We start from the raw sequence: 56,095 nt of genomic DNA, 5'->3' as shown, positions 1-56,095 counted from the left end.
AGATGTGTATAAGAGACAGGATGGGGAGATGGGGAGATGGGGAGGATAGAGGCGCGATCGTGGTTGACGATTTGCGGCTCATTGATCCCGGATCATTGTTCATTGCTGATCATTGACCCCTTAGAATGGGTTCAAGTCTTTAACTTGAATTCCCATTTTTTTGATTAGGCATGACTCACGCAACCGATGTTGGAACCCTGGCACGCTGGATGGCAGCGGATTTTAGTAATCAGGCACAAGCGTTTGAAAATCCACCCTTCTTTGCCCACATTCGGGTTTGTATGCGACCGTTGCCCGTGGAACTCTTGTCTGGGGTAGGGTTATTTTTGGAGCAAGCGTATGATTACGCCTTAAATGATCCCTACCGCATTCGGGTATTAAGGTTATTTGTTAAGGACGATCGCATTGAGCTAGAGAACTACAAAGTCAAGGAAGAGGAAAAGTTTTATGGGGCTTCGCGGCAGCCAGAACGACTTGCCCAACTCAGCCTCGACCAGTTAGAACACATGCCGGGATGTAACATGCATGTGGAATGGACGGGGCAGAGCTTTAAAGGTCGGGTAGAACCCGGAAAAGGCTGTGTCGTAGTGCGAAAAGACCGGACGACCTATTTAGATAATGAATTTGATATTAATGCTGAACGAATGATCAGCTACGATCGCGGACGTGATCCCGAAACGGATGAATTGGTTTGGGGTGCGATCGCGGGACCGTTTCATTTTGTGCGCTGGGCGAGCTTTGCCGATGAAGTGAAGGTTTAAATCTATGTACGATTTGCTGCTGCGTCATTGTCGCTTGTTGCAAACTGACCAGACGATCGCAGAGGTAGATATTGCGGTTGAACAGGGTAAGATTTCGGCGATCGCGCCCCATCTGCCCGGTCACGCCAAAATCACCTTGGATATCCACAAGCATTTGGTGAGTCCGCCCTTTGTCGAATCCCATTTGCACTTGGACTCTGCTCTCACGGCGGGAGAACCGCGTTGGAACCAAAGTGGCACTCTGTTTGAAGGGATTGAGATTTGGCGGGAGCGTAAACAAAACTTGTCGCTGGAAGACGTAAAGCAACGGGCGATCGCCACATTGAAGCAGCAGGCAACCCAGGGCGTATTATTTGTTCGCAGCCATGCCGATGTCAGTGAAGCAAGTCTGACGGCTCTTCAGGCACTCTTGGAGGTGCGGGAAGCGGTCAAGGGTTGGATGACTCTGCAAATTGTGGCGTTTCCCCAGGATGGGTTCTATGGCGGTCCCCAAACCAAGATTTTAATGGAAAAGGCGATCGACCTGGGGGCAGACGTGGTGGGAGGGATTCCGCATTACGAACTGACTCGCGAGGATGGCGTTCAATCCGTTCACCAGATTTTCGCCTTAGCAGAAAAATACGATCGCCTGATCGATATCCATTGTGATGAAATCGATGACGAGCAATCCCGGTTTTTGGAAGTGGTTGCTGCCTGTGCGATCCGCAGTGGTTTCGGAGCCCGCGTTTCCGCCAGCCACACGACGGCCTTCGGGTCGTACAACAATGCCTATGCCACCAAACTCATGGGCTTTTTGCGCCAGACGCAAATCAATTTCATTGCGAATCCCTTGATTAACATTACCCTCCAGGGGCGGACAGATACCTACCCCAAGCGGCGAGGCATTACCCGCGTGAAAGAACTCTGGCAAGAAGGGTTGAATGTTAGTTTCGGACATGATTGTGTCCAGGATCCCTGGTATTCCTTTGGTAGGGGAAATATGCTAGATGTGGCATTTATGGGGCTGCATGTCTGTCAAATGACGGGAATTGCCGAAATTAACGCCTGTTACGACATGATCACTCGCAATGGTGCTAAAACCCTGCATGTCGAGGATCAGTACGGAGTGGAAATTGGTAAACCCGCGAATTTGATTGTGCTGGATGCCAAAGACCGTTATGACGCGATCTGTCAACGTTCTACCGTTTGTTATGTGATCGCTCAAGGAAAGCTGCTTGCTCGGACTGAAGCCCCCCGCCCCCACTGGTATGGGGCAGCCGGATGTTGATGGAGTTCTTAATTTTTGTCGCGTGGAATAATCCGCGAAAGTGGGTATTTTGAGTGCATGTTGATAACTCAAAATCCCTTATGGTTAGCACTAAACCGCGATCGTTTGACCCCAGGGCTGACTTACCGTTCCGGTTCTGGAAATCATTTCGGGCATTATTTGGGTTAGCCCTATTAGTCGTGCTGACTCTGAATGCCTGTGGTCAGTCCCAATCGCTGCAACCCCTGAAAGTGGGTGTCACCACCTGGCCGGGATTCGACATTATCTTATATGCCCAGGAGGCTGGCATTTTTAAGCAACGTGGCTTAGAGGTGCAGCTAATTCGGTTTGAGAATCAGCAGGACTCTGCCAGAGCCGTGTTGCGGGGATCGTTAGATGCCTCTTTCTCCTCCTTGTGGGATGTGATGCAGGTTGATCCAGGAGAGGACAAGCCAGAAGTTCTGCTTGTTTCCAATATTTCCGCTGGTTCGGATGGCATGGTTGCCCGATCGGGGATTCAGTCTATTAAAGATCTCCCAGGTAAACGTGTGGGAGCCAAGCTGGGTACGGTCAATCATTTAATTTTGTTGGAAGCCTTAAAGCTGCATCAGATCCCGCCGGAAGCTGTCACGATCGAGGATGTATCGAATGAGACAGCCGTGGAATTACTGCGGAAGGGTAAGCTAGATGCGGCTGTCGTCTGGCAACCTTTATTAGGGGAAACGGCAACCGCGATCAACGGCAAGATTATTTTTACCACCGCAGAAGTCGATAGTTTAGTCATTGACACCTTAATGTCCCGGTCTAGTGTGGTCAAGGCTAAATCCGCTGAGTTGGTTCGCTTCATGCAAAGTTGGTTTGATGTCATGCACGCTGTAGACACTCAACCAACCGACGTGTATGACCGGGTGGGGCAAGCGTTAGGGCAAACAGGGGCATCGTTCGGTAGCGATTATGCAGGACTGAAGAAAGGCGATATCGCCATGCAGCAACGCATGTTTCAGTCTGCCAGCCGGTTGAAAGCCGCGATCGCTCAAATGGCACAATTACTGCAAGCCGATCCGCGATCGGGACGAGTCCCGCGAGAAGACTTGGAGATTAATTCCGCATTGGTGACAAGCGCGATGGCAACCTGGAATCCTTAAGCACAAATGTCTCTTCTCCATTGGTTAAACAAGCAAAGTCTGTCTACACAGCTCCTCTTGGGGCTAGGGATCTCTCTGGCTACCGTCGGACTCAGCACTCTGGGCGTGAACTACTACCTGATCCAGGCAGGAATGGAAAACCAGATGCGAGAGCGGGCACAGTCAATTACGCGATCGTTAGAGTTTGCCACCGAGGGCTTGCTGGAACTGGAGAATAAAAGCTTACTCCGCCGAGTGGTACAAAACTATGCCACCTTGCCAGCCGTGATGGAAATTGCGATCGTGGGGGCTGACGGGTTCACTCTGGTTCATAGCGCTGAACCCATGCAGCAACGGGTATATGCATCGATCCATCCAGAACTTGCCCAGCCCCTGGAACAGGCTGCCACAACTGGCAAAGAGATTAACCGTGAGATGGCGGTAAATGGGAAACCGACCTTAGTCAACCTATTGCCCTTTCGGAGCGTTCTGTTTGGGCAGTCTGGTAAACGGGGAGTCGCGATCGCAATTATTGATCTGCACCAGATGCAACAGGAAACGGGCAAAACGCTACTGACCTCATCCTTAACGCTGTCAGGGGGCATTGTGCTGATTCTGTTGCTGATGACCGCCCTGATCCAGCGCAACTTGTTGAGTCCCTTAAAGGCTGTGAATGACGCAGTGGCCCGTAGCAAGCAGGCAGGCGCTTTTTACATGCCTAGAGGTCTGCCTGCCAATGAGATCCGGTTTCTTGCGAGCACCTTTGATGATGTCTTTCAGCAATTAGAAGCTTACGAACAATTACAGGCAGAAATTACCCAACGGCGGCAGGTAGAGGCGACCCTCCGAGCCAGTGAAGCGCGGGAACGCACGAAATCTCAGCAACTAGAGCACGCCCTGCAAGAACTTAAACAAGCCCAAACCCATCTGATTCAGAGTGAGAAAATGTCGAGCCTGGGGCAATTAGTGGCTGGGGTAGCCCATGAAATTAACAATCCTGTTAACTTTATTCATGGCAATATTCTCCATGCCGATCAATACACTCAGGATTTGCTGGAGTTAATTCACCTGTATCAGGAGGCGTACCCGAATCCAGTCCCTAAAGTTGCTACAAAAACCTCTGAAATTGATTTAGAGTTTCTGCAATCTGATTTGCCAAAACTGCTGGCTTCGATGAAGGTGGGGGCGGAACGAATTCGCGAAATTGTCAAATCGTTGCGATCGTTCTCCCGCTTAGATGAGGCAGAGGTGAAACGGGTCGATATCCATGAAGGGATTGATAGCACCCTGATGATCCTGCAAAATCGGATGAAGCCCAAAGTCGTGCGGATACAGGGGAAGGAGTATCACTATCCCGAAATTCAAGTCATCAAGCACTATGGATTTCTGCCCCCGATCGAGTGCTACGCCGGACAGCTAAATCAGGTGTTCATGAATATCCTCAGTAATGCGATCGATGCGCTAGAGGAAGACATCGGACGGCAAATGGTCAAAGCGGCTACCAATCAACTCGCGGCTGCCAATCAACTCGTGCCGCACCGCCATGAAAAACGCTTACCGACTCCTACGATCCAAATTCACACCCGGATGAAAGGCGATGATTGGGCAAGCATCCACATTATTGATAATGGACCCGGAATGCCAGAAGCCGTCCAAAAACGCTTGTTTGATCCGTTCTTCACGACTAAACCCGTCGGTAAAGGCACAGGCATGGGCATGTCCATTAGCCATCAGGTGATCACAGAACGCCATCGCGGCAATCTCCACTGTGTCTCTGCTCCCGGTCAAGGTGCCGAATTTATCATCGAAATTCCCGTTCGCGCGATCGGGACAACCTAAAAATCCCAACATCCCCGCTTACTGGGCTTGAGTTGACCTGGAACCGCCTGTTCTACCGCTTGCACCAGGCTGGAAGCCACTCGCGCGGCATGGGGACGAATCAATGACCACAAAATCGGCGATAACCATCCCCGTAGTGTCACTGAATAGGACACACAGGCTCCACAAACCGTTGATTCTACCTGATAGGTAATTTGCTCCTCCAAACCGGGCATGACTAAAATCCGTACACTCAACAATTCCCCAGGACGGACTCGCTCCACAAAAATTTGAATCGGGATTGGCACCCGTCGTGTAAATGCCTGATAAATTAACCCCGGTTTAGCCACTAACCCATTGGGAACATTAGTGCTTTCTAAAATTGGATGCCAGGACACATCTGCCAGATCGATAATCTTGTGCCACAACTCATCAACCGAGGCAGAACTAATGGCTCGATAGGTTCTGGCTAATGAACACTGAAACCGCCGCTTCCGATAGTTAATTAATCTGGTTAGAGTGTTAAACATCGCCACACCTTTGCCCTATCAAATCGGTTGAGAACACTCAGTCGATCGAGGAGCTGACCTCAGCATTCACTCTCTCACATCGGCTAAATCTGCCTCTCTATCTCAAGTAAGTTACTTCCAGCAACAGCCTAAGCTTGGGTCGCTGATTGTAAGGGCACAAGACCGTTACAAGGGGATGCACTTTCTTGAGACTGCTTCTAGACTAGCGCTCTCAGGCTAATTAGAATAGCCTCTGCTAATTGAGTTGGTTGGCAGGACAATTCGCGATAGGCTAGGGGAGTTGACTCTTTTCAGGGCGATCGAGCTTCAGTCATCTAGCGTTTGGGTTTACTATTTTTATCCTTTCGTCGTGTATCGCAATCAATAGCCACCCATTTGGTGCCGACAATTTTTAGAAAACTTATCTGCTGACTACAAATCTCATCGATAATAGTAAACCGTTAGGTTTTTGTGAAAAAATCGGTTTTTGGTTCTGGCTATCTGCGGCTCGGCTTTGGGCGCTGGCAACTAACCATCCATTGTCCCTCTAATCACTAGCGTGTCTCTGGAACAGTAATTATGACGGCATTTTCAACTTCTGAAACAGCTTCATCAAATCCCTTAATTCCTCCCTCGGACTCCCGGCAGCGAGTCAGCCAGTTTTTGCGAGATATCCAGGATCGGATTTGTGAGGGATTAGCTCAGGCAGACGGAGTTGGGCAATTCCAGGAAGATAGCTGGGAACGCGAAGAGGGCGGCGGCGGCCGATCGCGGGTGATTCGCGATGGCGGTGTATTTGAGCAAGGCGGAGTCAACTTCTCAGAAGTCTGGGGCAAGGATTTGCCACCCTCCATTCTGGTACAGCGTCCAGAAGCCGCCGGACATGGCTTCTATGCGACCGGAACCTCAATGGTGTTGCATCCTCGCAATCCCTATATCCCGACCGTCCATTTAAACTATCGCTACTTTGAGGCGGGTCCCGTTTGGTGGTTTGGTGGCGGGATTGATTTGACCCCGTACTACCCCTTTGTGGAGGATGTGATTCATTTTCACAGCACCCTGAAGCAAGCCTGTGATGCCCATCATCCGGAGTATTACCCTACCTTTAAGCTGTGGTGTGATGAATACTTCTATCTGAAGCATCGGCAGGAAACTCGGGGAGTTGGGGGAATTTTCTTCGACTATCAAGACCATCGAGGCAATCTGTATCATGGTCCAGATGCTAAGGGTCTAGCGGCGCAACACAGTCAACAGGTGGGGGATGTGGGTGAGCGCACCTGGGAACAACTATTCGCCTTTATTCAAGCCTGTGGCAATGCCTTTCTGCCAGCTTACTTGCCGATTATTGAACGGCGGCGATCGCAGGAATATGGCGATCGGGAGCGGAATTTCCAACTTTATCGGCGGGGACGTTACGTTGAGTTCAACCTCGTCTACGATCGAGGTACGATTTTTGGGCTACAAACGAATGGACGCACTGAGTCAATTTTAATGTCCCTGCCTCCCTTGGTGCGCTGGGAATACGGCTATCAGCCAGAACCGAACACTCCCGAAGCCCAACTGTATGAAACGTTTCTCAAACCTCAAGACTGGCTGAATTGGACACAACCAACCTCGGAAGTCTGAGTTAGACTACTGAGATAGGAATTGTTTGTAATTATTGGAAAGTGTTGGAATTTTCCATTTTGTGTCAAAACTAAGTTGAGTTATATCAGTAAGCCCTCACGGGCGAGGTTTACTCACTCATGATGGTTGGAACTTACGGAGCTAGTCTCAATGACACGGCGACTCAGTTGGGCCAAGTTTGTCCCAGATGCACAGGGTTGAGGCTCATTGCGGATCCTTTTTCAAAAACATCACCCCAAATATCCACAGTTTCTAGGAGAGGGTAGTTGATCCCTATGGAGCAGAAATCAATTCACATGGAGCAAAAAACCTATACCACCCAGGATGGGACAACGGTGATTGTCCTGACTCCCTCTGGGCGGTTAGACATCACAACTGCCTGGCAGTTTCGGCTCAAGCTCCAAGAGTGCATCTCTAAACTGAGCCACCATGTGGTGGTGAATCTGGGTCAGGTGAACTTCATTGATAGCTCAGGTCTAACTTCTCTGGTCGCCGGGATGCGGGATGCTGACAAAGTTCGCGGCAGCTTCCGCATCTGTAGCGTCCATCCAGAAGCCAGACTGGTATTTGAAGTGACGATGATGGACTCGGTTTTCGAGATCTTTGACACTGAAGAGGAAGCTCTGGAAGGGGTACCTCGCGGTATTGCCAGCTAAACGGTAATAGTCCGAATTTTAGTGTCAGCCACCATCAGCCATGCGATCGCAAGGGGGGAGGGACGTGTTATGTCACCTCTCTCTCTCGTTCGTTTTTAGCCGATAGTCATCCGATCTGTTCGCGGGTCGCCATATCCCAGGTAAATGCCTGACGTTTGACGAACTGGTAGGGTCCCATTAAGGCTCCCCACAGTCCCTGCCCCGTCTCCGGATCAACGCCCTTGTCGTAACTCAGTAAGATATCTGGACTTGCCGCAAACCCTAAGGACACTTGCCGCAGTTCTCCCTGGTAGCTAAAGCAACACCGAGCCGCCGCCGGTAAGGTCGCGGTAAACCAATAGGTCGTTGGGGATAGGGGGTCTACGGCAACCTCTAAGCGGCACCCCGGCAACAGTTCCAGTTGATCAGGGGTCAATGCGGCTAACCGCTCTGGATTGGCACCCGCTCCTTTGAACGCATCTGGATCGTTAAAAGCATAATATTGCACCTGTAGCGATTCTTCCTGCCCTGGCGGTTGACATAACCGTAGCAAGCGTTGGCGATAGGGATAGTCCGGCGTGACTACATTCGCCTGTTCTGCAAACAAGGCCAGGCTGTCGTCGGTAAATAGGGCAACCGGACGCTGCCATAACCGGAGTGGTACATACCAGGTAGGATCCGCGATCGCTTGTTCACGGTTGTCAAATTCGCCTGCCAGGTAGTTAGCCAGGGTCAGCAACAGGGAAGAAATAGCCATAACCAAATTTGCTCCAGTAATTCCATTGCCACCAGGCGTAGGACGCTACAGAATCTCTGATAAGATAAAGAGTTTGCAAAGGACTCGATGCTGCAAGGAGATAGCCCACTATGGCGCGGATGTATTATGACGCAGATGCCAATTTAGATCTATTGGCAGGGAAGACGATCGCGATCGTCGGTTACGGTTCCCAGGGCCACGCCCATGCCCTGAACTTGAAAGACAGTGGCATGAATGTCGTAGTGGGGTTATATCCCGGCAGCAAGTCGGCTCAAAAAGCCAAAGATGCTGGTTTGACTGTCCTTCCCGTTGCCGAAGCCGCTCAGAAAGCAGACCTGATCATGATCCTGCTGCCGGATGAAGTCCAAAAGACGGTTTATGCCAACGAAATTGCGCCTTACCTAACAGCCGGGAAGATTCTGGCGTTCGCGCATGGCTTTAATATCCACTTTGCTCAGGTTGTGCCTCCCAGCGATGTGGATGTGATTATGGTGGCTCCCAAAGGTCCCGGTCATCTGGTACGCCGCACCTATGAGCAAGGCGAAGGCGTTCCCTGCTTATTCGCTGTTTACCAGGATGCCACGGGGCAAGCTCGCGATCGGGCAATGGCGTATGCTAAAGGCGTTGGCGGCACCCGCGCTGGTATTCTGGAAACCACCTTCCGGGAGGAAACCGAAACCGATTTGTTTGGTGAACAGGTGGTGCTGTGTGGTGGCTTAAGTGCTTTGATCAAAGCTGGATTTGAAACCCTGGTGGCGGCGGGTTATCAACCCGAACTGGCTTACTTTGAGTGTCTACATGAAGTGAAGCTAATTGTCGATCTGATTGTGGAAGGTGGCTTAGCCAAAATGCGCGATAGCATTTCCAACACGGCTGAATACGGTGATCTGACCCGTGGGCCTCGCATTGTCACAGATGAGACTCGGGCAGAGATGAAAAAAATTCTCACCGAAATCCAAACGGGTCAATTCGCTCGCGAGTTCGTCTTGGAAAATCAATCCGGGAAACCTGGATTTACCGCGATGCGGCGGCGGGAAGCGGAACACCCGATCGAAGAAGTCGGCAAGGACTTACGCGCCATGTTTAGCTGGCTGAAGAAGAACTAATTGGTTCAATCTAAGTCGTTCAACTAACCCTCTGGGCACTGCCCAACCCTATCCTCACCCTATCCCTCTCCCACGGGGCTACGGTGGACACACAAATCGAGTCGATCCTCCCCAACCCTCCTTAACAAGGAGGGATCCGAACCAAAGATATTCAAAGTCCTCCTTTTTAAGGGGGATTTAGGGGGAGCAAACCCGCATTTGCGACTCAATCAAAGATCTGTGTACACCGTAGCCCACGGGGAGAAGGGTTGGGGATGAGGGTAATAAACCAGCTAGTCTGACCCTGGACTAGAGCAGGAAGGGGGATGAGCGGTAAGATTGCCTTGTGTTGTTGAGGAAAGGATCTATGAGTAATCGGATTCAGGCTCAAGCTACAAAACTTTGGCAAACGATCGCGGCTCCTGAAACCGCTACAAGCTATCGCAACGTTTTATCCGTCACCTGGACAATTGTGCAGGAAGCCGCTTACTTGTTTTGGCTGGTGCTGTGTCTGGGCTTGGTATTCGTCGATTGGTTCTGGCGATTAGGCTATCGATCAGGGAGTGACCTGCGAAACTGGATGAGCAACCTGGAGGAGCCTGATCCCAACCGAATGTTAAGCACTACCGGAGAATCACTCGCCACCGTTGGCAAAACTGGGATGATTAAAGTTTTGAATACGGCCAAAGCTCAACTAGGGATGGAGGTTACAGAACCCCCGCCTGCCCCTGTCCGTCCGGCATCTGCCCCAGTCGCTTCCATCAGCCAACCTACGCCGCCTGAACCGCCAACGACTTCTGGTGGTACAGAGACGGAAAGCAACCCTTCTGATGAGGAGTAAAGCCTGCCTGGGAACTCAATCCATCCGTACAGTCTGCCGAGGAATCATTCAGGTCAGGATTTCTGAGCGCATAGTTTTTTTGCCTCTTGTAAGGTGAGTGGGCCTGCCGATCCTTTGCTGATGAGCGGACACCATTCCTGACTGACCGCCGTTCTAGCCTGATTGTAAAGTTCTGCCTGACTGGGGGGCACTAAGACCGCCGCCTGAACGGCTGTATCGTAATGTCGTCGTTGTGCCCGTTGCAGCGCGATCGTATAAATCGCATTGCTCCACAGCGCAATATTTTGCTGTGCCTGGGCATATCCGGGTTGTCCAGGCTGAATTTTACCCGCATCCTGAATCGCTGAGGAGAACGGGGAAGCATGATCATTCCGAATCAAAGCTTGCATTAAGCTACCATCCAGACTTTGAACGTCGATCGAGGAGTTTACCGGCGGTTTCACCTCTAATGGGACAACTGGAGATGGAGCCTCTACCGGGGAGGTGACTGTGGGCGACTGGACAGTTGCTGGGGGAGATGCCGCGATCGTCTGAGTAGATGCCACGATCGTGCCAGGAGTAGACGATGGGGATCTGACCTGAGTTGACTGGGATTGGGTGGGATTCGCTGGCTGTGCCATTACCGGTTGCCCTGGGAAAAAGGTTGACCAATTTCGCCACAGCACTCCTACCAGCAGGAATGCCGTTAACAGCCCACCCCACAGCAACATAGGTCGCCAGAAGACAGCATCTGCCATTTCGGGCTCCTCTGGAGTACCAGCATTTGCCTGGGCTGACAGGGGTGATGGTGAGGTCGGGGTTTGGTTCGGCTGGGTCATAGGGCGATCGTCCGTAAAGGAATGTGTAGCAAAGCCATTGCCATTGAGCGAGGAGGCTTTGGGGGTTAATGGTGTGATACGACTGGATGCAGAAATCGATTCAATGTGACTATGATGCCCATTCAGCTTGCCATTCGCTGCGATCGCAGGCGGTGGAGCTATGCTGGAATCACCTTGGGTAGCACCCTGACCATTTCTAGGCTGACCAGTCTTGGCAAAGTCCAGTGCGGCGGCAATCTCAGCCGCATTCGGTTGCCCGGATTTGATCTCATTTGTGGCAACGCTGGCACTGGCGGCAGGTAAGGCACTCTCGGTGATCGGGTTCCGCTCCATCGTGGGGGATGCCACCTGCGGCAAAATTACCTGGTGTAATTGCTCAGGCTGACAGATCGTGAGCGGTTGCTGCATTGGTTGCCAGGAATGTTCGCTGAGTTCAGGCAGACGATGATGCAAGTAACGATCGAGGCTGGCTAGAGTCGTGCATTGTTGATGGCGTAAACACTCTACTAAAGTGGCAGTAAACAAGCTCTGCCGTAAGGTCGCGACTTCATGGGAAAACTGCCCTGGTTGGCAAGATAGGATCGTCGCTACTCCAGACTCCTGCGCTAGCTGTGCCGTCTGTCTACCGACTTCCTGCGTCAACCCAGATCCCTGACTGCGGTTGACATCCAACAACACGAGGGTTGTTGCGGCGCTGGTTCGAACTCGCTCAAACACAGTGGCTAATGGAATACCAGTCGTAGAGAGGGTAGCGGGGTTTCCTTCTACAGGCATCAAGTAATCCTGTTCCTGCTCGCAAGCGCCATAGCCGCTGAAAAATAGCCAGAGGATATCACCGGGTTGCACCATTTCCCGACAGATGCGATCGATCCAGTCCAGAATATTTTCCCGGTTGGGATAGGTCGATTTACCCCGAACGGGCGGAGAATTATCACTCAACAAAATGCACCGTTCTGGCAAAAATCCTGCCTCACTTGCCAGAATATGGCGCAACGCCTGAGCATCTCGCTGGGCGTAGGTCAACGGTTGAAAAAATTGATATTGATTAATCCCAATCGCGATCGCCCACTGTCTCATACCAGATGCCCCACGTCTCTTACTCGTTAGTATGCCCAACTGTTTGGTTTATTCTCTCAACTGGATGATTAATCCCCTGGTTTAGCCCCCTGGTGACTCCGATCGCAGGTTCATCTCCTTACCTCTACTCAAGCTATGTCTATGCTCAAAGCAAACCCCATTTCAAGACCAGATGAGCAGATTAAATCGCTGATTTAGGCAGTTCAAACAAATTGCTACCCTATTCCTACTATAAGGGCATATAAGTAGGGAGTTACTAACAGTTATTCTCCTTATGACTGATGCTTAATTGTTTATCTACCTTAATGCTTAAACAATCAGCCTATATGCCCTTTCTCAGCCATCAACCTGGAAAAGTGGCAACGAATTGAACTCTATTTTGCTTCAACAATAGTCCAGTCAGAGCCAGGAGGAACTAGGATGCAAACTGCTCATAAATTGTTACAAAACTCCTATGAACACCGTGATTCAGATCACAATCAGAAACAGAATGTCGATCGCGGAAGTTGGCGCTTTCTCAAGACATTTCCTCACCGTATTTTATCGATCGGCACTGTGGGGTTACTCTGTTTGACTGGAGGCTGGTTACTCCCCTCCATCGTCATGCCGCTCAGCGTCCAGGCGTATGATGCCCAAACGAATGTGCTAATTGATGTGGGAGCCGGAGAAAGTTTTGAAACTGTATTACGCCGAGCGGAAGCCGTTGCCCGAGCCGCTGCTCAACGTAGTTTCGATCGCGACATTTTAATTTCTGATGTCACGATCTTTGTTTCCGCCCAACACGCAGGGGCGATTTCCCCGATCCTGACCTTAAACGCCAGTCGTCTGCAATGGCGGAGTCGTCCTGATGCCCGCCGTTGGGCAACCTACTACCCTTCTGCCAAAACTCTCTTAGGCATGGATGCGTCTCCCCAGCGCGTCGCTACTCCGCCCACCCAACCAACGCCAACCGTGACCAATCCTGGAGCGGTTCCTGTAGTTCCTGTTCCCGTTGCCGTTCCCGTTCCCGTTGCCGTTCCGGCAGGGACAGTGCCCCAGACTGGCACCCCAATTCAGCCAGGAACTATTCAACCCGGTACCGTTCAACCCGGAACAACAACTCAACCCGGTGGGATTCAACCGGGGACAACCCAACCCACGCCGACTCAGCCGGGAACCACTATTCAACCGGGGACAAGCCAACCTACGACTACCACGCAACCGGGCACAACCCAGATCATTCCCGATCGCATTCCAACCCCTGGAACAATTGGTCGGTAGTTTGCTCATCGGATAACCCGATCGGAGGGATTGTCTCTAAAGCTGCCGCCAGACGATCGCGGGGCAATCCCTCCAAAATAGGGTTGATGAATTATCAAAATTTATCTATGGACAAGGGTGACTCTAACGAATTAGTCAGTTGACTTTATTACGCTCTGTTGCAAACTTTGTTAAGCAGTATTTCAACTTCCCCTGATCTGTTGGAATCGGCGCAAGTTGCAGCAAATGTCCATGATAGGATGCTTTCTCGTAGCTTCGAGAGATTTAGGAGAAGACCTTTGGCACTACGGGTTGCTGTTGTTGGTGGAGGTCCAGCCGGTTCCTCTGCTGCTGAAGTTTTGGCAAAAGCTGGTATTGAAACCTACTTATTCGAGCGCAAGTTAGACAACGTGAAGCCCTGCGGTGGTGCCATTCCGCTGTGCATGGTCAGCGAGTTCGATTTGCCGCCAGAAATCATCGATCGCCGGGTGCGGAAGATGAAAATGATCTCGCCATCCAATATCGAGGTCAACATCGGTAGCACTCTCAAAGATGACGAGTATATTGGGATGTGCCGCCGGGAAGTGCTAGATGGCTTTATGCGCGATCGCGCCGCCAAGCTAGGCACCAAGGTAATCAATGGCACGATGCACAAGCTAGAGATCCCAGGTAACGACAAAGACCCTTACATCCTGCATTACGCCGATCACTCGAACGGAACGCTGGAAGGGGAAAATAAAACCCTTGCCGTGGATTTGGTGATTGGTGCCGATGGCGCTAACTCTCGGGTCGCCAAAGCGATCGATGCGGGGGATTACAACTACGCGATCGCCTTCCAGGAGCGGATTCGGCTGCCGGAAGACAAAATGGCGTACTACGAAGATCTGGCAGAAATGTATGTCGGTGATGATGTGTCGCCGGACTTCTATGCCTGGGTCTTCCCCAAATATGATCACGTTGCGGTTGGTACAGGTACCATGAAGCCGAACCAGGCTCGGATCAAAGAACTGCAAGCCGGGATTCGCGCTCGGGCAGCCGCCAAACTGCGGGGCGGTAAGATTATTCGCGTCGAAGCTCACCCGATTCCCGAACATCCCAGACCTCGCCGGGTAGTCGGTCGCGTAGCGCTAGTGGGTGATGCGGCTGGAACCGTCACGAAGTCTTCCGGTGAAGGGATTTACTTTGCCGCTAAGTCCGGTCGGATGTGTGCTGAAACCATTGTGGAATTTGCTAACCAGGGGAATCGCGTTCCCACCGAGCAAGACCTCAAGGTTTACCTGAAGCGCTGGGATCGGAAATACGGTGCTACCTATCTGGTGCTCGATCTGCTGCAACGGGTATTCTATCGATCGGATGCTACCCGGGAAGCATTTGTCGAAATGTGTGCTGACATGGATGTGCAGAAGCTCACCTTCGACAGCTACCTCTACAAAACTGTGGTGCCGATGAATCCATTGGTGCAACTGAAGGTAACGGCAAAGACGATCGGTAGTTTACTACGCGGTAACGCTCTCGCTCCCTAATTTTCTTTGCACAACTCCATCAATTCCTACCTTAGTCAGCATGAAGGACTCCTCATGCTGGCTTTTTTATGGCTTTTTTAAGCGACCACAAACAAACCAGACTCAGCTAAATAGCGGCACAAATTCCTATAATGTTTTCTTTATGCTTTTGGGCAGGGTACTCTAGTTCAAATGGTTTAAATTGGCTTCTTGCTAAAGGTAGATTTGGCTGAGTAATCCTCATCACTCCGTCCACAATCCAACCCTGGTTGCAAGCAGTCATCCCTCCAGTTCTGCACCCTACGTTGTTCACGATGACGCACCACCCTGAATTAACTCCCCCCGCCAACCGTTGGGCTTCCCTGGTTAAACGGAGTATTCACCAACCCGGTTCCCTCGAATGGCTAGAGTCCAATATTGGTAACTTTTTGCGGGCAGCCCTACATGATTGTGGGCATTGGGATGCGATCGATTATATTTTTCCCGAACCAGTACCAGAAAATCGCTGGCTATTTGATTTTGAAACCAATAGTTTCATGGGCTATTTTCTCAGCCAATGTGAGGGGCACTACGGCTATTGGTCACATGACTACGCCTATCGTTCCCACTTTTTCCAAATTTTTGCCGATCCCGATAAACCATCCTACTACTCGACAGGCGACCCACCTGAGTATGTGATTGAAGCTCTAGCAAACCAGGGGATTGAAGTAGTACGGTGGGGCAAGTTTCTCCAATCCGAGCATCCTCTACTTCGTAAAGCCAAGGCAGAATGCCAAACGTTAAATCCACCGCTCTGTCAGTCCGTTGTTACAGCCATTTGGCAGCAATCCACCCCGGATACTTTCCTGACCGAGTGGGAAGCCCATAAAGCGACCTACCTGAACCAGCAGTGATTACAGCGTGATTGGGACGTTCTCGGTAGCGTCCCGATCGCTGCCTAACTCAGTTGAACGATCGACCAATTGCTGAACCTGGAGTCGATTCAGTTTGCCCTGGGCATTGCGAGGCAGTTGATCGACTGCCAACCAGCGTTTTGGATATTTAAAGCGACTGAGGTTGCCATCTAAAGCCGTCCTCAAATCCGTTGCTGTAGTGGCAGTCTCGATCGGCACATAAATGGCAGTAATCGCTTGCCCCCACTCGCGATCGTCCACGCCAATCACACAGACATCCTTGACTAACCCAGTCGCTCGAATCGCAGCTTCTACCTCTGCCGGAAACACATTCTCGCCACCTGTGATGATTTTCTGGCTATTCCGTCCGACCAGATGCAGATAGCCCTCGGCATCATAAAACCCTAAATCATCGGTTGCAAACCAGGCGGTTCCAGGTTCTTGTAACAGCGTGATCTGGCTAGAAGCGGTATAGTACCCCAGTGCCAGCGATCGCGCCTGTACCGTAATCACCCCAACCTGACCAATCGGCAAAATATTCCCCGCCTCACTCCGGATCATAACTTCCGCATGAGGTAACACCTGTCCACACCCCGATTTTCCCTGGAGAAAATCATCTGGTGGCAATGTGGCGATTTGGGATGCGGTTTCAGTCATGCCATAGGTTGGAGCTAACCGAATTCCCAGCGATCGAGCTTGCAAGAGTAATTCTTCCCAGGCAGGCGCACCGCCTAATAACACGGTTTGAAATCGAGTCAGGTACTGTCGGGCAACGGATGGGGATAAGAGACGATGTAATTGTGTGGGGACAAGAGAAAGAAAATACTCGGACGGATCAACGTTGACCAGGATTTCTGACTCCAAGCTGCTGAATGGCAGTAGGGTTAACTTGCCACCGGAGGTCAACGATCGCAGAAATTGCATTAACCCACTGACATGATGGGGGCGTAATACACAAAAGGAATTAATGCGATCGATTTGAAAGTATTGGCGGAATCCCGTTACGGCAGCCATCAGGGTATCCCAGGTGTGAATGGTGAAACGAAGTTGCCCGGAGGAACCGCTGGTGGGGATGAGAATGGCGGGATGGGGGAAGGAAAGGGTCGGGGAGATTAGGGAGCTAGGGACGGTGGGGGGGATGCCGTTGCCTAAGAAAATCTGGGGAGAGATGAATGTAGAGAGTTGTTGCCATTCGTTGACCCAGTTGGCATCGGCCAGAACAACGGTGCAGTGAGCGGCACAGGTGGCTAGGAAGTAGGCGAGGAATTTAGCTGGGTGAGAATCGGCAATTAAAACGGTTGGAGGCTGAAGCGGATCGTGGGATTGTAGTTCCTCATAGGTGTGTTGAGCCAACTGGAAGAACGATCGGCTGTCCTGTCCGATTAACCAATCCTCGTGTTGACGTTGGATTAAATAGGTGAGAGGGTCTGCCATAGGTGATCCGCGTCTGAGTCAGCATCTGGAAACCAGTGAGTCGTGCCATATCCCATTGCCCGATCGCGATTCCCAAATTCGGCAGCGAGATGTAAGCCTGCCAGTCGTCCGATCGCGGTTTCAAACACGGATGAGAACACAGCATCAATGGGGTGGTGTTGGCAAAACTGGCGCAGTTGGGCAGGGGAACCAACGATCGCGGGTTTAATCACATAAATGCCTTGCCAACCGTGGTGATAACAGGCTTGCAGGTGCGTCAGGGTAGAAATGGACTCATCCAGCGCGATCGGGGTGGCATAATTGGCAGCTAATTGTTGCATTAGTCCCAGTTGATCCGGTGGCAACGGTTGTTCAAGGAATTCAATGGGGTGGGTATGACATTGCTCTAACCAACGTTGTGTTTGGTCGTAAGTCAGCCCACCGTTGGCATCTAACCGCAATCGGCAATCTGACGGTAATCGAGCCACTAACTGAGTGAATAGATCTAATTCATCTCGCAACTTTCCTACGCCAATTTTCCACTTAAACGTGCGGTAGCCTTGCTGCCATAACGGTTTCCAGGCAGTAAGCGCGGCTTGCCCGGTTGGCAGTAAACCACTGGAGGCGCAATCTAGGGGCAGGTGGCGATCGTCCAGCGTCACTGCACTCCAGGCAGACTCAAAGCCAAATTGGCAGGCTGGCAGAGTTGCTGGAATTGAATGAATCAGATCAGTGGTCAGGTAGGGAGGTAGCTGGTGGCAAAACTCCAACGCTTGTTCCAGAGTTTCCGAGCCAAACCAGGGTAACGGGGCAATTTCGCCATAGCCGACCTGTCCTAAATCATTAGTTAGACGAAGGATGATCCCAGTGCGATCGCGCCATTCCCCATGATGGGTGGGCAGCGGTTGCCGGAAGACACGCCGATAGGGACGAAATTCCCACCGCATTTACGCACCAATCAACCCTGGCAGTAAAAAGCCTAAGCCCAGGAGTAAACCACTCCAAAAGTGCATTTCGATCGCGACAAACTTACTATTACTAATGCGATCGGGGTCATCGTGATGGGTATTCACATGTCGGATCAGTTTGATGGCAGCGGGTAGACTGGCAAATACCAGCAATGTCCATACTGGAAATAGCTGTAGCCCGGTGAATACCCCAGTCAACCCGTAAATACTGACACTAAACCAGGTCAAAACTTGTGCCCCTCGCTCCGTCCCCAACCGAACGATCGGCGATCGCTTGCCGACGGCGGCATCATCTTCCACCTGATGAAAATGGGAACAGAACAACACCAGACTGGTCGAAATCCCCACAATGACTGATGCGGCTAGATTGGCTCCTGGTTCAGCCCACGCCTGTGCCTGACTGTAGTAAGCAGCAGCAAACCCGATCGGCCCGAAGGCAAAGAAACAGAGGATTTCGCCTAACCCGTAGTAGCCCAATCGAAACGGTGGGCCTTGATAGAGATAGCCTAAGCCACAACACAGCAGAATCAAGCCAATCACGGTGAAGTCCTGCTGGATCGCGGCGATCGCGGCAATCCCTAGCAAGCCTGCCATTAAACAGAAATTGCCAATCCAGAAAATCAACCGTTGGTTGCCAGTCAAATTCACCAGGGAGTGGGTTTTATTCACATCAACTCCCGTTTCGGAGTCGAACACATCGTTACTCAGATTTTCCCAGGCAAGAATCAAGATCGCAGCCGTCAGAAATAACGTAAAAATGCCGAAGTGGAATTGTCCAGTGGCATGAGCCGCGATCGCACTACCGACCCAGATTGGCATAATGGCAACGCTATACATCGGTGGCTTAATCGCTGCCAACCATAACCGCTTGCGATCAGAAGTAAGCGGCGTTGCTGGCTGAACCGAAGTTGAAGGCTGAACCGTCTTTGTTGTCATTTCTTTACACGGGTTGAATGGAGGCTGAATCCGGTTTCTAGCAGATCACCCATTCTACGCCTGAGTGGATCACCGATTTTAATTGGAGTCCATAGACTTCAAATTTCGCAACAATTCAAATTTCGCAACAAATTGTCATGTTCCCAGTCCCCAACCTTTCGCAACTCCTTTGTCTGGGTCGATCGCAGAACTATACTGGGGTTGAAGTTCTCTTGCTTCTGTTACATGACAGTTACACCATACTGCAATAATCTGTTTCAAAGCCGTAAGAATCTACACCAATTTCTGTCAGCTTGTCAACAACAATTAAATGAAAAATCAAGCTCACAAATCATTAGTATTTCATGGCATATTGACTTAGTTGATCCACTGACTGTTTTACATAAAATTTCTCAACCTGAGCGACTGAGTTTTTATTTTGAAAAACAAGAGTTAGGCACAGGCATTCATTCTAGAGAAACTGGCTTTGCGATCGCGGCAATCGGTGCCGTTGCTCAACTGCAAATTGATAGCTCTAATCGGTTTGTGGAAGCGCAAAATTTTATGCAGTCGATCTTGAGCCAAACTGCGATTATTGGGGATACCCACCTACCGTTAACGGGACCTCACTTTTTCTGTAGTTTTGCATTTTTCGATGATGCTTCCAGTCGATTATCTGGGTTTCCCGGAACTACAGTCTTTCTGCCCGCCTGGCAAATTTCTCGGCAGGGAACTCACTGTACGATCGTGGCAAATCTCCGGTTAGATGCTCAGCTCAATCTGGAATTAACCCTGAATCAACTTTGGGCACAATTAGAAGCCATTCGCTCTATTCAATATGAACTCAAAACGCCATTAATTGAGCACCGCACTCTATTAAAAATTCAGGATGTCACCGATACTCACTACTTCAAACAAGCGGTACTTTCGGCGTTAGATCAGATTACCGCCCAGGAACTGAATAAAGTTGTGCTTGCCCATGCGATCGATGTCAGTTCGCCTCTACCATTTCATCTTGCTAATTCGCTGTATCACCTGCGACAACTGTATCCCGACTGTTACCTATTCTCAATTAGCAATGGTCAAGGGCAGACATTTATTGGTGCCAGTCCAGAACGGTTGATTCAGTTATACGATCGCCAGTTGGTTACAGATGCATTAGCCGGATCGGCAGCTCGGGGCAGAACCACGTTTGAAGATGCCCACTTTGCTGATAGTTTGTTAAACAGTGCCAAAGAAATGCATGAACATCAAGTGGTGATCGACTTTATTACCGGACGGTTGGTACAACTGGGACTGAAGCCACAGCGATCGCCGCTCCGCCTATTACAACTGTCCAATATTCAACATCTTCAGACACCGATTCATGCAAGTGTTCCGGCGCATGTGCATTTGTTGGACATTGTCGCTAAACTGCATCCTACCCCTGCCGTGGCTGGAGTTCCTAGAGAAATTGCCTGCGAGATTATCCGGCACCATGAACTGTTTGAACGATCGTTGTATGCTGCACCAATTGGCTGGGTCGATCACCAAGGGAATGGAGAATTTGCGGTGGGCATTCGTTCGGCATTAATCAACGGACAGGAGGCACGACTCTATGCTGGAGCCGGAATTGTTGCCGGATCAGATCCCGATCGGGAACTGGCAGAAATCCAGCTCAAACTTCAGGCACTTTTGAATGCGTTAGTTTAATGCCGATCGATTTCACCAATACAAATCTAGTGTGGACTTCGGTACTAACCGAAACTCTGTACCGCTTAGGACTAACCACTGCGATCGTTTGTCCCGGTTCCCGTTCTGCCCCCTTAGCGATCGCCGTTGCCAATCATCCCGAGATTGAAGCGATTCCGGTATTGGATGAGCGATCGGCTGCCTTCTTCGCGTTGGGCATTGCCCGTCAAACGCACCGTCCCGTTGCCGTCATTTGCACCTCTGGTACTGCCGGAGCCAACTTCTATCCCGCTGTGATTGAAGCTCGGGAAAGCCGGGTACCCCTGTTAATTCTGACTGCCGATCGACCTCCCGAACTGCGAGATTGCAATGCTGGGCAGGCGATCGATCAACATAAACTCTATGGTGACTTTCCCAACTGGCAAACCGAACTGGCTCTCCCTGCCGTAGACACTTCCCTACTCGCTTATTTGCGCCAAACCGTGATCCACGCCTGGGAATGTACGTTATATCCAGTTCCCGGTGTAGTGCATCTGAACGTCCCATTTCGCGAACCCCTAGCTCCCATTCCTGATCCGGCGGTACAAACGATCGCGGACCAGTTTGATCAGGACACCTTTTTCGCTTCAGTGATTCCCTTAGTTAACGCCACACCGCAACGGCTCTACACGGTTCCGGCTGTAGAATTCTCGGCTGGTTTACCGGAACGGGGGATTATTATTGCTGGCGTTGCCCAACCTCAACTCCCCGAACGCTATTGTCGTGCCGTGGCTGCCCTCTCCAAAGCTTTGGGCTATCCAGTTTTAGCAGAAGGGCTGTCACCGCTACGGAACTATGCCGATCTCAATCCGAATCTGGTTGCCAGTTACGACATCATGTTGCGGAACTCTACCCTAGCTGCCAAATTAGCCCCGGAAATTGTGATCCGCTTAGGCGAAATGCCGACGAGTAAACGGTTGCGTAATTGGCTGGAAGCGGTACAACCTCGCCAGTGGGTGATTGATCCCGATGGTCGCAATCTGGATCCCCTGCATGGCAAAACCACCCATTTACGGACTTCCGTAGAATACTTTGCCACCCGGACGATCGCCCTTGCCAAATCCTGTCCACCCCGATCCTCCCACTACCTGAATCAATGGTGTGGCATTGAACTGCGGATTCGGCACGCGATCGATCAGATGATGCAGGACACCAAACCGTTGATTGAAGCTAAAACCGCCTGGTTGCTCGCCAAAATTTTGCCTGCCGGAACGCCGCTATTCATCAGTAGCAGTATGCCGGTGCGGGATGTGGAATTTTTTTGGATCCCGGGCAACTCCAAAGTCAAGCCGTTCTTTAACCGGGGAGCCAATGGGATTGATGGCAGTCTGTCTACCGCCCTGGGGATTGCTCATCATCAAGCCAGTAGCGTCATGTTAACGGGGGATCTGGCTTTGCTCCATGACACCAACGGCTTTTTGTTGCGGCAACAGTTCGTCGGACATTTGACGATCGTCCTGATCAATAACAATGGGGGTGGCATTTTCGAGATGTTGCCAATCTCCCAATTTAACCCCCCATTTGAGCAATTCTTTGCCACACCGCAAGCCGTAGACTTTGCCAAACTCTGCGCCACCTATGGGATTGAACACGAAGCCATTGTTACCTGGGAGCAATTAGAACAGCGACTGAACCCCCTGCCCACCAGTGGCATTCGCGTCTTGGAAATTGTCACCGATCGCAAAGCCGATGCCCTTTGGCGGCAAAATAGGTTAGGAACGCTGAGTATCTCTATATGACGATCGACTGGCAGGTTGCCAAAACCTACGAAGACATCCTGTATCACAAAACCGATGGGATTGCCAAAATCACCATCAATCGCCCACACAAACGTAATGCCTTTCGACCTAAGACGATCGTAGAGTTATACGATGCCTTTGCCAATGCCCGCGAAGACACCCGAATTGGCGTGGTATTGTTCACGGGAGCCGGCCCCCATACCGATGGTAAATATGCCTTTTGTGCCGGTGGGGATCAAAGTGTGCGCGGACAAGCGGGGTATGTGGATGAAGCGGGTATTCCCCGGTTAAATGTCTTAGATTTACAGCGCTTGATCCGCTCTATGCCCAAAGTGGTGATTGCCCTGGTGGCTGGCTATGCGATCGGCGGCGGTCACGTCCTGCATCTGCTGTGTGATCTGACGATCGCCGCAGACAACGCCATTTTTGGACAAACAGGCCCCAAGGTTGGGAGTTTTGATGGCGGGTTTGGTGCCAGTTACCTGGCGCGGATTGTGGGGCAAAAGAAAGCCCGTGAAATCTGGTATTTATGCCGTCAGTACACGGCGGCTCAGGCACTGGAGATGGGACTGGTGAATACGGTTGTGCCGATCGAGCAACTGGAAGCCGAGGGGATTCAGTGGGCACAGGAAATTCTGGAAAAAAGCCCGATCGCCATTCGCTGTCTCAAAGCAGCTTTTAATGCGGATTGCGATGGGCAGGCGGGTCTACAGGAACTCGCGGGTAATGCCACCCTACTTTACTATATGACGGAGGAAGGTTCTGAAGGCAAACAAGCCTTTTTAGACAAGCGATCCCCCGATTTCCGCCAATATCCCTGGCTGCCTTAAATGTTGTCAGGACGAAGCACTGGGAAAAAATCCAGGCAATCTTCACAGAGTCGATTGCCCCCTACGCCCCCTACTACACTGCGTCTTTATACTTAGTGGCTGGCAGGGCTGCCCAGATATGCGTAGGGGCAGACATGGATGAAACTTCTGCTGCTTCGGTATGGTTGCTGACTCCCGTACCGGCTGATCCCGCTTCCGCCAGCCCTTGCATCGCTAAGGCTTTTTGTTGCCAAAGCATGATCCCCTCCAGGCTTTCCCAGGAAGGGGCAAAGGGTGGGATCGCCAGGGAGCAAGCCTTCCAACGACCATGCACCGTCACGTTTAACTTATGACAGGAGCCGCCCCGTCGTCCTTCCGGCGAATAAAATTGACAATGCCGGCAGGAAGTGATCGCAGAATCAGGGGCTGTCATATCGGTGGTCTCTCAAACGGGTTGTGATTCCATTCTGAGTCATCACTGGGGTGTAACTTTTGCAACTTCGGACTCCCTAATCATGGTGTAGTCAGCTTTGTAGCGATCATGGCAAATAATTGGCTTTTAGATTGTCTTCACTTTTACGAAAAAAAGTGAAATATCACATGTGATTAGTCTGCCCCTGGCTCAGGAAAACTAACGAGGTTTGGGCTAAAACCGATCGGGGATCAAGTGAAACTACAGTCATCTACCTTTAGATGGATTTGGTTTTGTTATCAGTCTTGGTCAGCGGGATCACTGAATTAACTTCAAGAATTAACCGAGACCCAGGTGATTTTTCGGCAACTATCCCCGGAACACTGTTTAGTTAAAATGAAGTCATTGTGACTTTATTCTGTACTGAAGTCTGGGCAAATTCAGTTGTCTACGATCGCTTCCTATCTACCACTGCTTCGTCGCACAATGGGCACACACCTGCCATCGTTCTAGTTCTCCGGGGGGGGTGGGACAGTGGCATTGCGGACAGAGGGGTAATTGGTACGATCGCGCTCGCATGGCTTTTGCCCAATCTCTGAATGCTGCGATCGCATCGGCAGGCTCAGAGGCTCGATGGCTGACAGCGGGGGATTGATCAGACAAGCGACTGGGATGTTCCTGCCATAACTGCTGCTGTTGCTCAGTCCCCGGTGCCGATACCGTCTCCTGATGGGAATACCATTCTGCCGAGGAGAAGCGAATGTCGGCTAAGTTCAGTCCCAGTTTGGTATTTAACTTATCTAAAATGCGTTGGCGCTCATACACCAGGTTGTTTGCCCAAGCGGCACTAGAGGTTGCCACCCGCAAAACCCCACGCTGAATGGCTAAGGGACGAGTTTGAGCCGCCACCACCGAACCCACAATGTCTTCCCAATGCCCTAAAACCCGTTGTAAGGGCTTTTGATCGGCTTTACCCTGGATTTGCAGTTGTCCAAGGACGTGCTCAAGCGGTTGAAAGGGCATTGTCAGTATCCCGATGAAGGAGTAGCACAGTGAGGCAGGGGGGCAGTGATCTGGTCAGCGATCGGCGGCGCAGGCATCCGTCAGCTTCATCATTAATGATCTATTTCGCGACCCAAATGATCCATTCCGCGTAAAAAAGTGTATAACTTTGGCTCGAACTCTACTCAAATTGCGATTGATCAGTGATACTGAACGGAATCGTTAATGGCTTCCCGACATCTAGCCTGGTCTACATCTTTGGAACCTGCTGTTGTCAGAAGGTTTGCCCATGTTTGGGTGAATGGTTGAGGAGTTGGTTAGGAGTCCTGAATTATGCCTCAAAATTCCACCGTAACATCTCCCGCTCGCTCGTCCCAGGCTCGTGTTAGCGACATGCCCGCCCAGGACGGTTTACATCCAGTGTTACGCAATGCTCTGGTTTGTATGGATGTGCAGCTAGAGGAAGAATTAGCCCGTTATCGTCGGCAAAAGGCGAGTGGGGGACGGACGATCGCGCAGATGAGTCGGCGGAAGTCAGCCCCAAAGACCCTGGATTTGTTGGATTTCTCCAGTCCTGAACTGCCCACTCAACCCCCATCTAGTCCGCAAGCTCCAACTACGCTGGCGACTGGAATATCTGATGCGATCGCCTCCGAAACCCTCTGGGAACCCACGCTGGATGTTCACAGTGCGCCGACCCAGCCATCGCCAGTCCCAGACGATTCGCAGAGCCAGCTAATTCCCCATCTTCCCAACCTGGAGCCAGAGGCAGAGTCGCTGGAGGGTAAAAACAGCGATCGCCCCTGGGATGACCACTTACCAATCAGTCACCATCTGACTGCCCCCCCTGACATTCCCGATGATTATCTGGAGTCGTCAGAAGAACTGTTACGCAGTCTGGCGGAAACCGAAGCCGACATTGAAGTCGAACAAAGCTTCATGCAGAACCTGCTGACTCCTTTGGGGTTAGGTTCCATGTTGCTACTGCTGGTATCCAGTGCCATCTTTGGTTATGTGATCATGAATCCGTCCAGTCTGAGCCAGTTGTTTGCGACCCGCAGTGGCAGTAAGTCGGTACTCAATCCGCCTACGACCGTCACACCGCCCAATGGGGCAAATACCGCTCAACCGCCGGAGCCGAACCTGGCAGCTCGGGAGTTTCCCGAAATCAATCCAGCGAACTTAGGCACACTGAAAGCAGAACCAGGAGCCACGTCAGCCAAGCCAGCTACCAAACCTGGAGCCAAGTCCGCCGGGAATCCAACGGCGCGATCAACTGATTCTGGAACATCAGAAACGACTTCGACCCCTGCCCCTATTCGTTCGCGATCGGAGCCACCCGCTGCCGCACCGGAGGTCTACAGTCCACCCGAACCTGCTGTTGCCCCGGATCCTCCATCTAATTACAGAACCTATGCCCCGCCGGCTCGGGAATCCAGCCCACCCCCGCCAGTCGTCCAGCCCGCTCCCCCTGTCCAACGGAGTGAACCACCTGCCCCGGCTGTTGCGCCTCAAGCTGTTGCCCCTGCCCCTAGTCCTGCCACTGGCAGTGATGCCTATCCCTACAAAATTGGGATTCCGTATCAAAATGACCAATCTCTGGAAGCTGCCCGCAAAGTTGTGCCAGATGCCTTTGTACGGAATGGCGACGATGGCGCTAAAGTCCAGGTAGGAGCATCGGGAAGTCAGGCGGATGCCGAAGCGCGTGCCCAGGAACTTCGGAACCAGGGAATTCCGGCTGAAGTTTACAAACCCTGAGTAAACTCCTGAGCCAACGGACTCCATCCGCTTGTCTTTCTATTGACAGGCTGAGGAAACTAGAAAGGTAGGATAGTATTGAGAATAATCAGCCACGAAGCCAGTCATTGAGCAAGATTGCTGAATCGACTCAGAGTGACGGGTGATTCGCTCACACCTATTTAAGAGCAATCATTGGTTACTAGCCCAGCCAGTCGCTTGAATCTACTCAACCCTACTTAACGGAGCGTGTCATGGGACTTTTTGACCGAATCATGCGGGTGATTCGTGCCAATCTGAATAGCCTAGTCAGTCAGGCGGAAGACCCAGAAAAAATTCTGGAGCAGACTGTGCTGGATATGCAGGAGGATTTGATCCAATTGCGGCAAGCGGTGGCACAGGCGATCGCGACCCAAAAACGCACAGAGCGGCAATATTCCCAGGCACAAACCACAGCGGATGAATGGCAGCGGCGTGCCCAACTGGCTTTGCAAAAAGGGGATGAGCATCTGGCGCGAGAAGCTCTGACCCGCCGCAAATCCTATTTGGAAACTGCCCAGTCGATGAAGGTACAGCTTGACCAACAGGGGGCTGTCGTCACCCAACTGAAACAAAATATGATGAAGTTGGAGAGCAAAATCGCGGAAGCAAAGACCAAGAAGGATTTGTACATTGCCCGAGCCCGATCGGCAAAAGCCACTCAGCAAATTAATGAAATGATGGGTCGGGTGGGGACTGGCAGCGCCATGGCAGCGTTTGAGCGCATGGAGGAGAAGGTACTCCAGCTAGAGGCGCAGTCGGAAGCGATCGCGGAACTGGGCATGGATGACCTGGAGAAGCGGTTTGAAGCCCTGGGTGAAACCGATGACATTGAAGCCGAGTTAGCCGCCATGAAGGCACAGCAATCCCTGCCGCAGGGTAGCAATCAAGCCCAACTGCCGAGCAGCCAATCGACCAACCAAACGACGACGGGTAATCCGGAGATTGATGCGGAATTAGAACAACTCCGCTCCCAATTCCGGAATTCTTAACTTCGCTACTTCAAGCTGGAATTAAGAAAACACTCGTAAACGGACGATCGCCGCTTGAAGTTTCTACACTAGAGACAATCGAACTGCAAGGAAAAAAAACGTCATGGGACTGTTTGACCGTGTGAGTCGGGTCGTCAGAGCCAACCTGAACGACCTTGTCAGCAAAGCTGAAGATCCAGAAAAGATCCTGGAACAAACGATCGTCGATATGCAGGAAGACCTGGTGCAAATGCGTCAGGCGGTTGCCAGTGCGATCGCGAGTCAGAAACGGACTCAACAACAATATAACCAGGCACAAACGGAAGCCAATAACTGGCAACAACGGGCACAACTGGCACTGCAAAAGGGGGATGAAACCCTGGCACGGGAAGCCCTGGTTCGCAAGAAGACCCATAGCGACACGGCTGGTAGTCTTAAGTCCCAGCTTGATCAACAAAGCACGATGGTAGATACCCTCAAGCGCAACTTGATTGCCCTGGAAGGAAAGATCTCCGAAGCCAAGACGAAGAAAGATATGCTCAAGGCGCGAGCCAGTGCTGCCAAAGCCAACGAGCAACTGCAAAATGTCGTGGGTCGGATGAGTACCAGCAGTGCAATGGGCGCTTTTGAGCGCATGGAAGACAAAGTGCTGCAAATGGAAGCCCGATCGCAAGCGGCGGCGGAACTGGCAGGAGCCGATCTGGAAAGTCAGTTTGCCATGCTGGAAGCAGGGGGCGATGTCGATGATGAGCTAGCGGCGATGAAAGCGCAGTTACTGGGTGGCGCACCGCAAAACCAGGCTCAACTACCGGGTACAGCGCAAACTACCACGGCGGATGCCGCCGCTCCACCGCAAGAAGCCGCCGTTGATGCGGAACTGGAAGCACTCAAGGCAAAGCTGGATCAGTTGTAGTTGAGCAACCTTGTTAACAGTTGGTAGGGACGGAATTAATCGGTCTTTCCGAGGATGGTGTGATTCTAACTTCTCTCCGTTAAAGTCCCCTTTAAAAGGGGGATTTATGGGGATTCCACCCCAACCCCCTTAAGAAGGGGGGCTAATCGGCGGTTACCTCCGTCTGGTCTAACTCCGTTCCTACTTTACAAACGCTTTACATCAACAAAAATTATTCTCTACCCCGATCGCAACCAATTTGCCTTCGGGGATCAAAACACGTCAAAATACTGAGACAGTCGTTTCTGCAAGAATTGTTACAAACGAAGCCTGGGAGATCAGTATGGGCGTGGTTACAATCACAGACAATCAATTTGAAGCGGAGGTGTTGCAATCCTCTGAGCCTGTCTTGGTTTACTTCTGGGCACCCTGGTGCGGTCCCTGTCGCTTGATGGCGCCGATCGTCGATAAAGTGGCAGATGCCTACAGCGATCGGTTAAAGGTGATCAAGATGGAAGTAGATCCTAATCCAGAGTCGGTCAAACTCTGCAAAGTAGAAGGGGTTCCAGCGCTGCGCCTATTTCAATCTGGTGAAGTGCGAGATGCGATCGAAGGCGCGATTACCAAACAAAAAGTTGAGGACTTCCTCACTCCCCATTTGCCTGCCTAAAATCATGTCACTGCCAATTAGTGTTTAGATTGACATTCTATAGGGACGGACAATGGTTCGTCCTTTTCTATTAAGCAAATTATCAAGATACAGCGGATAAATCCTCAGTTCTAAGTAGATAGAACGGGTTACACTGAATATCTCTCCATTAGGCTATCTGCTTTGATTCGATCGGTGTTGATCAGTCAAACCCACCCTCGATCGCATGACCACAGCTAACAGATAGCAAGGCTGGTATATCTATGATCCAATTTGCTCAACGTCTTCACCCCCTGCGCTCGAATGTATTTGCTGACATGGATCAGGCGAAAGCCAGGGCTAGAGTTGCTGGACGGGAAATTATTGATCTATCGCTTGGCTCGTCAGATTTACCCGCCCAAGCCCATGTGTTAGAGGCGATCGCACGATCGCTGGATGATCCCAGTACCCACGGCTATTTGTTATTTCATGGGACGCGAGAATTTCGTCAAGCGGCGGCAACCTGGTATGAGCAAAAGTTTGGGGTCGCGGTTGATCCGGAGACAGAAGTTCTACCGTTAATTGGCTCCCAGGAAGGGACAGCCCATTTACCACTTGCAGTTTTGAACCCTGGTGATTTTGCCTTATTACTTGATCCGGGGTATCCGTCCCATGCGGGTGGCGTGTATCTGGCCAGTGGACAAATTTATCCCATGCCTTTAACGGCTGAGAATCACTTTCTTCCAGTATTTCAAGACATTCCGGCTCCGGTGTTGGCACAGTCCAAATTGATGGTGTTAAGTTATCCGCATAATCCCACGACCGCGATCGCGCCGCTGTCATTTTTTCAGGAAGCCGTCGCTTTTTGTCAGCAACACAATCTGGTGTTAGTGCATGACTTTCCCTATGCGGATTTATTTTTTGGGGACACTCCACCGCCCTCCATTCTGCAAGCTGACCCAGATAAAACCGTTTCGATCGAGTTCTTCACCCTCTCGAAGTCGTACAACATGGGGGGATTTCGGGTTGGCTACGCGATCGGCAACCCAGAATTAATTCGGGCATTGCGCCAGGTGAAAGCGGCTGTCGATTTCAATCAATATCGCGGGATTTTGAATGGGGCGATCGCTGCACTCAGTGGCCCGCAAACAGGAGTGAAAGCGGCGGTTGAGACGTTCCGGCAACGGCGAGATGCTTTTGTGGGAGCACTGCATCGGATTGGTTGGCAGGTTCCCCTTCCCCCCGCCACGATGTATATCTGGACAAAACTACCGGACGCGTGGGCGGATCGCTCAGTAGAATTTTGCACTCAATTAGTGGAAGCCACCGGAGTAGCGGTTTCCCCCGGTGCCGGGTTTGGTAAATCCGGTGAAGGTTATGTCCGCTTTGCCTTGGTTCATGAGCCAGCGATTTTGGAACAGGCGGTCGATCGCATAGCTCAATTTCTGGCGTGATTGGAGAGAAACGACGATCGCTGGAAAACCTGGCTTCCGGTAGACGAAATAGCAGTACAAGTCTACTAACATAATTGGTAACTCAGTAGTTTACTTAGTTAAGTGAAATACTACTGGGTGTTGTCATGCCAAATTATTGTTTGTCGCTAAACCTGAATGATTGTTAATTTAACTCGCAATGGTTGGGAAATTATCTACCATCGTGCCCATGCTTTATTAGCCGCAAACATCGCGGGACAATGGCAACGATCGGATGCTCCACTCCGTTTATATGAAACGATCGCGGCAATCTCTCACCATGATGATTTGGAACGGGAATGGGAAGGTGATCATTTAACGCCCGCCGGTGCGCCATTGGATTTTACTCTGGGTACGGACTCATCCTTAGAAAAGCTGCAACAACACATGGAGGATGCTTGCTACCGTGGACGGTGGGTTGCCTTACTCACTTCCAAACATATTTGTTTTCTGAATCAGGATCAATGGGAATCAGCACCGGAGTGGCAAGAGTTTTTGCATCAACAATTGCAGTTACAAGAACAGTGGCGACGGGAACTCAAGATTACATCTGAGGAAGCGGAAGAGGCTTATCAATTTATGCGCTGGTGCGATCGCTTGTCATTGATTCTGGTACAACAACAGATCCCTGATGCCGGACGAGCGGTAGAAATCACGAGTGGGATTAAGGGACAACGTTACGATCTGCGGCAGGTTCAGGATGGGCAACTAACTGTAGAACCCTGGCCGTTTGAAAAAGATCAGTTTGCAGTGAGTGTGGAAGCGTCTTACTTACCAGAATTAAAGTATGACAGTAACAAGGCGTTAGTAGATGCACTCCAACATGCGGAAATCAAACTATTGGAATGGAGGTTTACCAAGCCGGAAGGGCAAGATTGAGCGATCGCTCTACCGACGACACCAGTTGGGAAACTGAAGCAACCCCTGTTCGGTAAAATAAACTCGCATCCCTGCCGAACATTGATCTTGAACTCCGTTTTGTACAAGTGTGATGGGGCTATCTAGGGTACACGATGCAACGGCTCCTGTTGTGTGAAAACTGATGGCTTGCTGTCCTCTACAAGCGAATTCTTTGGTGGGTTTGCTGTTTTGCGGCAGCATTCGTTGAGCAAACCGCCAACTCCGCGCCAGTTGACATTGGGTAATTCTGCCCTGGGCATTTCTGGTAACGCTGCCCGGTACACATTCCACCGCCGCTTGAGCAGGCTGAAGCGGTAACAAAATAGTTGCTGTAACTAATCCTAGAACACTAGATAAGACAATACTAATTTTTTGACTCATGGCAACGATCGCTCTATCAATAATGTGAAGGAATACCAATCAGACAAACATGGCTAGTCGTAGTATCTGGACTGATCAAATTACTGGCAGATAGCTATTCTAGTTTTCAATCTTGATGATACTGACTAATAACCAAAGCTATACCAAATATCATTGGCAGTCCAACGATTCGTGTTTTTGGGGTTTTTAAGATCAATATCAATGCGATGCCCGTTTGACCACCAAGTTAGTTTCTTTTGCTCATCATTCGCTATGGTCTTAAACCCTGCATCATTGGTCTTGTACCACCAGTGTTTAGGCGTGTTTTGAATAAAGGCATATCCATATTCTCCTGTTGTCGAATTTTTCCAGGTTAATAATAGATATTTAGGACGGTTATCCGGTAGCGTCCAATGGTACCATTTGTCATCCCAAACATGGGTGCCATTGCAAGCGGATGATATAGAGCTAGAGATCCGCCTTAAATCACTATCAACATTTGTCGAGACAACTTGAGCAACAAATTTAATTTTTTCATCCCCAATGTTGAAACAGCCGCCTCGATTGATTGGACCATGTTCATACTCTGCTATTGCCGGAAGCTGCATTACCAAAATTCCAGCCGCAGCTATCCCAACCAGTGAGCAAATTTGACCTAGCTTCAGTGCCACAATCACTTCTCCAATACAGTCTGTTTAAGAGATGCATCAAACATAACTGTGCCAAATGGCACTTGGCGGTCGGAAAAGGTCAGGAAAAGGTAGGATCTTACTCAGTGGATCTACGGAATGTATTTCCTGACAGACAGTGTAGGGTGCGAATAGTGCAGTTAGTTTCATCACCTGTAAAACAGCATGACGGTTGAAGACGCGATCGCTCTTATCAGGCAACACTTGGAACGAGGTCAACTCACCAAAGTTCAGGAGATCGTATTGCGGGAAGCCTGGGTTGGCAAAACCTATTTAGAAATTGCCAGAGTCTCCGGCTATGACCCTGGTTACATCAAAGATACAGGTGCGGAACTGTGGAAATTACTTTCTAAAATCTTTGGTGAAAAAGTTACTAAGCACAATTTACACGGCGTTTTAGCCCGAGCCAGCCAGTCTCCTACGCCACTCAAAACCCCGATCTCGCCTGCCCAGTCCCGTGATCCTGTGGTTGACTGGGGGGAAGCGATCGACATCTCCCACTTTTGCGGACGGACAGCAGAACTCAACACATTACAGCAATGGATTGTAGCGGATCGGTGCCGGGTGATTACCCTGGTCGGCATGGGGGGGATGGGGAAGACGGCACTTTCCGTTAAATTAGCTGAACAGTTACACAGTGAATTTGAATATATTTTCTGGCGATCGCTTCGTCATGCGCCCTTGTTTAAAGACAAACTCACTGAATGCATTAAGTTTTTATCCCATCACCAAATTGTCACGTTACCGGAGTCGGTTCACGAACAAATTACCTGCTTAATTGAATATTTGCGGAAATCTCGTTGCTTGTTGATTCTGGACAACTTTGATACGTTGTTACAGCAAGGACAGGCAGGTGATCTCTATCGAGACGGTTATGCTGCCTATGGAGAATTACTTTGGCGGTTGGGGGAAACTCAACATCAAAGCTGTGTCTTGATTACCAGCCGCGAAAAGCCGTCGGAGATTGCCACGCTAGAAGGTAAAGCATTGCCCATACGGACATTGCCCTTACCGGGACTAGAAATCGAGGCAGGACAAAGGCTGTTGACGATGAAAGGGCTGTCGGGCAGCAGCGATGAAATTCATCAATTGGTGGAGGCCTATCGGGGCAATCCATTAGCTTTAAAGATCGCCGCTACGTCAATTCAGGATTTATATCACGGCAGTGTTGCCCAATTTTTTGCTGAAGGTACAACGGTGTTTAATGGCATCAGCAGATTGCTCCAGCAGCATTTCCAACGGCTCTCTGGTTTAGAGCAACAGGTAATGTACTGGTTAGCCATTCATCGCGAAACGGTTTCTGTCAACACCTTGCAAGCTGCCTTTGTGCCAACCGTATCTAAGACAAAATTAATCAATGCCCTAGAACGGTTGACGATTCGTAGCCTGGTGGAATGTCGTTTTGCTCAGTTCACCCAACAACCTGTGGTGATGGAGTATGTTATAGGTCATTTGATTGAGCAGATTGAGCAGGAAATCGTTACCGAAATACCTCAAACTCTGCTGACTCATGCCCTGATGCAAGCGCAAAGCAAGGATTACATTCGAGATAGCCAGATTTGCTTAATTGTCCAGCCTTTATTAGAACAACTACGATCGCACTTAGGTTCAGATCAGCAAGTTCAGCATAAGCTACATCAATTTATCAATCAGCTTAGAACTAAATTTAGACATCATATAGGATATGGGTGTGGTAATTTACTGAATTTATTAGCACATTTGAATAGTAATTTAAGTGGCTATGACTTCTCCTATCTCAACATCCGTCAAGCCGATCTACGATCGCTGAATTTGCATCAAGTTAACTTTACTGAAGCAAACTTTCAGGAATGTGCCTTTGCCGCCACCTTCGGAGGCATTACCTGTACCACCTTCAGTCCAGATGGAGAATCGCTTGCTACAAGTGACACAAATGGCATGATTTATCTCTGGCGTACCACAGATGGTCAACCACAGGTGATCTGTAAAGGTCATAATAGTTGGATTTGGAGTGTTGCCTTTAGTCCGCTAGGCTCGATCCTGGCTAGTGGTGGGCAGGATCATACAGTGAGGCTATGGGATAGCAAAACTGGCGAGTGCTTGAATACGTTTCCAGAACATACCGGAATTGTGACCGCGATCGCCTTTAGTCCCGATGGGCAGACCTTGGCGAGTACGGGCTACGATCGCACGATCAAACTCTGGCATTTAGCCACAGGTCTGTGTATACAAACCCTCACAGGACAGGATGCTTGTATTTGGAGCATCGCCTTTCATCCCGATGGTGAATGGCTGGCATCGGCGGGAGAAGACAACATAATCAGGCTATGGCACTGGCAAACGGGAACCTGTGTACAAACTCTGGCAGGACATCACCACTGGATTAAAGCGATCGCCTTTAGTCCCGATGGGCAACAACTGGCGAGCGGTAGTTTTGATCAGACGATCAAGGTTTGGGATGTGGCAACTGGGGTTTGTTTAAGCACCCTGATCGGTCATACCAGTGTCGTGACAGCCCTGGCCTTTAGTCCCACAGGCGATCGCATTGCTAGTAGTAGCTATGACCAAACAGTAAAGCTCTGGGAAGCTACGACGGGCAGGTGTCTAGATACCCTGGAAAAGCATACCAACCGCGTCTGGTCTGTCGCCTTTCATCCTCAAGGTCATCGTTTAGTCAGTGGTGGCGATGATTATGCGGCCAGAATTTGGGAACTGCAAACCGGGCAATGCATTAAAACCTTACAAGGTCACAGTAATTGCATTTATGCGATCGCCCATGATGCCCATCATCACCTGCTTGCCAGTGGTCACGAAGACCAAACCATTAAACTCTGGAATATGAATTTGCAAACTCCAGAGCAGTTAACCGCCTCACTTCAGCCCTTCCAGGTTTTACGCGGACATCGCGATCGCGTTCTTGCCGTTGACCTTAGCCCCAATAGTCAGGTGTTGGCAAGTGGCAGCGCCGATCGGACGATCAAACTCTGGAATCCTCATACCGGACAATGCCTCAATACCCTCCAGGGACATCGGAGTTGGGTGTGGACAGTTCGCTTTAGTCCCGACAGCCAACTCCTGGCTAGTGGCAGTTACGATCACACGATTAAATTGTGGCAGGTTAACTCCGGTGCATGTTGGCAAACCCTGGAGGGACACCCCAGTTCAGTGCTAGGAGTCACGTTTAGTCACGATGGATCACGATTGGTCAGTGGGGGGTATGACCAAATGATCAAACTCTGGCAGGTCGAAACCGGGCAATGTCTCCATACCTGGCAAGCCCATAGCAATCGAGTTTGGGCGGTTGCCATCAGTCCCGACGATCGCCTGCTGGCGACGGGTGGAGATGATCAAACGATCAAAATTTGGAATTTGGCAACGGGTGATTGCCTGCAAACCTTGACAGGACACACGAATCAGGTACTTTGTCTCCGGTTTACGGCTAATGGTCAACAAGTCATCAGTAGCAGTGCCGATCGCAGCATTAGAACTTGGGATATCCAAACAGGTGAGTGTTTAACCACCCTGGCAGATCACCAACATTGGGTCTGGTCGCTGAACCTGAGTCTGAACGCCCAAACTCTACTGAGTAGTAGTCAAGATGAAACGATTAAATGCTGGAATTTGACCACAGGCAAGTGTCAGCAAACATTTCGAGTGCTACGTCCCTACGAAGGCATGATCATTACAGGAGTGACCGGATTAACTGAGGCAGAAGCAACCACTCTACGGGCTCTAGGCGCGATCGCGGATAGCCATTAAATAGCCTGACTACCTAATTGCTGAAGTAGATCTTTAGCATCCGATAGGCGATCGGAAGGAATGTCTTTTGCCACTACTAAATAATAGGGGGCGGCATCTGCGGCTTCACTGGTATCTCGACGCACGTTGACACCCGACATAGCGGCAATAATGCCAATACTAGCGGCTCCCGCCCCACTGGCAATTGCCACAATTCCTAACGTGTGTGACAATGCATTTGCTTCTGATGTAGCTACCAGACTAGAACTCATTGAACTTAATAATAAACCAATTAAGCCGCCACTAATTGTCCCTAAAATTGCGCCTTTTGCCCCGCTATCCCGCGCCTCTGTTTTGGGCACAGGCGGAGTTTGGGGCATTAACGAGATCTGCTCCATGGGAAAATCAGCTTCCCGTAGAGCCTTCAATGCGGTTTCTGCCTGATTGCGATCGGCAAAAACTCCGATCGGGCTTTGGTCTTGACGTTGATCAAATTCTTCGGGTTTTTCCATTGTTAAATCTTGAATGATGCCGAGCTACTTATATAGGAAAAGTTATTAATGGTGTTAAATGACTCATCGTAAATCAGCGATCGCTCACTTTTTCTCCATCCGAGGACATAGTTTTATTTAGTTTGTTAAGGTCTTTTAGTGTATTAATAGCTACATTTTTACCTATTTCTCTCGATAGTTAGCTGGTTATCAGACCTCTCTTTTCAGCCAAAGAGAGACTATACATACACCTGCTTCAGAGTAGAACCTTAGCTAGATGGAGAAGTTTTTCTTTGTAGTTAATCTGAGAAAGAGCTTGGGATGTATTTCAAGCTTATTCAACTTGAGATCAAGTCTTAACGATCGCTGAAGCGTAAGTTAGGGCTTGCTCATCATGTTAGCAACTCATGGCAATAGTCAAAGCTTAAAAGGCGATTCAGGTAATCAAAGCCTGTGCCAAAGTTACTCTTTTGATTGTTTCACCCCATAAAAGCTCAAGAGAAGATTAAGTCTATGCTCTAAGACCCTTCTAAGGTTTGGAAGGTCGTTAAACCAAAGCTTTGGGCTATTTCAGTTGGTAACAAAAACAGTTGATTGACTCAGTACAAAAATAAAATGCAACGGAGCATTACGATGAACCAGTTGATTTCTAATACATTTCCGAAGTTTATGAATGCCCTCAAAGGAATTCTGGGCAAAGCTGTTCTGCCGATCGTAGTAGTTGGTTTGCTGGTACTCAGCACAGCTTGCAATGCTGATACTTCGCGAGTCAGTATGTCTAAAACGTCTGACGCGGCTTATTCCAATCCTTACAGTGGCGAAGGACAACATCAAAAAGAACTGTACAAACCTGTGCAACCGGCTAAGGGTGGCATGAATACTTACAGTGATGATTTCCGTTACGATACGTCTAAAGATGTGCAAGAATCAACCAGAAATTTAATTAATCGTGTTGAGCGAAACCTGCAAAAGCGGGCTGATGATCCTCAAGATTTAGCCACCAATGCTAGAAGAGAAAATCCGTTAGGTGACAAAGCTCGGGATGCATCTGAGAATCTGCGAGATAAGACCGGCAATCTGGTCGAGGACTTCTCGGAAGGAACTCAACGGGGTATGCGTAACTTGAAGCAAAATGCAGACAGAGCGGGTGATGCTGCCCCTCGTGTCGTTCAAGAAGCCCAGCGCAATGCTCAAAATGCTGGTCGTGACGCGGCTGAAGGTGCCCAAGATCTAGCGGGTGGTGCACAAAGAGCCGCTAACCGTGCCGCTAATTCGCTGCAAGATAACATGTAATTTCTAGCCACGTTAGCAGATTGGGTGTTGGAATTTCCTTAAACGGCTATTCTTAATCGACTCAATTTCAAATTACCCTTCGATCTCCCCTGTTTCTTACTCAAAGAGCCAGGGGAGACTGTTCAATCAGCCGTTCAGGAGATGGTATGACCTCTAATCGAAATAATCGAAAAAGCCCCTTTGCTTTAAAGGAAATGTTTCGCGGAATTTTAGCCGTTGCTATTATTATTGTTGGCATTACTCACTTCATTCGTCCTGAGCAGTATGCCAGAATTGTGCCGCCCCCTTTACCCCCTTTCGCCATGGTTTACATTAGCGGCTTTTTTGAAGTTTTAGGTGGAATTGGCTTGTTAATTCCTCTAGTCAGTGTCGCCGCCGCCTGGGGATTAATTGCTTTATTTATCGCCGTATTTCCCGCTAATATTTATCAAGCACTCAATAGTATTCCGATCGAGGGCATCCCCCATCATCCGTTGTTGTACTGTATTCGCTTACCGTTTCAAGCGGTGTTAATTGCCTGGGCATGGTGGTTTACCCAAAAGCCAGAACAACAGCCTGGAGCGTCGGAAACAGCCGCTCAAGTTGAATCTATGCTGAATCGATAGTTTGGTTTCAGCACAAACAAAACGGCAGAATGATTGAACCATTCTTTCAAACATCCTGCCATTTAACGTGTTATTCAGCAACGTTATTTCTTAGTGACGAATCGCGTTTTTTACTCGATCCCAGGCATCCCGAACGGCATATTTCGCTTTTTCCCAGCCTAATGAGGAACTATAATTTCGCTCATATTCCTGCCTGAGTTCTGGTTCAACCTCATCGTAGGTTCTATTGCTACCCTCATAGCGGGAATACGCTTCATAACCCAACCGATAAGCGGGTTGATAGTCGGCATAGGTTAGACCCGATTCATAATATGGAGAGGTAGCATAGTGCTGCCGCCAATACTCATCTTGATCGTGATACATGGAATTATTCCTAACACGATCCCAAGCATCTTGAACCGCATATTTTGCCTGATTCCACTGAACCTTTGAAGCTCCGTAATTCGTTTCATAGTGTTGCTTTAACTCTGGTTCTACCTCGGAATAAGGACGGCTGGAGTAACGACCATATCCCTCGTAGCCAGTGCGATAGGCAGGCTGGTAATCATCGTAGGTTCGATCGGGGGTCGCATAGGGACGAGTGACGTAATTATCTCGCCAGTAGTTATCTTCTACGGTTGGATCGATCGATTCAGCAACGGCTTTTCCGGTTAGCCCACCAATGACGCTACCAACGGCGGCACCAATCACGGCTCCTACCGGCCCACCGGCTGCCCCGATCGCAGTGCCAATGGTTCCGGCGGCGGCGGCACCAATGCCTGTACCGACTGGATGCGCCCCCGGTTGCCCCGTAATCGGATCGGGATTAGAGTCAGGTTCTAGATGACGATCGACTTTTCTTTCTTCATTAGTCATGATATTTCCTCACTTTTTACTCTGAAAAAGTTGTTATTAGATTCACAATAAAATTACTCAAATGAATATTCCTCTGTCTGGAGGCGAGAGTTGATTGGTTGTTATATTACGATTTGCATCGACAATGATTAAAATACAAATTATGGAGATTCTGACTCAAGATAGAAGTTAAATTACTCTAGATATGGTTTATTAGAATAGCTACACGTAACAAGATCTAACGTCTACTTTTACCTATGTTGCTACAAAAAAAAGAAACTGGAGATTTAATCAAAGTTCTGGATACCGATGCCTTGATTAATCCCAACCAATCGTCAATTTCAGGCAGAGTCCAGGCAGGACAGGAAGAACAGGATCCTGAAGAAATTACTAAAGAAAATCTAGTGTTTCCTTCGGGTGAAAAACTACCGCGTTGTTGGCTGGATGCAGAATATCAAGCTAAAACTTAAGCTAGTTCTTCACCTCTGAGACTTACAGGAAATTTCAGCAAACAACATCTCTATCAGAAGCTGTTTGCAAAGTCAAAATAGTTACCTCAGTTGCCCCCCTTTTTATGATGCCGTTAGGCGATATTCTGGGGGGAACTGAATTAACCGTCCTCCAAGTTGAGGGCTTACAGTAGGCATACTAGAAAAGGGGGCTGACCGAATTGACAAGTGGGTGCATTCATTTGAGAACGGCTGTAAGTCCTTATGGGTAACCGTAGGGCGAGTGAATAAAATAAAATATTTTAGGGACGCTACTGAACACGTCCCTGTGAGTAAGAACTATGGTTCTCGACGAGGACTGTAGCCAATCACTGCAATCTTATGACGGTAGACCAGTTCTGCACCGTACCAGCCAGTAATACCCAATAAAAGTGCAACGATCAACGAAATAATGATGCCTAGGGGTAATACAGTATCAACTGGGCTGCCAATTCGACGTACCCAGTTAAATAGCGTTAGCACCAGAGCCGCCACATTACCTACCATGTGCGACCAACCTGCACTATGCTTGCGAACACGATCGATCTTTAAGAAATCTGCCATTCCGGTCAGTGCGGCTAAGATCCCACTGGCAAAGCCTGCTCCTAGTAACCATAAAGACGCTCTCGCCCAAAATGGATCTTGCGTCAACCAGTAGCCAACATCTGTACCGAAAGCACCCACTAGAAAGGCAATAGGAAACGTCACAATCAATGGATGAAACGGGTGACCTGCGATCGCGACAGTGCTAGGAATTCCACTATCCCGGTATTCGCGTTCATCACTTTCAATGATGGGTGGCATGTTAGGGGTCTGGGTCATATTTGCTCCTGAAAAAGTACCCTATCTCTATGGCAATGGTGATGAAATCAAATTCACATTAAGAGAACTAAGCTGACATCAGCGTCTCTCTACAGAAGTAGTTTTACTCAAGCTAGAGACATAACTTTTGTGATGAATCCTTAGCAGAGGATTCGCCTACGCTGCTGAAACCATTCTGCTGATTAGAGAGCGGTCATGACTTTAATCAACTCATTCGATAAATCGGGTTGCGATCGCTGCCGTTTAGCAAATAAGACTCCTGCCAGAAAGTAAATGTTTTCGGAGTAGAAAGCTTTACGTTGTTGTTTAAGCTCGGTGATACTATTTTTTACTTTCGGCTCACAACTGTAATACCCAAACTTTAGAGGTGAGATCAGAAAGTCGTTGACCTGGTACCCCTGGGCGATCGCGTATTCGATCGTTTCTACAGGATTGGAGTAAGCGGAAATCATCAACAGGGCTTTCTCACAACCAACAGTCAGCAACTTTTTCGTAATCTCTGCCCCATCCTCTCCCCCATGTAAAGAAGGCATACAAATATTGCTATCTGGTGCGGGCAGGTAAGGTGGATTGGCAATCAAGTAATCGGCGCTGGACTGTAACCCCTGAAAGAAACAGGTGTTATGAATGATGTATTTGTGGCTTAGTTTATACTGCTGGCTTCGGGAGCGGGCTAACTCACAGGCAGATGGGTTTAGCTCATAACCATGCACTAAACCATCAAAGCTGACTTTCAGCAAACAGTTAATGATGGGGCTACCATCGCCTGTGCCAAACTCAATCACTGATTCACCCTTAGTGCATTGGTTAAACACCATTTTTTCTAAGCACTGGGAATAGAATTGTGATTCTTCAGGACAGAAAAACACTTCTGTCGGAGAGTAAGATTCAACAGTTGGGGAGTAGGCGGCAACAGATTGTTTGACGATCGTTGTTTCGGAAACCAATAATGCTTCTTTCAAGGTTAATCCTCACTTAAATCATTAGAAATCACACCAAACCCTTGGCTTGGAGTAGGAAACCACAATGCTAATCACATCACGTTGTTAGAAATCCTTTAGGGGTAGAGCTAGAGTGCGACTTCAGCGAGGGCAGGCTGTGCTGCGGTTTTAATCGCTTGAATCACAGCGGCTCCGCCTCGATCGCCCATCAACTTCTCCTGGTCATATCCCAAGACTAATTCCCAGGCTTGCGCCGGATACTGTTCGGCTAAAGGTAAGGCCACATCAGTCAACATCCATTGTCCATGCCGCTCATCCTCACGAATATGGAGTTCCCAATAGCCCATTGCCATGTCCGATAACCCTAAGCGTTGAGCGGCAAGCATGTAGTCGGTATAGATGGAAGGACCGGCAATCTCAAAGTAGGTTAATCCACCGTTGTAGCGAAGAAAATGTTGCTTACATTCAGTCAGCAGGAAATTGTGGTTAATACAAGCCAGCACCTCCCAGGGCACTAAATCGAAATAAGCTTCGGGCTGGGTGTCTAAACCGAGTTCAGCCATCATTTTGGCAAAGAAGGTTGAATGTTTCCGTTGGAAGCGACCATTGCCATACTCTTCTAAGAGTACGCGAATCAGGGTTGCCTGAATTTCATTACTCGCACCACCGAGAATCCGGGATAGCCGACTGGCTTCTACTAAACCATCCAACGATGCGATCGCCAGGAGATGACGATAGCCTGCGGTAGTGAGTTCTTCTCGTAAGTACCGTTTGTTGGCAGAGACGGGTGGATCTAAGTCGGCTTCTGCCCGTTCAGTCAGTGCTTGTTTCACATCAAGCTGACGCAGTTGATCAACATCAATTTGCGCCATCTCCCAGGTTTGCCAAGCCGTTTCAATGTGGCTGCGTACCCACTGCAAATACACCGATCGCTCATTCATGTAATGCTTCAGATCATCAAACCAGAACAGGTTTAACCGGTTAATGCGATACAAAATCCGGTGTAAAAACTGATTTGCCGATCGCACCGCTTCGGGGTCAGAGGTTTCCGTATAGGCAAGGTTTAGCGCGGCTAACAGCGTCTGCTCAAAGGAATTAACTAGCTCGGAATCACTAATAACTTGTTGATCTAAATTTTCTATGGTGAGGAGCCGAATAAATTGTTGTTCTGCCCCCAGGTAGTCTAATGTCTGCGGATTTGTAACGACTTCCTGACGCATCCCCTGACTAGCTAAGCGGGGATCTAACTGAATCATCATTCTTGCTATGCCTAATCTCTATACTTGAGTGAGTTTGCAGTAGGATGCGTGAGTCTGACAAACCTCAGGGTCTGACTCCAAACATTTGCACCAACTGATACCACCATAGGAAAACCCGTTGGCTATTTCCTTCCATCCAAAGGTACAAATGTGTACTAAAGTGAAGAAAATTCATTTATCCAGCAAAGAATTTTATTTAGTTGCAGCGATGATTAAACTGTAGTGCGAGTTTATTCATCTGCTGATTTGTTGCTGCCAACTGTGGTAGAGAAATATCGTTTAGGAAGTAATCCACAAAAAAGCAGATTTCAGCCGCTTCAGCAGGTATTGATGTTATCTCTTTTGAGTGAAGTAATCGAGTAGCAACTTCTATAAGATTGGGTCATGAAACAGAATTTAGAACGTTTCAGGATTTTTGTATGAATAAAGATTCAAGTCCAAGTTTTGATCAAGCTCCTGGAGAAATTAGGCAACCAATGACTCCGCAGGAGGTTGATCCTGAACAAAAACAAGCTCAAAAAGAAGAACTCGAGCGGGCAGGTAAGAGCCTGACCATTAACCCTGGCGATCGGATCGATGATTCCAAGACTTTGGAAGAAAAAGCGAAACAGGTTGCCGTCGATGCCCCGGATATTACTGGAGATCACATTGTTGTCCCAACTTACTTTGTCGTTGATGAAGCAGATGGGACGCAAAAGGCTTTACATCATGTAAAAGATGCTGAAGAGATTTCTGATGTGATTCGGCAAGCCCGCATCGATGAAAACGGTGAACGAGTTTGGTGGTAATCCCACCCTGAGTAGTAACAATAAACAGGAGGTATTCATGAATCAATTAAATACAGACAATCTTCCTCAAGATGTCAAAGAGTCATTGCCCGCTGAAGCCCAAAATATCTTTATTGCTGCCTATAACAGCTTTTTAGCCAATAGTAAGGATGAAGCATCAGCACATCGAGTCGCATGGCAAACCATTGAACTGAACCCACATTACACGCGGGGTGAAGATGGTAAGTGGCATCGTTTACCCGATGAAAGTGCTCAGAACCGGAGTGCCGTTGCTTCCATGCCTAACTCTTAGGAAGGTGCGATCGAGTCTGTCAGAATATGCTCATGCGGTGTCTCGCTTGTTAGTACAACAGGCGAGATTTTCGTTTTTGGGATTTTCTTCAGAATCAATCTACCCTAGAGACAACTATTCGTTGTCGTATTGCTGTATTCAGGTGAGAGAACTTGCATAATCCGCAATTTGTGATTGGGATTGATATTGGCACATCCAGCACGAAGTCTGTGCTGTTTGACACTCAGGGTCGAGCCATTCAGAAACATTTAGTAGAATACCCTCTTTATTCCCCGGTTCCCTTAGCGGCAGAACAAGATCCTAATGAAGTCTTGCAGGCGGTGCTGAAGACCGTCAAACAGGTGATCGAAGCCAGCCAAATTTCTCCTAGTCAGATTTTGTGTCTAACGTTTAGTGCGGCGATGCATAGTCTAATCGCGATCGATGCTCAAGGACAGTTGCTGACCAATAGCCTGACATGGGCGGATGCTCGGAGCGGGATGATACTGCGAGAGCTTCAGCAACTCCCTAAAATTCATGAGCTTTACGATCGTACCGGAACAATTCTGCATTCGATGGCACCGCTCGTAAAACTGGTTTGGTTACGAAAAACAGAGCCTGATATCTTTAAAGCAGCCACCAAATTTATCTCAATTAAAGAGTATATCTTTTACCAGTTGTTTCATCGCTTCGTGGTCGATTACGCGATCGCATCGGCAACGGGCTTACTTAATCTAGAGACATTTACCTGGGATACTGAAGCGTTAACTCTGGCGGAGATTCGCCTAACCCAACTATCGGAGCTAGTTCCTCCTACCTGCGTGTTACAGCCAATGCGTCCTGAAATGGCGGATGCTATGGGTCTACGACGGGATATTCCGGTAGTAGTTGGTGCGAGTGATGGGGCACTGTCGAACTTAGGATTAGGAGCGATCCATCCAGGTTCCGTCGCCATGACGATCGGTACAAGTGGGGCAGTGCGAACCATTGTGCATCAGCCAGTCACCGATCCCCAAAGGCGCTTATTTTGTTATGCCTTTACGGAACAGCATTGGTTAGTCGGAGGAGCCAGTAATAACGGGGGCATTGTGTTGCGCTGGCTGCGCGATCAACTGGCGATCGCAGATCGGTACGAAGCACTATTAGCTCTGGCTGAAACTGTGCCACCGGGGGCGGCTGGACTACTCTTTCATCCCTATATTCTTGGCGAACGATCGCCCTTATGGACTTCAGAGGCTCGCGGTTCATTCTTTGGATTAACGATCAACCATACCAAAGCCCATTTAGTTCGAGCCGTGTTAGAGGGAATGTTGTTTAACCTGCTGCTCAGCCTCCAGGCGTTACAATCGCTGACAGGGCAAATCGATCAAATTCGAGCCAGTGGCGGATTATTAGTCTCCAGTTTATGCCGACAAATGATGGCAGATATCTTTGATCGGGAGATTATTGTACCAGCCCAGCCTGAAAGTTCCTGTTTAGGTGCAGCCGTTTTAGGACTGTATGCCTTTCAGATGCTTGATTCGTTAGAAAGCAGTTCTCAATTGATTCAACAAACTTGTTCTCATCAACCTCTCCCTCAGAATGTCGCCCTCTATCAGCGCCTGATGCCACTCTACCAGCAAATTCTTGAGCAATCTCTGGAGCATTACCACGCGATCGCGCAGTTGCAAATTGAGCTGAATCATCACTACAAAACTAACCATAATTAACGCCTTACAGAAAGACTGCTATAAGTCGTTCTATAAAGCGTTAAATTGACTTAATTTCCTGGTCTTCAGCAAAGCTCAAAGTAACAGTTATTGCCCAGTGGTATTGTTAGCGATCGACTGTGCCTCTTGAGCATGTTCCTGAAGGGTCGGTAGGGTTTTAGCTGCCCAGTTTCTTAACTCTGGATCTTGTCCCTGGCTTGCCTGCTGCTGAAATAGGGAAACCACCTTCGCATGATCCTGCCGCATTAAATCCATATAGGCACGATCAAAGGCGGCACCAGACAAGTTCGACAAATTGGTTTTAGCGGTTTGATGTTGCTGGTTCAGAGTCTGGGGGAGCGTAATGCCCTTTTGAGTAGCCAACTGCTTCAGTTCATCATTGGCCTGAGTATGCTCCTGTACCATCTCTTGTGCATATTCTCGCACTTCGCTACTGCCTGCTCGTTGTACGGCTAGTTGTCCCAGTTCTACCTCAGCTAAACCTGCTTCGGCGGCTTGATTAGCAAACTGTTGATCCAGGGCACTGAGGGTATTCCGGGTTTGAGCATCGGTTTGATCAGATTGCAGAGTTGCCCCTGGTTGATCGGGGGTAGTTGTCTGATCCCGGTTATTGGGGGCACAGGCGGCAGTGGTTGCGGCTAGCGCGATCGTACTCAAAACAACAAACGTGGTTTTCAACGACATATTAATAGCGTTCCCTGTTCAGAAGGTTTCAGAATAAATTTTGCAAATTTGTTTTCAACATCCCCAGTTAAGAGTCCGATTCCGAGGGCTCTCGTTGCAGAGCGGCAGGATTTGTTTCAGCCTCTGAATCAGCATCAAACGGATAGCCAGATTCGGGTTGAATATCCCGTTCTTCTTCCCCGGCGTTTTGTCCATTCACCGCATTTGGGTTGGGTTTCATTGAAGTGCTTTTATGGCTGGCATGACCACTACTCATGGCATATCTCCTTTGTTAAATTAATAGCGAAATACGGCGGCTAAGGGAGCTTGATCAGGCACTTGATCGGGCTCGACGGCATAAACTGCTCCACCATTCAACAACGTTTGAATCGCGGCTGAATTCAGTAGATCTTCGTCTCCTGGCTCGGCATCGGCATGGATATACAACTGATTAGCCTGTGGATCAAAGTTGCCCCATTCCTGCACTCCGACGGCGACAAAGAGTTGTTCGACTCGTCCGTAATAGGCTCCCGAAACAGTTTCCTTCAGGTCTGTAGAGGTTTTACCCGTTCCGGTTAGTTCATGATAATGGGCGATCGCTTGCTGCTGGGTCTGCAAAAAGTAAGGTTCTACAATCGACCAGGCTTGAGTTTGTAATTCTTCAGGCGTGAGAATTTCTGGATTTTCCGTAATCCCATCTGCCACCAAATGTTGGTAGGTATTTGCCTCTCGATAGATCGGTAGCAAATAGTCCACTCCTGCTAATACTAGGGGAGCAGTTTTGTTGCCGAATAGGTCATGCAGAGCATGATCAATCAGATGAAAATACTGCAAAATATCGCGTTTAACATCATCTTGATCGGGGCTACCCTGACCATGAAATGATCCGGCTTGCGGCATCGGGTTTGCCGTCCCCCCTCTGGACGTACTAACACGAAACTGCCCATCTTGCGCCGTTTCATCATACAGTAAAGCAGCATCCATGCTCTTAGGTAAGCCTTCGACTTCCAACTCTTTTACACTGTAACGGCTACCTTGGAACACCCGTACTTGTTTCTGGCTTAATGCCAGGATGTAAAATTCTCCATCATCGGTTAATAAAGGTAGCAGAGGCTTGAGATGAAAGCGATCGCTCACCACCACTAATTCTTCAAACTTCAACGGTAAACAGAAATACCGTAAAATGCCTTCTGTCAAAAAGATGGCTAACCCTTCGTTTTGATGTTGCCAAAAATCATAGTGATCAAGTTCTAAGGCGGGTTGCAAAAGTTTTGTGATCTCTGCCTGACTCAGGTTATGAGCGGCTAACTCCGCCTCTACTTGCTTAATCAGATTTTTAAACCGAATCGGATTTTGTTGGGTTTCTGTGCCTGCCCGGTAGGTCGGTATGTAGAGCGATACGGTTGTGCCACTAACTACTTCTGCTAATGTTTTAAGTTCATCAACTGATAATAAACTCATAGTGCTAATGATTGAGTTACTACCGAAAAAATCATGCTCTGTAGCGCATAGTTAAAGGTAGTATGCCTCTAATTTGTTCTCTTCATGCTAGAGGGGGAAGCCAGCTTTACTCAGGGACAGATTCAGCGATCGCCCGATTGGACTGAGGTCGTATTAATCAACACACGATCGCCTATACCTTGAGGAGACTGTTCATACTGGCATGAAGGTCTAACGTACTGCTTCATACAGTGAACTGTTACTTGTAAGCTTACCTTGAGTTATAGGATAAGTTCGGTTGAAAGTGAGATTTATTTAGTTCACTTTTACGTTCATGATTTAGCCAGTTCAATCCTACGGCAGCGAGGAACAATAATGACGATTGTTATACAACTGCTACTGTTTCTGCTCATGTTAGCGGCTTTGTTAGGAGCGATGGTGCGTATGGCAATTGCATTGGATGAAGCCGATATTGGACGATTTTTACTTTGGATTTGTATTGCCTCAGTTATTGCTGGCATTCCTTCCAGATTGTAATTCAGACACCACAGGGAATTACGCTACATGACTTTGGACAATTGCTCGATCGCGACTATGAACCATCGATGGAGGTGAGCAGAGCGATCGGTAAAGTTGAGTAACGATTTTAGCGAGCCTATCTTAGGACGGAGTTACGATTAATATTGGCTCAGTACGATATAGAGATTAACTTCTCAACCGGGAGGTTGCTATGCAGGCTGGTCAGAGTCTTGTTGGTACTAGTCCCTACTGTTATACCGCGAAAATCAAAGGTACGTTGAGCGAACTGATTACTCAGTTACATCAGGGAATTCATGATGTGAATGAGCCAAAAGCTCAAGCGCTGTTTGAAACGTCGGCAGAAGTTCTGAAAGGTTTGCTAACAGCCTATATTCATTACGATCAGCAATCTAACCAAACTTAGGAACTTTTTAAAAAACAAAATACCTGTAAGAGCAGGTTTAGTCACAGAGCGATTGGTTTAACACCAAGAATATTGGCAAAATCTGTCCCTACGCAAGGGGACTTTTTTTTGGAAATTGCCTTAAACCTGGTCAACGGTTGCCAGTTCACAATCAATCTTCAGTGGACAAGATGGGATCTACTGAAGATTTTTGGTATTATGCCCCTTGCTACGATGCTGTCAGGCTATATTCTAGGAGCCTTTGAAGGTTCTAATTCCCCCCAGAATTAGGGAGCTAGGGAGCGCAACCGGCTGTAAGTTAGGATTGCACGAACATTTTATTGCTATATAGTCATATTGTATAATAACGAAATTACGTGTAGGTTCAGGTCAATATGTGGGGGAGTACGATTGCCGCTTATTTACACTACTCCGGGTTTATGCTGGCATTTGCGGCGTTAACCCTGGAACAGTTCACTTTGAAGAAAGAATTAAGTCTGGAAGCGGCTTGGCGGATTGTGTGGGCAGATGCCATGTATGGGATTTCCGCCACGATCGTGTTAGTGACCGGAATTTTACGAGTGCTATATTTCGGTAAAGGGATTGATTATTACCTCCATAATCCAGTGTTCTACACCAAAGTGGGACTGTTTCTGTTAGTCGGGGCGCTATCGCTTTATCCCACGATTTCCTTTCTCACCTGGATTAAAGCATTACGGCAGAATACACCACCAGGCTTGGAACTTTCCCAGGTCGATCGCCTGTCCTGGCTGATCAAAATCGAGTTAGTTGGCTTCCTCCTGATTCCATTACTGGCAGCGGCAATGGCAAGGGGCATGAGTTTCTGACCTGGTCTTTAACGGCTGGCAAAATTTCCTGAATCTGATTTTAGAAGATGGTTTTGCCGTTAGATTGGAATACTATATAGTTATAGACTTTTCGACGCTAGTTAACCTCCCATGCCAAAGCCCCTTAAATCCCCTGTACCTGTGAGCATTCTGGAAGCGGTTGCTGACTACTTTAAAATCCTGTCTGAAACAAGTCGATTACACATCCTGCAATGCCTGAAGGATGGTCCGATGAACGTGATGGAACTATGCGAAGCCACGGAATTAGGTCAGGCGAACCTGTCTAAACATCTCAAAGTCATGGCACAGGCAGGTGTATTGTCACGTCAGCCGAAGGGTACCAGTGCCTACTACGAAATTGCTGACCCGCTGGTATTTGAGTTCTGTGAGTTGGCCTGTGGACGGATTGGCGATCGCCTGCGGCAACAAGCGGAGACGTTTCAACAGTTGAATGCGTTTCAGCAACTCAGCAGTGAGGGGAAGAAAGACGGAAAACCCAGCAGAACGAAAGCGAAAGCCAAAGTTCTCAGTGCTGGACGGGAGTAAGGGGAGGAGGAATGAATGCACGCTCTTTCGATTCCAACCTGGATCGTTCACATTGGCAGCGTCACTGAGTGGACGGTCGCCATTGGGCTGGCATGGATATATGCCGATGTTAGCCGGAATCGAGCTTGGCGAGGCTTGGCGTTGGCAATGTTACCTGCCTTAGCCAGTGCGATCGCGGTATGTACCTGGCACTGGTTTGATAATGCCCCCAGCCTTCAGTGGCTCAGTCTGGTACAAGCGACCATGACCTTGATTGGCAACTGCACATTGATGCTGGCAGGGTGGTGGTTATGGAAACAGTCTTTACGCCCAGAGTAATTGTGCAACTGTCAGGTCTGGTTCTTAACAACTCATGATCTCTAAAGACACCTTATTTATCCTATCCCTATTTCCCTATCTCGGGTTTCTCTGGTTTCTCACCCGCTCCCAGCAAGCGCCGCGACTGGTTCTGTTCGGCTTTTACGGGACGTTAGTGTTTGTTGCCGTGACCATTCCGGCGGGTATTTATACTCGGGTGGTGTATGGAGAACTTCTGGCAAATGTGGATTGGTTACATGGGACGGCAGAGTCTTTCCTGACTCTATCTAATATGTTGATTGTATTGGGTTTGCGACGGGCGATCGTCCAACAACGCCAACAGGTGACTCAACTACCCACCTCTGGATATACGGAACCTCAGTAGCCTGACAACAGATTAGAGCCGTCGTTGCTAATTGTCTTTACCCAAACTCCCTCTCTTACATCGTAAAAGAGGGAGTTTGGCTTGATTAATGCTCTACAACTGCCATAGCTCGATGCCATTAGCACCATCGTTAGCAGAGAAGTAGAGGCGACCCCCTGCTGGAGTCAGGTTGGTTGGACCACTGCCTACAAACGCACCACTAACCGGAACGGTTCCCAGCGCCGTACCATCACTGCGCCAGAGCTTCGTGCTGATGCCATCAGTAGCCGTAAAGAACAGAGTGCCATTGAAGTTTGTCAATGCGGTGGGGGCATCACTGCCGTTCGGATTTAAATCTCTTACCAACACAGCGCCTGTACCATCGCTGCTCCAAAGCTGCTGGTTGGGGTTAGTGCTGGTTCCCGCATCTACCACAAAGAACAAAGTAGAACCAACCACGGTCAGGTTAGAGGGTTGTAGGTTAGCCGATGGCAGCGCTTGTACCAGAGAAACAGTGCCATTGACAGTGCTACTATATAGCCCGAATGTGCTACCACTGGTGGCAAAGAAGTAGAGAGTACCGTTCAGGTTCACCAGGTTCCTGGGATTAGAACTCGCTGTACCCGCATTAATGTCACTGATACGGGTACTGGTTACGCCATCACTGCGCCATAACTCGACACCATTGGTCGCATCATTTGCCGTGAAGAAAATGGTATTCTCGATCGCCACTAGATTATTGATGCCAGCGCTGGCTCCTAAATCACTGACTAATACTGTGCTAGCAGTAGTACCGTTTGTCTTCCAGAGTTGAGTGCCGTTACCTGCCGTAAAGTAGAGGGTGCTACCAGCCACGGTCAGGTTACCGGGTTGGGTAAAGCCACTGCCGACTTTCACCGTTCCTGCACTGGTGCCATCACTGCGCCATAGAGCACTGCCTGTGCCATCATCGGCTCGGAAGAACAATTGACCGTTGAAGTTGACCAGGTTGGTGGGACTAGAGCTTGCCACACCCGAGCGAATGTTACTCACCAGGGTAGTGTCGTTACTGCCTAAGTCGGTCTTCCACAATTCGATGCCATTGACTCCATCATTGGCAGTGAAGTACAAAATATTGCCGATCACAATTAGATTGGCGGGTGAAGACGAACTGCTGGGAGCAGGGGTGTTATTAATGTTGGCTACTTGGGTGGTATTCGCGGCAGTACCATCGCTGCGCCACAACTCCACACCGTTAAAGCCATCATTAGCCGCAAAGTAGACCTGATTTCCAACGGCTATCAGGTTAGTGGGGTTAGCACTATTCGTGCCGTTAGCATTGGGAATCGTGTTGATATCCGTCACCAGGGTTGGCCCAGGTGTGACATTAATCAGGATTGAGTCGGTATCGGTTTGGGCAGAGCCTGATCCTGTATTGCCGTTGTCACTGACATTAATGATGATGCTATCAGTGCCAATGAACTGCGAATCGATCGGAGTGTATTGCAGATTTCTGAGTGCTCTATTAATAGCAGTTAGGCTTCCTGTCAAGGTAACGTTATTCGTTCTATCTCCTGTAACAGTCAAGTCATTTGTATCACTCAGACGAATGTTACCGTTAGTCGCTGAAAGTGTCACTGTTAGGTTATTAGGACCAGCATCTGGATCGGCAACGCTCAAACCTGATTGAATCACCAGATCTGTGTTTTGGAAGACAGACTGTGCTGATGGAACCGTAATGATGGGGGCTTGGTTAGGAGTATTGATAACCGTAATTGCCACAGTTGCGGTTGAATTAGCAAGCCCATCAAAGGCGCGATAAGTAAACGTATCTGTTCCCAGGAAATTGCTGCCTGGGGTATAGACAAACGAGCCGCTTAACCTATCAATCGCCACAGATCCCTGGGTCGGATTGTTAACTATAAATGCTTGGAGAATATCGCCGTCTGGATCGGTATCGTTAGCTAGAAGTCCAGTGGCGGCAGCAACAGTAAGAGTCTGATTGATGCCAGCCGTGTAACTGTCATTATTAGCCGTAGGTGGATTCGTGGTTGTGTTAAAACTAATTGTTACAGTAATTGGAGCAGACGTTAGGTTGCCGTCACTCGCCTGGTAGACAAAAAAGGCAGGGGGTGGAGAAACAAAAAAGAGTCGGTCGGCGACGAAACTACCATCAGGATTGAGCGTAATCCCTGCATTGAAATCACTAACCAAAATGGCTGTCAATGGATCACCATTGGCATCCGTGTCATTAGCTAGCACTCCTCCACTGGCTGGCACACTTAAAACACCATTTGAGTTCATACTGTAGCTGTCTGGTTGACCAGTAGGGGCTGTATTGGCATTCACAACGATCGTCACGGTTCCAATACTGGAAGTCAGGAGTCCATCAGAAGCCCGATAGGTAAAGCGATCGGTGCCCGTAAAGCCAGCATTTGGGGTGTAAACAAAGGTGCCATTGTTATTGAGCAAGAGGCTACCATTGGTACTGGGATCGACGAGTACAGCCGATAAGGGGTTATTTTCAGCATCGGTGTCGTTTGCCAGAATTCCTGCCGTTTCTACACTGACATTCAGCGATCGATTTGCTGAAGTGGTATAAGTGTCGTTCTGAATCACGGGGGCAGTATTGGTGACTACCGACAAAGTAACTGTTGCCGGTGTCGAGGTGGTAATGCCATCACTGACGCGATAGGTAAAGGTATCGACCCCCGTAAATCCGGCATTCGGCGTGTAGACAAACGCACCGTTAGGATTCAACGTCAATGTCCCTTGGGTTGGGCCAACGGCGAGGGTGGCGGTCAGCGGATTACCATCCACATCGGAATCATTGGCTAGAACTCCAGTAACCGACGTAATCGAGTTGGCAATATTAGATGCGATCGTATAGGTATCGGCATTGGCAACGGGTGGGTTATTCGTTGACACTGTAATTGTCACCGTTGCTGGATTCAGCGCATTCACCGTACCATCATTCACCTGGTACACAAAGGTATCTGTACCCGCAAAGCCTGTGTTGGGCGTATAGACAAAGGAACCATCGGCGGCTAACGTCAAACTACCACTGGCTGGACCTGTCACCACACTTGCCGTTAGGGGTGACACCGCTTCGGCATCGGTATCATTCGCTAAAACCCCATTCAAGACATCGATCGTCAGAGGAATATTGACGACGGCGCTATAGTTATCGGGATTCGCGACGGGGGGCGTATTGTTAACCACGGTCAAGTTGACGGTAGCGGTAGAACTGGCACTGCCATCGCTCACCTGATACACGAAACTATCGGCTCCGGTAAAGCCCGTATTCGGGGTATAGACAAAGGACCCATTAGCATTCAGCGTCAATGTGCCACTGGTGGGACCAGATACCGTCGTCGCGGTGAGCGGATCGTTATCTACATCCACATCATTGCCTAACACGCCCTGGACAGCACTAACGGTGCGACTAGCGCCTGCGATCGCGGTATAACTATCGCTCACGGCGGTGGGTGGTGTGTTCACCGACGCAGTGATAGTCAGGATGACCGTTGCTAGATTAGAATCGCTAAAACCGTCATTGGCGCGGTAGGTAAAGGTATCGGTGCCTGTAAATCCAGTGTTGGGCGTGTAAACAAAGGAGCCATCTGGATTTAAGGTAACGGTGCCACTGGTGGGATTATCGACGATCGTCGCTGTTAAGACACTGCCTTCCAAATCACTGTCATTGGACAGGACACCCGTTCCAGCCGGAATACTGAGTGCTGCTGCATTGCCAGTGCTGTAGGTGTTGTTATTGGCAATGGGCGGTGCATTTACCTGAATGGTGACCGTTGCCAGGTTTGCCGAATCTAACGTGCCGTCATTCGCCCGGTAGGTGAAGGTATCAACGCCCGTAAATCCAGCATTGGGGGTGTAGGTGAACGAACCATCCGGGAGCAGCGTCAGTGTGCCATTGGCAGGTCCACTACCCAGAACAGCCGTGAGTGGATCACCGTCCACATCGGTATCATTGGACAATATGCCGGGTGCCGCGATCGTCAGGATTTCACCAGGGTTAGTAAACAGATTGGCACCCGAATCATTGACGGCGATTGGAGCATCATTGACTGGAGTAATCGTGATACTGACCGTTGCTGTACTGGATACACCACCTAAGCTATCAACCGCGACATAGGTGAAGCTGTCACTGCCATTGAAGTCAGCCGTTGGCAGATACACAAACGTGCCATCTGGATTGAGGGTAAAGCTAGCCGCGTTTGCCGGACCAATCCCAAGCTGGGCAGTCAATGGGGTGTTGCCGTCAGGATCGGTATCATTGGCAAGAACGCTAGTACCATTTAAAGTTCCATCTTCAGCAACGGTGTAATCTAAATCATCCTGTGCTGTGGGTACAGTATTGGCAATGACATTAATGGTGACGGTAGCAATGTTGGCAGAATCCACTGTGCCATCATTAACGCGATAAGTGAACGTGTCCGTACCGATAAAGTCGGTGTTTGGAGTGTAAACGAAGGAACCATTGGCATTTAAGACGACACTACCGTTACTTGCTGTGGTGACTAGAACGGCGGTGAGAATATCTCCAGTATCAACATCGGTGTCATTATCCAAAACCCCGGGGAGTGCCACACTTAACGGTGAATTCTGGGAAGCAGAGAAGGTATCATCAGCCGCGATCGGAGCATCATTAACGGGGGTAATGGTTAAATTCACGGTGGCTGTGTTGGAAGCTGCGCCTAAACTATCCCGGACAAGATAAGTAAAGCTGTCAGTGCCGTTAAAATCGGCTGTCGGTACATAAGTAAATGTGCCATCGGGATTAAATGTGAAGCTAGCCGCATTGGCTGGGTTACTCACCAGTTCGGCAGTCAGGGGTAGGTTATTGTCCGGATCGGAATCGTTATCAAAAACATTGCCCGTGTCTAACGTGCCATCTTCTGCCACGGTAAAGCCATCATCATTGGCGATCGGGGCTTGATTAGCAGCCGGAGTCACACTTAGAGTCACCGTTGCCAGGTTGGCGGAATCCGCTGTGCCATCGTTGGCACGATAGGTGAAGGTATCAATGCCAGAGAATCCCGCATTGGGCGTATAAACAAACGACCCATCTGGATTCAACGTTAAGGTGCCACTGCTGGGATTAGCCACTAACACGGCTGTCAGTGTCGTACCTGCATCCACATCGGTATCATTGCTCAACACACCCGTTGCCGCATTAACCGTCAGTGGGGTTCCAGGGTCCGTGGTGAATG

Annotated in this window: 52 protein-coding genes (1 of these 52 only partly in view); 33 read left to right on the top strand and 19 right to left on the bottom strand. The window is 49.3% G+C overall.

The annotated features are described in order from the left end of the window. Positions 1-170: 170 nt before the first annotated feature. The 4 genes from ACN4EK_RS06730 (at position 171) to ACN4EK_RS06715 (ending at position 4,970) form a co-directional block, all read left to right on the top strand. Positions 171-761, top strand: coding sequence for a chromophore lyase CpcT/CpeT (locus ACN4EK_RS06730; RefSeq protein WP_431656899.1), 591 nt, complete (start codon positions 171-173; stop codon positions 759-761). A gap of 4 nt (positions 762-765) precedes the next feature. Continuing rightward, entirely contained in the window at positions 766-2,028 is a 1,263-nt protein-coding gene (gene codA, locus ACN4EK_RS06725; protein WP_431656897.1) for a cytosine deaminase, read from the top strand. A gap of 80 nt (positions 2,029-2,108) precedes the next feature. After that, positions 2,109-3,152: an ABC transporter substrate-binding protein gene (locus tag ACN4EK_RS06720; RefSeq protein WP_431656895.1), complete on the top strand. Its 1,044-nt coding sequence runs from the start codon at positions 2,109-2,111 to the stop codon at positions 3,150-3,152. A gap of 6 nt (positions 3,153-3,158) precedes the next feature. Next, positions 3,159-4,970, top strand: coding sequence for a sensor histidine kinase (locus ACN4EK_RS06715; RefSeq protein ID WP_431656893.1), 1,812 nt, complete (start codon positions 3,159-3,161; stop codon positions 4,968-4,970). Here the strand turns inward: ACN4EK_RS06715 and ACN4EK_RS06710 are convergent. Then, positions 4,967-5,479 (bottom strand): SRPBCC family protein, encoded by a 513-nt coding sequence (locus ACN4EK_RS06710; RefSeq protein ID WP_431656891.1) that lies wholly within the window; start codon positions 5,477-5,479, stop codon positions 4,967-4,969. The two genes, ACN4EK_RS06715 and ACN4EK_RS06710, sit on opposite strands and share 4 nt — an antisense overlap. A 558-nt stretch (positions 5,480-6,037) precedes the next feature. On the opposite strand from ACN4EK_RS06710, the gene hemF reads away from it, so the two are divergent. Then, the gene (hemF, locus tag ACN4EK_RS06705; protein WP_431656889.1) at positions 6,038-7,084 is read left to right on the top strand and encodes an oxygen-dependent coproporphyrinogen oxidase; all 1,047 of its coding nucleotides are present in this window, start codon (positions 6,038-6,040) and stop codon (positions 7,082-7,084) included. Positions 7,085-7,359: 275 nt separating this feature from the next. Then, positions 7,360-7,740, top strand: a complete 381-nt coding sequence (locus tag ACN4EK_RS06700) for an STAS domain-containing protein (protein WP_431656887.1) — start codon at positions 7,360-7,362, stop codon at positions 7,738-7,740. A gap of 106 nt (positions 7,741-7,846) precedes the next feature. On the opposite strand, the gene ACN4EK_RS06695 is transcribed toward ACN4EK_RS06700, so the two are convergent. Continuing rightward, positions 7,847-8,476 (bottom strand): chromophore lyase CpcT/CpeT, encoded by a 630-nt coding sequence (locus ACN4EK_RS06695; RefSeq protein ID WP_431656885.1) that lies wholly within the window; start codon positions 8,474-8,476, stop codon positions 7,847-7,849. Positions 8,477-8,586: 110 nt separating this feature from the next. Here ACN4EK_RS06695 and ilvC point away from each other — a divergent pair, with 110 nt between their 5' ends. Continuing rightward, positions 8,587-9,582, top strand: a complete 996-nt coding sequence (ilvC, locus tag ACN4EK_RS06690) for a ketol-acid reductoisomerase (protein ID WP_431656883.1) — start codon at positions 8,587-8,589, stop codon at positions 9,580-9,582. Between the two features lie 346 nt (positions 9,583-9,928). Further along, positions 9,929-10,402, top strand: a complete 474-nt coding sequence (locus tag ACN4EK_RS06685) for a hypothetical protein (RefSeq protein WP_431656881.1) — start codon at positions 9,929-9,931, stop codon at positions 10,400-10,402. Positions 10,403-10,455: 53 nt separating this feature from the next. Here ACN4EK_RS06685 and ACN4EK_RS06680 read toward each other — a convergent pair whose 3' ends face one another. Beyond that, the gene (locus tag ACN4EK_RS06680) at positions 10,456-12,297 is read right to left on the bottom strand and encodes a caspase family protein (protein WP_431656879.1); all 1,842 of its coding nucleotides are present in this window, start codon (positions 12,295-12,297) and stop codon (positions 10,456-10,458) included. A gap of 420 nt (positions 12,298-12,717) precedes the next feature. Between ACN4EK_RS06680 and ACN4EK_RS06675 the strand changes: the two genes are divergently transcribed. The 3 genes from ACN4EK_RS06675 to ACN4EK_RS06665 all read left to right on the top strand — a co-directional run bounded on the left by ACN4EK_RS06675 (position 12,718) and on the right by ACN4EK_RS06665 (position 15,931). Then, positions 12,718-13,557, top strand: coding sequence for a hypothetical protein (locus ACN4EK_RS06675; protein WP_431656877.1), 840 nt, complete (start codon positions 12,718-12,720; stop codon positions 13,555-13,557). 278 nt (positions 13,558-13,835) lie between these two features. Then, complete coding sequence (gene chlP / locus ACN4EK_RS06670; RefSeq protein ID WP_431656875.1) at positions 13,836-15,059, top strand: geranylgeranyl reductase; 1,224 nt, start codon at positions 13,836-13,838, stop codon at positions 15,057-15,059. Positions 15,060-15,352: 293 nt separating this feature from the next. Then, positions 15,353-15,931: a hypothetical protein gene (locus ACN4EK_RS06665; RefSeq protein ID WP_431656873.1), complete on the top strand. Its 579-nt coding sequence runs from the start codon at positions 15,353-15,355 to the stop codon at positions 15,929-15,931. Here ACN4EK_RS06665 and ACN4EK_RS06660 read toward each other — a convergent pair whose 3' ends face one another. Genes ACN4EK_RS06660 through menA form a run of 3 tightly spaced genes read right to left on the bottom strand, consistent with a single transcriptional unit; the run spans position 15,932 to position 19,248 of the window. Continuing rightward, on the bottom strand, positions 15,932-17,365 hold the full coding sequence (locus ACN4EK_RS06660; protein WP_431656871.1) for a 2-succinylbenzoate--CoA ligase: 1,434 nt from the start codon (positions 17,363-17,365) through the stop codon (positions 15,932-15,934). Beyond that, positions 17,341-18,291 carry an o-succinylbenzoate synthase gene (locus tag ACN4EK_RS06655; protein WP_431656869.1) on the bottom strand — a complete coding sequence of 317 codons (951 nt, stop codon included), beginning with the start codon at positions 18,289-18,291 and terminating at the stop codon, positions 17,341-17,343. The genes ACN4EK_RS06660 and ACN4EK_RS06655 overlap by 25 nt, the downstream gene beginning before the upstream one ends. Further along, on the bottom strand, positions 18,292-19,248 hold the full coding sequence (gene menA, locus ACN4EK_RS06650; RefSeq protein ID WP_431656867.1) for a 2-carboxy-1,4-naphthoquinone phytyltransferase: 957 nt from the start codon (positions 19,246-19,248) through the stop codon (positions 18,292-18,294). It abuts the gene before it with no gap. 225 nt (positions 19,249-19,473) lie between these two features. On the opposite strand from menA, the gene ACN4EK_RS06645 reads away from it, so the two are divergent. From ACN4EK_RS06645 to menB, 3 genes are read left to right on the top strand one after another with little or no spacing between them, the layout of a single operon-like run. Further along, positions 19,474-20,919: an isochorismate synthase gene (locus ACN4EK_RS06645; protein WP_431656865.1), complete on the top strand. Its 1,446-nt coding sequence runs from the start codon at positions 19,474-19,476 to the stop codon at positions 20,917-20,919. Beyond that, on the top strand, positions 20,919-22,676 hold the full coding sequence (gene menD, locus ACN4EK_RS06640; protein ID WP_431656863.1) for a 2-succinyl-5-enolpyruvyl-6-hydroxy-3-cyclohexene-1-carboxylic-acid synthase: 1,758 nt from the start codon (positions 20,919-20,921) through the stop codon (positions 22,674-22,676). Before ACN4EK_RS06645 ends, menD begins: the two co-directional genes overlap by 1 nt. Next, complete coding sequence (gene menB / locus ACN4EK_RS06635; RefSeq protein ID WP_431656861.1) at positions 22,673-23,506, top strand: 1,4-dihydroxy-2-naphthoyl-CoA synthase; 834 nt, start codon at positions 22,673-22,675, stop codon at positions 23,504-23,506. The genes menD and menB overlap by 4 nt, the downstream gene beginning before the upstream one ends. A gap of 73 nt (positions 23,507-23,579) precedes the next feature. On the opposite strand, the gene ACN4EK_RS06630 is transcribed toward menB, so the two are convergent. Continuing rightward, the gene (locus tag ACN4EK_RS06630; RefSeq protein WP_431656859.1) at positions 23,580-23,918 is read right to left on the bottom strand and encodes a hypothetical protein; all 339 of its coding nucleotides are present in this window, start codon (positions 23,916-23,918) and stop codon (positions 23,580-23,582) included. Positions 23,919-24,362: 444 nt separating this feature from the next. Next, a complete protein-coding gene (locus tag ACN4EK_RS06625; RefSeq protein WP_431656857.1) occupies positions 24,363-24,920 on the bottom strand; it encodes a DUF721 domain-containing protein in 558 nt (185 codons plus the stop codon). A gap of 312 nt (positions 24,921-25,232) precedes the next feature. Here ACN4EK_RS06625 and ACN4EK_RS06620 point away from each other — a divergent pair, with 312 nt between their 5' ends. The 6 genes from ACN4EK_RS06620 (at position 25,233) to ACN4EK_RS06595 (ending at position 31,517) form a co-directional block, all read left to right on the top strand. Beyond that, complete coding sequence (locus ACN4EK_RS06620; protein ID WP_431656855.1) at positions 25,233-26,657, top strand: SPOR domain-containing protein; 1,425 nt, start codon at positions 25,233-25,235, stop codon at positions 26,655-26,657. A 233-nt stretch (positions 26,658-26,890) separates the two neighbouring features. After that, positions 26,891-27,667 (top strand): PspA/IM30 family protein, encoded by a 777-nt coding sequence (locus tag ACN4EK_RS06615; RefSeq protein ID WP_431656853.1) that lies wholly within the window; start codon positions 26,891-26,893, stop codon positions 27,665-27,667. Positions 27,668-27,770: 103 nt separating this feature from the next. Next, positions 27,771-28,559, top strand: coding sequence for a PspA/IM30 family protein (locus ACN4EK_RS06610; protein ID WP_431656851.1), 789 nt, complete (start codon positions 27,771-27,773; stop codon positions 28,557-28,559). 322 nt (positions 28,560-28,881) lie between these two features. Further along, complete coding sequence (locus ACN4EK_RS06605; RefSeq protein WP_431656849.1) at positions 28,882-29,208, top strand: thioredoxin family protein; 327 nt, start codon at positions 28,882-28,884, stop codon at positions 29,206-29,208. 242 nt (positions 29,209-29,450) lie between these two features. Then, complete coding sequence (locus tag ACN4EK_RS06600; protein WP_431656847.1) at positions 29,451-30,620, top strand: LL-diaminopimelate aminotransferase; 1,170 nt, start codon at positions 29,451-29,453, stop codon at positions 30,618-30,620. A gap of 156 nt (positions 30,621-30,776) precedes the next feature. Then, positions 30,777-31,517 carry a DUF3891 family protein gene (locus ACN4EK_RS06595; protein WP_431656845.1) on the top strand — a complete coding sequence of 247 codons (741 nt, stop codon included), beginning with the start codon at positions 30,777-30,779 and terminating at the stop codon, positions 31,515-31,517. A gap of 9 nt (positions 31,518-31,526) precedes the next feature. Here ACN4EK_RS06595 and ACN4EK_RS06590 read toward each other — a convergent pair whose 3' ends face one another. Together ACN4EK_RS06590 and ACN4EK_RS06585 are read right to left on the bottom strand one after the other, a co-directional pair. Next, positions 31,527-31,919 carry a hypothetical protein gene (locus ACN4EK_RS06590; protein WP_431656843.1) on the bottom strand — a complete coding sequence of 131 codons (393 nt, stop codon included), beginning with the start codon at positions 31,917-31,919 and terminating at the stop codon, positions 31,527-31,529. A 125-nt stretch (positions 31,920-32,044) separates the two neighbouring features. Next, positions 32,045-32,569: a hypothetical protein gene (locus ACN4EK_RS06585; RefSeq protein WP_431656841.1), complete on the bottom strand. Its 525-nt coding sequence runs from the start codon at positions 32,567-32,569 to the stop codon at positions 32,045-32,047. Positions 32,570-32,752: 183 nt separating this feature from the next. On the opposite strand from ACN4EK_RS06585, the gene ACN4EK_RS06580 reads away from it, so the two are divergent. Further along, positions 32,753-36,325: a WD40 repeat domain-containing protein gene (locus tag ACN4EK_RS06580; RefSeq protein WP_431656839.1), complete on the top strand. Its 3,573-nt coding sequence runs from the start codon at positions 32,753-32,755 to the stop codon at positions 36,323-36,325. Here the strand turns inward: ACN4EK_RS06580 and ACN4EK_RS06575 are convergent. Continuing rightward, entirely contained in the window at positions 36,322-36,816 is a 495-nt protein-coding gene (locus tag ACN4EK_RS06575) for a hypothetical protein (protein WP_431656837.1), read from the bottom strand. The genes ACN4EK_RS06580 and ACN4EK_RS06575 overlap by 4 nt on opposite strands. Before the next feature lie 612 nt (positions 36,817-37,428). Between ACN4EK_RS06575 and ACN4EK_RS06570 the strand changes: the two genes are divergently transcribed. Beyond that, the gene (locus ACN4EK_RS06570; protein WP_431656835.1) at positions 37,429-38,088 is read left to right on the top strand and encodes a hypothetical protein; all 660 of its coding nucleotides are present in this window, start codon (positions 37,429-37,431) and stop codon (positions 38,086-38,088) included. Positions 38,089-38,234: 146 nt separating this feature from the next. Next, positions 38,235-38,693, top strand: a complete 459-nt coding sequence (locus ACN4EK_RS06565) for a DoxX family protein (RefSeq protein ID WP_431656833.1) — start codon at positions 38,235-38,237, stop codon at positions 38,691-38,693. A gap of 90 nt (positions 38,694-38,783) precedes the next feature. On the opposite strand, the gene ACN4EK_RS06560 is transcribed toward ACN4EK_RS06565, so the two are convergent. Continuing rightward, on the bottom strand, positions 38,784-39,548 hold the full coding sequence (locus ACN4EK_RS06560) for a hypothetical protein (RefSeq protein ID WP_431656831.1): 765 nt from the start codon (positions 39,546-39,548) through the stop codon (positions 38,784-38,786). Positions 39,549-39,784: 236 nt separating this feature from the next. Here ACN4EK_RS06560 and ACN4EK_RS06555 point away from each other — a divergent pair, with 236 nt between their 5' ends. Then, positions 39,785-39,997 carry an acetyltransferase gene (locus ACN4EK_RS06555; RefSeq protein WP_431656829.1) on the top strand — a complete coding sequence of 71 codons (213 nt, stop codon included), beginning with the start codon at positions 39,785-39,787 and terminating at the stop codon, positions 39,995-39,997. Between the two features lie 318 nt (positions 39,998-40,315). On the opposite strand, the gene ACN4EK_RS06550 is transcribed toward ACN4EK_RS06555, so the two are convergent. From ACN4EK_RS06550 to ACN4EK_RS06540, 3 genes are all read right to left on the bottom strand, one after another. Next, a complete protein-coding gene (locus tag ACN4EK_RS06550; protein WP_431656827.1) occupies positions 40,316-40,837 on the bottom strand; it encodes a DUF2231 domain-containing protein in 522 nt (173 codons plus the stop codon). Positions 40,838-41,019: 182 nt separating this feature from the next. After that, positions 41,020-41,799 carry a class I SAM-dependent methyltransferase gene (locus tag ACN4EK_RS06545; protein WP_431656825.1) on the bottom strand — a complete coding sequence of 260 codons (780 nt, stop codon included), beginning with the start codon at positions 41,797-41,799 and terminating at the stop codon, positions 41,020-41,022. 107 nt (positions 41,800-41,906) lie between these two features. Beyond that, positions 41,907-43,037: an iron-containing redox enzyme family protein gene (locus ACN4EK_RS06540; RefSeq protein ID WP_431656823.1), complete on the bottom strand. Its 1,131-nt coding sequence runs from the start codon at positions 43,035-43,037 to the stop codon at positions 41,907-41,909. A 377-nt stretch (positions 43,038-43,414) separates the two neighbouring features. Here ACN4EK_RS06540 and ACN4EK_RS06535 point away from each other — a divergent pair, with 377 nt between their 5' ends. The 3 genes from ACN4EK_RS06535 to ACN4EK_RS06525 all read left to right on the top strand — a co-directional run bounded on the left by ACN4EK_RS06535 (position 43,415) and on the right by ACN4EK_RS06525 (position 45,805). After that, complete coding sequence (locus ACN4EK_RS06535) at positions 43,415-43,825, top strand: hypothetical protein (protein WP_431656821.1); 411 nt, start codon at positions 43,415-43,417, stop codon at positions 43,823-43,825. Next, complete coding sequence (locus ACN4EK_RS06530; protein WP_431656819.1) at positions 43,797-44,117, top strand: ChaB family protein; 321 nt, start codon at positions 43,797-43,799, stop codon at positions 44,115-44,117. Before ACN4EK_RS06535 ends, ACN4EK_RS06530 begins: the two co-directional genes overlap by 29 nt. Before the next feature lie 152 nt (positions 44,118-44,269). Continuing rightward, the gene (locus ACN4EK_RS06525) at positions 44,270-45,805 is read left to right on the top strand and encodes a gluconokinase (protein ID WP_431656817.1); all 1,536 of its coding nucleotides are present in this window, start codon (positions 44,270-44,272) and stop codon (positions 45,803-45,805) included. A gap of 87 nt (positions 45,806-45,892) precedes the next feature. Here the strand turns inward: ACN4EK_RS06525 and ACN4EK_RS06520 are convergent, their stop codons facing one another. The 3 genes from ACN4EK_RS06520 to ACN4EK_RS06510 form a co-directional block, all read right to left on the bottom strand. Next, the gene (locus ACN4EK_RS06520; RefSeq protein ID WP_431656815.1) at positions 45,893-46,489 is read right to left on the bottom strand and encodes a DUF4142 domain-containing protein; all 597 of its coding nucleotides are present in this window, start codon (positions 46,487-46,489) and stop codon (positions 45,893-45,895) included. 67 nt (positions 46,490-46,556) lie between these two features. Then, positions 46,557-46,745, bottom strand: a complete 189-nt coding sequence (locus ACN4EK_RS06515) for a hypothetical protein (protein ID WP_431656813.1) — start codon at positions 46,743-46,745, stop codon at positions 46,557-46,559. 20 nt (positions 46,746-46,765) lie between these two features. Continuing rightward, on the bottom strand, positions 46,766-47,929 hold the full coding sequence (locus tag ACN4EK_RS06510; protein ID WP_431656811.1) for a baeRF3 domain-containing protein: 1,164 nt from the start codon (positions 47,927-47,929) through the stop codon (positions 46,766-46,768). Positions 47,930-48,283: 354 nt separating this feature from the next. On the opposite strand from ACN4EK_RS06510, the gene ACN4EK_RS06505 reads away from it, so the two are divergent. The 6 genes from ACN4EK_RS06505 (at position 48,284) to ACN4EK_RS06480 (ending at position 50,906) form a co-directional block, all read left to right on the top strand. Continuing rightward, a complete protein-coding gene (locus ACN4EK_RS06505) occupies positions 48,284-48,445 on the top strand; it encodes a hypothetical protein (protein WP_431656809.1) in 162 nt (53 codons plus the stop codon). 193 nt (positions 48,446-48,638) lie between these two features. Then, on the top strand, positions 48,639-48,851 hold the full coding sequence (locus ACN4EK_RS06500; RefSeq protein ID WP_431656807.1) for a hypothetical protein: 213 nt from the start codon (positions 48,639-48,641) through the stop codon (positions 48,849-48,851). Positions 48,852-49,225: 374 nt separating this feature from the next. Continuing rightward, positions 49,226-49,678 (top strand): DUF2214 family protein, encoded by a 453-nt coding sequence (locus tag ACN4EK_RS06495; RefSeq protein WP_431656805.1) that lies wholly within the window; start codon positions 49,226-49,228, stop codon positions 49,676-49,678. A gap of 111 nt (positions 49,679-49,789) precedes the next feature. Next, the gene (locus tag ACN4EK_RS06490; protein ID WP_431656803.1) at positions 49,790-50,224 is read left to right on the top strand and encodes an ArsR/SmtB family transcription factor; all 435 of its coding nucleotides are present in this window, start codon (positions 49,790-49,792) and stop codon (positions 50,222-50,224) included. Between the two features lie 15 nt (positions 50,225-50,239). Continuing rightward, positions 50,240-50,542, top strand: a complete 303-nt coding sequence (locus ACN4EK_RS06485; protein ID WP_431656801.1) for a DUF2499 domain-containing protein — start codon at positions 50,240-50,242, stop codon at positions 50,540-50,542. Between the two features lie 34 nt (positions 50,543-50,576). Continuing rightward, entirely contained in the window at positions 50,577-50,906 is a 330-nt protein-coding gene (locus ACN4EK_RS06480) for a DUF3593 domain-containing protein (RefSeq protein ID WP_431656799.1), read from the top strand. 93 nt (positions 50,907-50,999) lie between these two features. Here ACN4EK_RS06480 and ACN4EK_RS06475 read toward each other — a convergent pair whose 3' ends face one another. Further along, positions 51,000-56,095, bottom strand: the 3' end of a protein-coding gene (locus ACN4EK_RS06475; protein ID WP_431656797.1) for a beta strand repeat-containing protein. The gene runs 5,122 nt beyond the window's last position; the window shows 5,096 of its 10,218 coding nt (coding positions 5,123-10,218); its start codon lies beyond the right edge, outside the window — the gene reads right to left on this strand; the stop codon is at positions 51,000-51,002.

The organism is Pantanalinema rosaneae CENA516 (assembly GCF_050753385.1).
GTDB lineage: Bacteria > Cyanobacteriota > Cyanobacteriia > Leptolyngbyales > Leptolyngbyaceae > Pantanalinema > Pantanalinema rosaneae.
The sequence above is the reverse complement of the archived record's forward strand: the minus strand, read 5'-3'. Positions and strand labels throughout refer to the sequence as shown.

What these genes read in the sequence shown, in the direction of transcription:
- ACN4EK_RS06730 (WP_431656899.1), top strand. Translation starts at nt 171, where the DNA reads ATGACTCACGCAACCGATGTTGGAACCCTGGCACGCTGGATGGCAGCG.
- codA (WP_431656897.1), top strand. Translation starts at nt 766, where the DNA reads ATGTACGATTTGCTGCTGCGTCATTGTCGCTTGTTGCAAACTGACCAG.
- ACN4EK_RS06720 (WP_431656895.1), top strand. Translation starts at nt 2,109, where the DNA reads ATGGTTAGCACTAAACCGCGATCGTTTGACCCCAGGGCTGACTTACCG.
- ACN4EK_RS06715 (WP_431656893.1), top strand. Translation starts at nt 3,159, where the DNA reads ATGTCTCTTCTCCATTGGTTAAACAAGCAAAGTCTGTCTACACAGCTC.
- ACN4EK_RS06710 (WP_431656891.1), bottom strand. Translation starts at nt 5,479, where the DNA reads ATGTTTAACACTCTAACCAGATTAATTAACTATCGGAAGCGGCGGTTT.
- hemF (WP_431656889.1), top strand. Translation starts at nt 6,038, where the DNA reads ATGACGGCATTTTCAACTTCTGAAACAGCTTCATCAAATCCCTTAATT.
- ACN4EK_RS06700 (WP_431656887.1), top strand. Translation starts at nt 7,360, where the DNA reads ATGGAGCAGAAATCAATTCACATGGAGCAAAAAACCTATACCACCCAG.
- ACN4EK_RS06695 (WP_431656885.1), bottom strand. Translation starts at nt 8,476, where the DNA reads ATGGCTATTTCTTCCCTGTTGCTGACCCTGGCTAACTACCTGGCAGGC.
- ilvC (WP_431656883.1), top strand. Translation starts at nt 8,587, where the DNA reads ATGGCGCGGATGTATTATGACGCAGATGCCAATTTAGATCTATTGGCA.
- ACN4EK_RS06685 (WP_431656881.1), top strand. Translation starts at nt 9,929, where the DNA reads ATGAGTAATCGGATTCAGGCTCAAGCTACAAAACTTTGGCAAACGATC.
- ACN4EK_RS06680 (WP_431656879.1), bottom strand. Translation starts at nt 12,297, where the DNA reads ATGAGACAGTGGGCGATCGCGATTGGGATTAATCAATATCAATTTTTT.
- ACN4EK_RS06675 (WP_431656877.1), top strand. Translation starts at nt 12,718, where the DNA reads ATGCAAACTGCTCATAAATTGTTACAAAACTCCTATGAACACCGTGAT.
- ACN4EK_RS06665 (WP_431656873.1), top strand. Translation starts at nt 15,353, where the DNA reads ATGACGCACCACCCTGAATTAACTCCCCCCGCCAACCGTTGGGCTTCC.
- ACN4EK_RS06660 (WP_431656871.1), bottom strand. Translation starts at nt 17,365, where the DNA reads ATGGCAGACCCTCTCACCTATTTAATCCAACGTCAACACGAGGATTGG.
- ACN4EK_RS06655 (WP_431656869.1), bottom strand. Translation starts at nt 18,291, where the DNA reads ATGCGGTGGGAATTTCGTCCCTATCGGCGTGTCTTCCGGCAACCGCTG.
- menA (WP_431656867.1), bottom strand. Translation starts at nt 19,248, where the DNA reads ATGACAACAAAGACGGTTCAGCCTTCAACTTCGGTTCAGCCAGCAACG.
- ACN4EK_RS06645 (WP_431656865.1), top strand. Translation starts at nt 19,474, where the DNA reads ATGACAGTTACACCATACTGCAATAATCTGTTTCAAAGCCGTAAGAAT.
- menD (WP_431656863.1), top strand. Translation starts at nt 20,919, where the DNA reads ATGCCGATCGATTTCACCAATACAAATCTAGTGTGGACTTCGGTACTA.
- menB (WP_431656861.1), top strand. Translation starts at nt 22,673, where the DNA reads ATGACGATCGACTGGCAGGTTGCCAAAACCTACGAAGACATCCTGTAT.
- ACN4EK_RS06630 (WP_431656859.1), bottom strand. Translation starts at nt 23,918, where the DNA reads ATGACAGCCCCTGATTCTGCGATCACTTCCTGCCGGCATTGTCAATTT.
- ACN4EK_RS06625 (WP_431656857.1), bottom strand. Translation starts at nt 24,920, where the DNA reads ATGCCCTTTCAACCGCTTGAGCACGTCCTTGGACAACTGCAAATCCAG.
- ACN4EK_RS06620 (WP_431656855.1), top strand. Translation starts at nt 25,233, where the DNA reads ATGCCTCAAAATTCCACCGTAACATCTCCCGCTCGCTCGTCCCAGGCT.
- ACN4EK_RS06615 (WP_431656853.1), top strand. Translation starts at nt 26,891, where the DNA reads ATGGGACTTTTTGACCGAATCATGCGGGTGATTCGTGCCAATCTGAAT.
- ACN4EK_RS06610 (WP_431656851.1), top strand. Translation starts at nt 27,771, where the DNA reads ATGGGACTGTTTGACCGTGTGAGTCGGGTCGTCAGAGCCAACCTGAAC.
- ACN4EK_RS06605 (WP_431656849.1), top strand. Translation starts at nt 28,882, where the DNA reads ATGGGCGTGGTTACAATCACAGACAATCAATTTGAAGCGGAGGTGTTG.
- ACN4EK_RS06600 (WP_431656847.1), top strand. Translation starts at nt 29,451, where the DNA reads ATGATCCAATTTGCTCAACGTCTTCACCCCCTGCGCTCGAATGTATTT.
- ACN4EK_RS06595 (WP_431656845.1), top strand. Translation starts at nt 30,777, where the DNA reads ATGATTGTTAATTTAACTCGCAATGGTTGGGAAATTATCTACCATCGT.
- ACN4EK_RS06590 (WP_431656843.1), bottom strand. Translation starts at nt 31,919, where the DNA reads ATGAGTCAAAAAATTAGTATTGTCTTATCTAGTGTTCTAGGATTAGTT.
- ACN4EK_RS06580 (WP_431656839.1), top strand. Translation starts at nt 32,753, where the DNA reads ATGACGGTTGAAGACGCGATCGCTCTTATCAGGCAACACTTGGAACGA.
- ACN4EK_RS06575 (WP_431656837.1), bottom strand. Translation starts at nt 36,816, where the DNA reads ATGGAAAAACCCGAAGAATTTGATCAACGTCAAGACCAAAGCCCGATC.
- ACN4EK_RS06570 (WP_431656835.1), top strand. Translation starts at nt 37,429, where the DNA reads ATGAACCAGTTGATTTCTAATACATTTCCGAAGTTTATGAATGCCCTC.
- ACN4EK_RS06565 (WP_431656833.1), top strand. Translation starts at nt 38,235, where the DNA reads ATGACCTCTAATCGAAATAATCGAAAAAGCCCCTTTGCTTTAAAGGAA.
- ACN4EK_RS06560 (WP_431656831.1), bottom strand. Translation starts at nt 39,548, where the DNA reads ATGACTAATGAAGAAAGAAAAGTCGATCGTCATCTAGAACCTGACTCT.
- ACN4EK_RS06555 (WP_431656829.1), top strand. Translation starts at nt 39,785, where the DNA reads ATGTTGCTACAAAAAAAAGAAACTGGAGATTTAATCAAAGTTCTGGAT.
- ACN4EK_RS06550 (WP_431656827.1), bottom strand. Translation starts at nt 40,837, where the DNA reads ATGACCCAGACCCCTAACATGCCACCCATCATTGAAAGTGATGAACGC.
- ACN4EK_RS06540 (WP_431656823.1), bottom strand. Translation starts at nt 43,037, where the DNA reads ATGATGATTCAGTTAGATCCCCGCTTAGCTAGTCAGGGGATGCGTCAG.
- ACN4EK_RS06530 (WP_431656819.1), top strand. Translation starts at nt 43,797, where the DNA reads ATGAAAACGGTGAACGAGTTTGGTGGTAATCCCACCCTGAGTAGTAAC.
- ACN4EK_RS06520 (WP_431656815.1), bottom strand. Translation starts at nt 46,489, where the DNA reads ATGTCGTTGAAAACCACGTTTGTTGTTTTGAGTACGATCGCGCTAGCC.
- ACN4EK_RS06515 (WP_431656813.1), bottom strand. Translation starts at nt 46,745, where the DNA reads ATGAGTAGTGGTCATGCCAGCCATAAAAGCACTTCAATGAAACCCAAC.
- ACN4EK_RS06510 (WP_431656811.1), bottom strand. Translation starts at nt 47,929, where the DNA reads ATGAGTTTATTATCAGTTGATGAACTTAAAACATTAGCAGAAGTAGTT.
- ACN4EK_RS06505 (WP_431656809.1), top strand. Translation starts at nt 48,284, where the DNA reads ATGACGATTGTTATACAACTGCTACTGTTTCTGCTCATGTTAGCGGCT.
- ACN4EK_RS06500 (WP_431656807.1), top strand. Translation starts at nt 48,639, where the DNA reads ATGCAGGCTGGTCAGAGTCTTGTTGGTACTAGTCCCTACTGTTATACC.
- ACN4EK_RS06495 (WP_431656805.1), top strand. Translation starts at nt 49,226, where the DNA reads ATGTGGGGGAGTACGATTGCCGCTTATTTACACTACTCCGGGTTTATG.
- ACN4EK_RS06490 (WP_431656803.1), top strand. Translation starts at nt 49,790, where the DNA reads ATGCCAAAGCCCCTTAAATCCCCTGTACCTGTGAGCATTCTGGAAGCG.
- ACN4EK_RS06485 (WP_431656801.1), top strand. Translation starts at nt 50,240, where the DNA reads ATGCACGCTCTTTCGATTCCAACCTGGATCGTTCACATTGGCAGCGTC.
- ACN4EK_RS06480 (WP_431656799.1), top strand. Translation starts at nt 50,577, where the DNA reads ATGATCTCTAAAGACACCTTATTTATCCTATCCCTATTTCCCTATCTC.